Source organism: Flavobacterium ginsengisoli, assembly GCF_029625315.1.
In the GTDB taxonomy this organism is placed as follows: Bacteria; Bacteroidota; Bacteroidia; order Flavobacteriales; family Flavobacteriaceae; genus Flavobacterium; species Flavobacterium ginsengisoli.
Window position 1 is genome coordinate 1,028,186 of record NZ_CP121110.1, and the last position, 57,671, is coordinate 1,085,856.

The 57,671-nt window shown below is 35.3% G+C and carries 50 protein-coding genes, 1 tRNA gene and 9 pseudogenes (1 of these 60 cut by a window edge); 33 read left to right on the plus strand and 27 right to left on the minus strand.

Annotation, left to right across the window (positions count from 1 at the left end; genetic code table 11):
• Positions 1 to 31 precede the first annotated feature (31 nt).
• Together P5P87_RS04595 and P5P87_RS04600 are read right to left on the minus strand one after the other, a co-directional pair.
• Positions 32 to 1,801, minus strand: coding sequence for a hypothetical protein (locus P5P87_RS04595; RefSeq protein ID WP_278021717.1), 1,770 nt, complete (start codon positions 1,799 to 1,801; stop codon positions 32 to 34).
• Positions 1,802 to 1,935: 134 nt separating this feature from the next.
• Positions 1,936 to 2,355, minus strand: coding sequence for a hypothetical protein (locus P5P87_RS04600; RefSeq protein ID WP_278021718.1), 420 nt, complete (start codon positions 2,353 to 2,355; stop codon positions 1,936 to 1,938).
• Between the two features lie 257 nt (positions 2,356 to 2,612).
• On the opposite strand from P5P87_RS04600, the gene recG reads away from it, so the two are divergent.
• The gene (gene recG / locus P5P87_RS04605; protein ID WP_278021719.1) at positions 2,613 to 4,721 is read left to right on the plus strand and encodes an ATP-dependent DNA helicase RecG; all 2,109 of its coding nucleotides are present in this window, start codon (positions 2,613 to 2,615) and stop codon (positions 4,719 to 4,721) included.
• A 263-nt stretch (positions 4,722 to 4,984) separates the two neighbouring features.
• Here the strand turns inward: recG and P5P87_RS04610 are convergent, their stop codons facing one another.
• From P5P87_RS04610 to P5P87_RS04625, 4 genes are all read right to left on the minus strand, one after another.
• Entirely contained in the window at positions 4,985 to 5,587 is a 603-nt protein-coding gene (locus P5P87_RS04610; RefSeq protein ID WP_198855742.1) for a PAS domain-containing protein, read from the minus strand.
• Between the two features lie 64 nt (positions 5,588 to 5,651).
• Positions 5,652 to 5,996: a hypothetical protein gene (locus P5P87_RS04615; RefSeq protein ID WP_278021720.1), complete on the minus strand. Its 345-nt coding sequence runs from the start codon at positions 5,994 to 5,996 to the stop codon at positions 5,652 to 5,654.
• Positions 5,997 to 6,064: 68 nt separating this feature from the next.
• Positions 6,065 to 6,919: a hypothetical protein gene (locus tag P5P87_RS04620; RefSeq protein ID WP_278021721.1), complete on the minus strand. Its 855-nt coding sequence runs from the start codon at positions 6,917 to 6,919 to the stop codon at positions 6,065 to 6,067.
• 30 nt (positions 6,920 to 6,949) lie between these two features.
• The gene (locus tag P5P87_RS04625) at positions 6,950 to 7,555 is read right to left on the minus strand and encodes a TlpA family protein disulfide reductase (protein ID WP_198855745.1); all 606 of its coding nucleotides are present in this window, start codon (positions 7,553 to 7,555) and stop codon (positions 6,950 to 6,952) included.
• Between the two features lie 456 nt (positions 7,556 to 8,011).
• Here P5P87_RS04625 and P5P87_RS04630 point away from each other — a divergent pair, with 456 nt between their 5' ends.
• The 5 genes and pseudogenes from P5P87_RS04630 (at position 8,012) to P5P87_RS04650 (ending at position 15,726) form a co-directional block, all read left to right on the plus strand.
• Positions 8,012 to 9,070 (plus strand): efflux RND transporter periplasmic adaptor subunit, encoded by a 1,059-nt coding sequence (locus P5P87_RS04630; protein WP_278021722.1) that lies wholly within the window; start codon positions 8,012 to 8,014, stop codon positions 9,068 to 9,070.
• 115 nt (positions 9,071 to 9,185) lie between these two features.
• Positions 9,186 to 12,285: pseudogene (locus tag P5P87_RS04635) on the plus strand (efflux RND transporter permease subunit).
• A 37-nt stretch (positions 12,286 to 12,322) separates the two neighbouring features.
• Positions 12,323 to 13,633, plus strand: a complete 1,311-nt coding sequence (locus tag P5P87_RS04640; RefSeq protein WP_278021723.1) for a TolC family protein — start codon at positions 12,323 to 12,325, stop codon at positions 13,631 to 13,633.
• Positions 13,634 to 13,867: 234 nt separating this feature from the next.
• Entirely contained in the window at positions 13,868 to 14,731 is an 864-nt protein-coding gene (locus tag P5P87_RS04645) for a bestrophin family protein (protein ID WP_198855749.1), read from the plus strand.
• A 71-nt stretch (positions 14,732 to 14,802) separates the two neighbouring features.
• Positions 14,803 to 15,726 (plus strand): AraC family transcriptional regulator, encoded by a 924-nt coding sequence (locus tag P5P87_RS04650; protein ID WP_278021724.1) that lies wholly within the window; start codon positions 14,803 to 14,805, stop codon positions 15,724 to 15,726.
• Positions 15,727 to 15,847: 121 nt separating this feature from the next.
• Here the strand turns inward: P5P87_RS04650 and P5P87_RS04655 are convergent, their stop codons facing one another.
• The 3 genes and pseudogenes from P5P87_RS04655 to P5P87_RS04665 form a co-directional block, all read right to left on the minus strand.
• On the minus strand, positions 15,848 to 16,222 hold the full coding sequence (locus P5P87_RS04655) for a DUF779 domain-containing protein (RefSeq protein ID WP_278021725.1): 375 nt from the start codon (positions 16,220 to 16,222) through the stop codon (positions 15,848 to 15,850).
• Between the two features lie 66 nt (positions 16,223 to 16,288).
• Positions 16,289 to 17,323, minus strand: a complete 1,035-nt coding sequence (adhP, locus tag P5P87_RS04660; protein WP_278021726.1) for an alcohol dehydrogenase AdhP — start codon at positions 17,321 to 17,323, stop codon at positions 16,289 to 16,291.
• Between the two features lie 62 nt (positions 17,324 to 17,385).
• Positions 17,386 to 18,892 (minus strand): annotated as a pseudogene (locus tag P5P87_RS04665) (aldehyde dehydrogenase family protein).
• Between the two features lie 274 nt (positions 18,893 to 19,166).
• On the opposite strand from P5P87_RS04665, the pseudogene pheT reads away from it, so the two are divergent.
• A pseudogene (pheT, locus tag P5P87_RS04670) lies at positions 19,167 to 21,589 on the plus strand (phenylalanine--tRNA ligase subunit beta).
• Between the two features lie 197 nt (positions 21,590 to 21,786).
• On the opposite strand, the gene P5P87_RS04675 reads toward pheT, so the two are convergent.
• On the minus strand, positions 21,787 to 22,323 hold the full coding sequence (locus P5P87_RS04675; RefSeq protein ID WP_278021727.1) for an adenine phosphoribosyltransferase: 537 nt from the start codon (positions 22,321 to 22,323) through the stop codon (positions 21,787 to 21,789).
• A gap of 114 nt (positions 22,324 to 22,437) precedes the next feature.
• On the opposite strand from P5P87_RS04675, the gene P5P87_RS04680 reads away from it, so the two are divergent.
• Positions 22,438 to 22,511 (plus strand) — tRNA-Arg (locus P5P87_RS04680).
• On the opposite strand, the gene P5P87_RS04685 is transcribed toward P5P87_RS04680, so the two are convergent.
• The 4 genes and pseudogenes from P5P87_RS04685 to P5P87_RS04700 form a co-directional block, all read right to left on the minus strand.
• Positions 22,477 to 23,133: a hypothetical protein gene (locus P5P87_RS04685; RefSeq protein WP_278021728.1), complete on the minus strand. Its 657-nt coding sequence runs from the start codon at positions 23,131 to 23,133 to the stop codon at positions 22,477 to 22,479. The two genes, P5P87_RS04680 and P5P87_RS04685, sit on opposite strands and share 35 nt — an antisense overlap.
• 39 nt (positions 23,134 to 23,172) lie before the next feature.
• On the minus strand, positions 23,173 to 23,838 hold the full coding sequence (locus P5P87_RS04690; RefSeq protein WP_278021729.1) for an IS6 family transposase: 666 nt from the start codon (positions 23,836 to 23,838) through the stop codon (positions 23,173 to 23,175).
• 206 nt (positions 23,839 to 24,044) lie between these two features.
• A pseudogene (locus P5P87_RS04695) lies at positions 24,045 to 25,459 on the minus strand (SDR family oxidoreductase).
• A 12-nt stretch (positions 25,460 to 25,471) separates the two neighbouring features.
• A complete protein-coding gene (locus P5P87_RS04700) occupies positions 25,472 to 26,155 on the minus strand; it encodes an SDR family NAD(P)-dependent oxidoreductase (RefSeq protein WP_111291226.1) in 684 nt (227 codons plus the stop codon).
• Positions 26,156 to 26,422: 267 nt separating this feature from the next.
• Between P5P87_RS04700 and P5P87_RS04705 the strand changes: the two genes are divergently transcribed.
• The 3 genes from P5P87_RS04705 to P5P87_RS04715 all read left to right on the plus strand — a co-directional run bounded on the left by P5P87_RS04705 (position 26,423) and on the right by P5P87_RS04715 (position 28,347).
• Positions 26,423 to 26,713, plus strand: coding sequence for a TIGR03643 family protein (locus P5P87_RS04705; protein WP_109193311.1), 291 nt, complete (start codon positions 26,423 to 26,425; stop codon positions 26,711 to 26,713).
• Positions 26,714 to 26,837: 124 nt separating this feature from the next.
• Positions 26,838 to 28,091 (plus strand): sensor histidine kinase, encoded by a 1,254-nt coding sequence (locus P5P87_RS04710; RefSeq protein WP_278021730.1) that lies wholly within the window; start codon positions 26,838 to 26,840, stop codon positions 28,089 to 28,091.
• A gap of 49 nt (positions 28,092 to 28,140) precedes the next feature.
• The gene (locus P5P87_RS04715) at positions 28,141 to 28,347 is read left to right on the plus strand and encodes an ATP-binding protein (protein WP_278022764.1); all 207 of its coding nucleotides are present in this window, start codon (positions 28,141 to 28,143) and stop codon (positions 28,345 to 28,347) included.
• Between the two features lie 101 nt (positions 28,348 to 28,448).
• Here P5P87_RS04715 and P5P87_RS04720 read toward each other — a convergent pair whose 3' ends face one another.
• Complete coding sequence (locus tag P5P87_RS04720; protein WP_278021731.1) at positions 28,449 to 28,877, minus strand: hypothetical protein; 429 nt, start codon at positions 28,875 to 28,877, stop codon at positions 28,449 to 28,451.
• A gap of 252 nt (positions 28,878 to 29,129) precedes the next feature.
• Between P5P87_RS04720 and P5P87_RS04725 the strand changes: the two genes are divergently transcribed.
• The 7 genes and pseudogenes from P5P87_RS04725 to P5P87_RS04755 all read left to right on the plus strand — a co-directional run bounded on the left by P5P87_RS04725 (position 29,130) and on the right by P5P87_RS04755 (position 33,698).
• The gene (locus P5P87_RS04725; RefSeq protein WP_240622578.1) at positions 29,130 to 29,549 is read left to right on the plus strand and encodes a hypothetical protein; all 420 of its coding nucleotides are present in this window, start codon (positions 29,130 to 29,132) and stop codon (positions 29,547 to 29,549) included.
• Positions 29,539 to 30,227: pseudogene (locus P5P87_RS04730) on the plus strand (VIT1/CCC1 transporter family protein). Before P5P87_RS04725 ends, P5P87_RS04730 begins: the two are co-directional and overlap by 11 nt.
• Before the next feature lie 111 nt (positions 30,228 to 30,338).
• A complete protein-coding gene (locus tag P5P87_RS04735; protein WP_109193307.1) occupies positions 30,339 to 30,773 on the plus strand; it encodes a thioredoxin family protein in 435 nt (144 codons plus the stop codon).
• Positions 30,774 to 30,915: 142 nt separating this feature from the next.
• Complete coding sequence (locus P5P87_RS04740) at positions 30,916 to 31,707, plus strand: FAD:protein FMN transferase (RefSeq protein ID WP_278021732.1); 792 nt, start codon at positions 30,916 to 30,918, stop codon at positions 31,705 to 31,707.
• A pseudogene (locus P5P87_RS04745) lies at positions 31,704 to 31,936 on the plus strand (DUF4266 domain-containing protein). Before P5P87_RS04740 ends, P5P87_RS04745 begins: the two are co-directional and overlap by 4 nt.
• An 18-nt stretch (positions 31,937 to 31,954) precedes the next feature.
• Positions 31,955 to 33,139 carry a DUF3570 domain-containing protein gene (locus P5P87_RS04750; protein WP_278021733.1) on the plus strand — a complete coding sequence of 395 codons (1,185 nt, stop codon included), beginning with the start codon at positions 31,955 to 31,957 and terminating at the stop codon, positions 33,137 to 33,139.
• Between the two features lie 109 nt (positions 33,140 to 33,248).
• Complete coding sequence (locus tag P5P87_RS04755) at positions 33,249 to 33,698, plus strand: hypothetical protein (RefSeq protein WP_340696646.1); 450 nt, start codon at positions 33,249 to 33,251, stop codon at positions 33,696 to 33,698.
• A 456-nt stretch (positions 33,699 to 34,154) separates the two neighbouring features.
• Here the strand turns inward: P5P87_RS04755 and P5P87_RS04760 are convergent, their stop codons facing one another.
• A complete protein-coding gene (locus tag P5P87_RS04760; RefSeq protein WP_278021734.1) occupies positions 34,155 to 34,385 on the minus strand; it encodes a hypothetical protein in 231 nt (76 codons plus the stop codon).
• Between the two features lie 446 nt (positions 34,386 to 34,831).
• Between P5P87_RS04760 and P5P87_RS04765 the strand changes: the two genes are divergently transcribed.
• The 4 genes from P5P87_RS04765 (at position 34,832) to P5P87_RS04780 (ending at position 38,231) form a co-directional block, all read left to right on the plus strand.
• Positions 34,832 to 35,470, plus strand: a complete 639-nt coding sequence (locus tag P5P87_RS04765) for a PAS domain-containing protein (protein ID WP_278021735.1) — start codon at positions 34,832 to 34,834, stop codon at positions 35,468 to 35,470.
• Between the two features lie 224 nt (positions 35,471 to 35,694).
• Positions 35,695 to 36,501, plus strand: coding sequence for a sensor histidine kinase (locus P5P87_RS04770; RefSeq protein WP_278021736.1), 807 nt, complete (start codon positions 35,695 to 35,697; stop codon positions 36,499 to 36,501).
• A gap of 13 nt (positions 36,502 to 36,514) precedes the next feature.
• Entirely contained in the window at positions 36,515 to 36,955 is a 441-nt protein-coding gene (locus P5P87_RS04775; RefSeq protein WP_109194853.1) for a response regulator, read from the plus strand.
• Positions 36,956 to 36,995: 40 nt separating this feature from the next.
• Positions 36,996 to 38,231, plus strand: a complete 1,236-nt coding sequence (locus P5P87_RS04780; RefSeq protein ID WP_278021737.1) for a sensor histidine kinase — start codon at positions 36,996 to 36,998, stop codon at positions 38,229 to 38,231.
• Positions 38,232 to 38,401: 170 nt separating this feature from the next.
• Here P5P87_RS04780 and P5P87_RS04785 read toward each other — a convergent pair whose 3' ends face one another.
• The 3 genes from P5P87_RS04785 to P5P87_RS04795 all read right to left on the minus strand — a co-directional run bounded on the left by P5P87_RS04785 (position 38,402) and on the right by P5P87_RS04795 (position 42,146).
• Positions 38,402 to 39,508 carry a PepSY-associated TM helix domain-containing protein gene (locus P5P87_RS04785; RefSeq protein WP_278021738.1) on the minus strand — a complete coding sequence of 369 codons (1,107 nt, stop codon included), beginning with the start codon at positions 39,506 to 39,508 and terminating at the stop codon, positions 38,402 to 38,404.
• A 21-nt stretch (positions 39,509 to 39,529) separates the two neighbouring features.
• Positions 39,530 to 41,662, minus strand: coding sequence for a TonB-dependent siderophore receptor (locus tag P5P87_RS04790; RefSeq protein WP_278021739.1), 2,133 nt, complete (start codon positions 41,660 to 41,662; stop codon positions 39,530 to 39,532).
• Between the two features lie 106 nt (positions 41,663 to 41,768).
• Positions 41,769 to 42,146, minus strand: coding sequence for a hypothetical protein (locus P5P87_RS04795; protein WP_278021740.1), 378 nt, complete (start codon positions 42,144 to 42,146; stop codon positions 41,769 to 41,771).
• Positions 42,147 to 42,811: 665 nt separating this feature from the next.
• Here P5P87_RS04795 and P5P87_RS04800 point away from each other — a divergent pair.
• Together P5P87_RS04800 and P5P87_RS04805 are read left to right on the plus strand one after the other, a co-directional pair.
• Positions 42,812 to 43,342 carry an RNA polymerase sigma factor gene (locus P5P87_RS04800; protein ID WP_109193296.1) on the plus strand — a complete coding sequence of 177 codons (531 nt, stop codon included), beginning with the start codon at positions 42,812 to 42,814 and terminating at the stop codon, positions 43,340 to 43,342.
• Positions 43,342 to 44,130, plus strand: a complete 789-nt coding sequence (locus P5P87_RS04805) for an anti-sigma factor (protein ID WP_278021741.1) — start codon at positions 43,342 to 43,344, stop codon at positions 44,128 to 44,130. Before P5P87_RS04800 ends, P5P87_RS04805 begins: the two co-directional genes overlap by 1 nt.
• Before the next feature lie 663 nt (positions 44,131 to 44,793).
• Here P5P87_RS04805 and hemA read toward each other — a convergent pair.
• The 5 genes and pseudogenes from hemA to P5P87_RS26080 all read right to left on the minus strand — a co-directional run bounded on the left by hemA (position 44,794) and on the right by P5P87_RS26080 (position 48,775).
• Positions 44,794 to 46,097 (minus strand): annotated as a pseudogene (gene hemA, locus P5P87_RS04810) (glutamyl-tRNA reductase).
• A gap of 228 nt (positions 46,098 to 46,325) precedes the next feature.
• On the minus strand, positions 46,326 to 46,880 hold the full coding sequence (locus P5P87_RS04815; RefSeq protein WP_278021742.1) for a globin family protein: 555 nt from the start codon (positions 46,878 to 46,880) through the stop codon (positions 46,326 to 46,328).
• A 57-nt stretch (positions 46,881 to 46,937) separates the two neighbouring features.
• On the minus strand, positions 46,938 to 47,372 hold the full coding sequence (locus tag P5P87_RS04820) for a hypothetical protein (RefSeq protein ID WP_109193293.1): 435 nt from the start codon (positions 47,370 to 47,372) through the stop codon (positions 46,938 to 46,940).
• A 132-nt stretch (positions 47,373 to 47,504) separates the two neighbouring features.
• Positions 47,505 to 48,344 (minus strand): DUF5777 family beta-barrel protein, encoded by an 840-nt coding sequence (locus P5P87_RS04825; protein ID WP_278021743.1) that lies wholly within the window; start codon positions 48,342 to 48,344, stop codon positions 47,505 to 47,507.
• Between the two features lie 104 nt (positions 48,345 to 48,448).
• Positions 48,449 to 48,775: an OB-fold protein gene (locus P5P87_RS26080; protein ID WP_422854093.1), complete on the minus strand. Its 327-nt coding sequence runs from the start codon at positions 48,773 to 48,775 to the stop codon at positions 48,449 to 48,451.
• Positions 48,776 to 48,927: 152 nt separating this feature from the next.
• Between P5P87_RS26080 and P5P87_RS04830 the strand changes: the two genes are divergently transcribed.
• The 9 genes and pseudogenes from P5P87_RS04830 (at position 48,928) to P5P87_RS04870 (ending at position 55,806) form a co-directional block, all read left to right on the plus strand.
• Positions 48,928 to 49,296 carry a hypothetical protein gene (locus P5P87_RS04830; protein ID WP_202002379.1) on the plus strand — a complete coding sequence of 123 codons (369 nt, stop codon included), beginning with the start codon at positions 48,928 to 48,930 and terminating at the stop codon, positions 49,294 to 49,296.
• Entirely contained in the window at positions 49,266 to 49,850 is a 585-nt protein-coding gene (locus P5P87_RS04835; protein ID WP_278021744.1) for a YceI family protein, read from the plus strand. The genes P5P87_RS04830 and P5P87_RS04835 overlap by 31 nt, the downstream gene beginning before the upstream one ends.
• Before the next feature lie 48 nt (positions 49,851 to 49,898).
• Positions 49,899 to 50,450, plus strand: coding sequence for a YceI family protein (locus P5P87_RS04840; protein WP_278021745.1), 552 nt, complete (start codon positions 49,899 to 49,901; stop codon positions 50,448 to 50,450).
• A 48-nt stretch (positions 50,451 to 50,498) separates the two neighbouring features.
• Positions 50,499 to 51,388, plus strand: a pseudogene (locus P5P87_RS04845) (helix-turn-helix domain-containing protein).
• Between the two features lie 79 nt (positions 51,389 to 51,467).
• Positions 51,468 to 52,481, plus strand: a complete 1,014-nt coding sequence (hemH, locus tag P5P87_RS04850; RefSeq protein WP_109193287.1) for a ferrochelatase — start codon at positions 51,468 to 51,470, stop codon at positions 52,479 to 52,481.
• Between the two features lie 148 nt (positions 52,482 to 52,629).
• Positions 52,630 to 53,186: pseudogene (locus P5P87_RS04855) on the plus strand (fasciclin domain-containing protein).
• A gap of 741 nt (positions 53,187 to 53,927) precedes the next feature.
• Positions 53,928 to 54,503, plus strand: a complete 576-nt coding sequence (locus tag P5P87_RS04860) for a Crp/Fnr family transcriptional regulator (protein WP_026729722.1) — start codon at positions 53,928 to 53,930, stop codon at positions 54,501 to 54,503.
• A 68-nt stretch (positions 54,504 to 54,571) separates the two neighbouring features.
• Positions 54,572 to 55,024, plus strand: coding sequence for a carboxymuconolactone decarboxylase family protein (locus P5P87_RS04865; protein ID WP_066034741.1), 453 nt, complete (start codon positions 54,572 to 54,574; stop codon positions 55,022 to 55,024).
• Between the two features lie 602 nt (positions 55,025 to 55,626).
• Positions 55,627 to 55,806, plus strand: a complete 180-nt coding sequence (locus P5P87_RS04870; protein WP_278021746.1) for a hypothetical protein — start codon at positions 55,627 to 55,629, stop codon at positions 55,804 to 55,806.
• Between the two features lie 360 nt (positions 55,807 to 56,166).
• Here P5P87_RS04870 and P5P87_RS04875 read toward each other — a convergent pair whose 3' ends face one another.
• The 3 genes from P5P87_RS04875 to P5P87_RS04885 form a co-directional block, all read right to left on the minus strand.
• On the minus strand, positions 56,167 to 56,439 hold the full coding sequence (locus tag P5P87_RS04875) for a helix-turn-helix domain-containing protein (protein WP_278021747.1): 273 nt from the start codon (positions 56,437 to 56,439) through the stop codon (positions 56,167 to 56,169).
• A 144-nt stretch (positions 56,440 to 56,583) separates the two neighbouring features.
• Complete coding sequence (locus tag P5P87_RS04880; protein WP_278021748.1) at positions 56,584 to 57,393, minus strand: transporter family protein; 810 nt, start codon at positions 57,391 to 57,393, stop codon at positions 56,584 to 56,586.
• Positions 57,394 to 57,456: 63 nt separating this feature from the next.
• Positions 57,457 to 57,671, minus strand: partial view of an HAD family hydrolase gene (locus P5P87_RS04885; RefSeq protein WP_278021749.1) — the final stretch only. 841 nt of this gene lie beyond the right edge of the window; 215 of the gene's 1,056 nt are visible here — the last part of the coding sequence; its start codon lies off the right edge, out of view — the gene reads right to left on this strand; its stop codon occupies positions 57,457 to 57,459.

Here is a 57,671-nt window from a genome sequence, read left to right on the forward strand (position 1 = left end):
CTTTCTAATTTTTATTCAAAGATAAAAAACACTATTCATCTTCTTCACTGATTTCAATGCCAAACTTTACTAAAAAGTCGTTAAACTTTTGTTTATACTTTCTTTGTGCCTCTTCTACAATTTCATCTGCATCTTCGTTAGATTCTATTGCTTCTAGATTAAATTGATTTTCAACCCAATCTTTAAATTCTTCTTTGTTTTCGCTTTCTTCATAATATTCCTCATCTTGATAGAAATACGCTTTATCAAAGTCAACAGAAATTTCAGTGTCAAGAGTCAGAAGCTGAATCAATTTCTTAGTATTTTCTGCCACAATATGAACGCCGCCTTCGTCTCCAAAAACTACAATTGGACAATTATTCAAATCTTCATCAATAAGCCAATATGCATACGAACTTCCTGAACCATTTGCACCCGCAAATTCGATAAAACTATTATAAAATTCTTCTTCCTCAGACCAAGTTTTTATTCCTGTTTTATCATTAGTAATAGTAAGCCCAAAACATTCAGAATACGTTTCTACTCCATATTCTTGTTCAAATTCATAGAGTTTTACTAAATCTTCGGGCAATTTATAATGACCAAATTGAACTGCAAATTCTTCTAATGAAAAACTGTTGTCATAGTCTGCATATTCTCTTTCATCTTCGTCGTCATTTTCGTCTTCGACTTCCGGAGTTGTTAATATTTCAAAAGTTTTCATGACAGCATTTTTTACGCAGAAAAATTCAATTCCTTGCGCATTTTCATCATTCATCCATTGGTATTTTGGATCTCCATTTTCATCAAGATATTCCAGAATAATCATAATTTCTTCATCATCATGGCACCATAAAGCACGCATTCTGATATTAAAACCATTCGAAATTTCTTCAGAAATCTGACTGTATTTTTTCCCTTCATAATCAAAAGGAACAAACAAATAAGTTATTCCCGAAATATGTCTAACGATTTTTCCGTTTTCCTTTAATTCCTCATTATCAGATAAAACTTCAATTATATTAATAAACTGATTACGGAAATCAGCATAAGAATATTTCTCTTTTTTATCGTAATCTAAAATTGAAAGTCCTTCTTTAAAAACATCTAAATAATTGTTTCCTAATATTTCGGTGCCATAACTTGAAAACTCAAGAAAAGCATCGTCTACAATATCTGACAGTTTATGCGTTGACGGTAAATAATTCTCAACAGTAATAATAGATCCGTCCGTGTCTTGAACATTACTGCAAATCAAAATATCGGGCCTTCCCGCACTTATAATTGCTTGAACATCTGTAAAACGTTCAAAATGAAGTAACATATCATCAGTATAAATTAACCACGCAATAAGATCTCCTTTTACAAAAAGCTCTCCATGATTATACTCTCCAACAAGTGTATCACACTGCAAACCGCCGCCTAAATAATGAACACTGCCAAACAAATTAATATTGACTGTAGTTGTTTTTCCTAAAACAATTAAAGCAGGAGAATTGTCTGTATCATAAGAACTAATCAATTTTGAAACCATTAGATTTCCTTTAAAAATAAATCCTAAGATGAAAATATGAGAATGTTCTTCCGTGCTAAAATCCATTTCAAATAAATCCATTTCTACATCGTCTTCTGCTAATAGAAATATAGGATTTTCTTCATAATCAGGAAAACGCCAAGTGTCTTCAAAAACATTATAAATTTTCTGATTTTTGAAATCGATTAAATCTCCAATAATATTGTGCGCTTCGTGTCGGTTAATTACTTTGAATGTAATACCAGAAAACACCATAGTTTCAAAAGGAACTTTTTCTTCTTTAATCATAATTTGGGCTTATAATTTAAATGTTTGAACAAATCTAGCAATTATCTTTTTTTATTAAAATTTTACTGACGATAAAAAAATAAAAACTCCGTTAAAAACGGAGCTTTAAAATTGAATTAGTAAGCATTTAAAAATTATTTCTTATCGTATACCAATAATGGTCCGTCACATATGCTCCAAGTACTATACAAACTTCCAATATCGTTAATAATATATAGATTCTCCTTTAACGCAGTACAAGAACCAATTATATCACTTTGAGCACTATAACTTAACTCAAACTTTGTTTGATCTGTCGTTTTCATTACAGAATAAGTTCCTGAAATGGTTGTAGTTTTTCCATCTCTTTTTCTTGTTTTAGAAAATGTGTTATTAGAATTAAAAATATAAGATTCCTCCCATTCTAAAATATCTATAGAATTTGCCGCAGGATTATTACTGCCCATTCTTATTAAAGTCCATTTACCAATATAACTTTCAGATGATTTGTCGTCGCTGTCAGAACAGGAAATAAGAGAAATGAGCATTACAATTAAAAGTCCATTTTTTTTCATATTTATAGTTTTTGATGGTTAACTATTAATAAGAGTTTACTTGCTTAAAATAGTTGCGCCTTTATTTTACAGCTTAACGATAACTTAATATTCAAAGACTTGAAAGCAACAATTCATTTTCAAAATTCCTAATTAAAATCTATCTTCGCTTTTCTAAATAAAAAAGAGTCAAAAAGAAAGAAATATTGAATATACTTTCTCTTTTTGCTTTCTTCTTAACTCTTTTATTCTTGGCTCTATAAAATCTAAATTTTCGAATGTCTAATAATCTTCTAGAAACTCCAATAGAATACTTAAAAGGTGTTGGTCCTAGTCGCGGCCAGTTACTTCGTAAGGAATTGGGTATTCATAAATATGGAGATTTAGTCAATCTTTTTCCAAATCGATATATTGACAGAACGCGTTATTACAAGATTAACGAATTGCAAAATACTGGTTCTGAAGTTCAGATTATTGGAAAAATCATTCATATTAAAACTGTTGAATTTGCCAAAAACAAAAAACGTCTAGTAGCGACTTTCGTTGATGATACTGGACAAATTGACTTAAACTGGTTTCAAGGCCATAAGTGGATTCGCGAAAGCTTAAAGCTAAATGAAACTTTGGTGATTTTTGGAAAATGTTCACTGTACGGAAGCCAATTTAGCATGGCGCATCCTGAAATTGAATTATTAAGCGAACACGAAAGAAGCTTACGCTCGGCTATGCAACCCGTTTATCCTTCAACAGAAACTTTGGCTAATAAAGGCATTTCAAATCGCACCATTAATAAAATGATGGAGCAACTTTTCTTGGAAACTCAGGCGCTTTTTACCGAAACCTTTCCTCCTTTTTTAATCGAAGAATTAAAACTGATTCCAAAACGTGCGGCATTATTTAATATTCATTTTCCGAAAAGCGCTGAAATTTTAGCGAAAGCACAGTTCAGATTGAAATTTGAAGAATTGTTTTTTATTCAGTTGCAATTAATTACTAAAAATCTTATTCGAAAACATAAAATAAAAGGACATCCATTTGACAAAGTGGGCGAACTTTTTAATGAATTTTATAAAAATCATTTGCCTTTTGATTTGACTAATGCTCAAAAAAGAGTGATTAAGGAAATCAGAACCGATATGGGAAGCAACGCTCAAATGAACCGTTTGCTTCAAGGAGATGTTGGCTCAGGAAAAACTATTGTTGCTTTTATGAGCATGCTTTTGGCAATTGACAATGGTTTTCAGGCTTGTCTAATGGCTCCTACAGAAATCTTGGCCAATCAGCATTTTCTTGGATTATCTGAATTTGCTAAAACGTTAAATATCAATATCCGAATATTAACGGGTTCTACCAAAACTTCTGAAAGAAAAATTATTCATGAAGAACTGGAAAACGGAGAACTTAAAATTTTGATCGGAACTCATGCCTTATTAGAAGATAAAGTAAAATTTCAAAATTTAGGCCTTTCTGTAATTGATGAACAGCATCGTTTTGGCGTAGAGCAAAGATCTAAACTGTGGAAGAAAAATGATATTCCGCCACACGTTTTAGTCATGACTGCCACTCCTATCCCGAGAACTTTGGCAATGAGCTTATATGGCGATTTGGATATTTCTGTTATTGATGAATTACCTCCGGGAAGAAAACCAATTCAGACCGTGCATCGTTTTGACAGCAATAGATTGAAAGTCTGGAAATTTCTTCGAGATGAAATTGCAAAAGGAAGACAGATCTATATCGTTTATCCGCTGATTCAGGAATCAGAAAAAATGGATTATAAGGATTTAATGGATGGTTACGAGAGTATTTCTCGCGATTTTCCACTTCCTCAATATTCAATTTCCATTCTTCACGGAAAAATGAAACCAGCTGATAAAGATTCTGAAATGAAGCGCTTTTCAGAAGGAAAAACCAATATTATGGTAGCTACAACGGTTATCGAAGTTGGCGTAAACGTACCAAACGCTAGTGTAATGATTATTGAAAGTGCCGAAAGATTTGGGCTTTCGCAATTGCACCAGCTGCGCGGACGTGTTGGTCGTGGCGCAGAACAAAGTTATTGTATCTTAATGACAGGACATAAATTAAGCTCTGATAGCAAAACCAGAATGGAAACAATGGTTCAGACCAATGATGGTTTCGAAATTGCCGAAGTAGATTTAAAACTTCGTGGTCCAGGCGACATGATGGGAACTCAGCAAAGCGGTGTTTTAAATCTTCAAATTGCAGATATCGTAAAAGATCGAGAAATTTTATCTCTGGCAAGAAATTATGCCATGAAAATCTTAAAAGAAGATTCTGCGCTTCAGAAACCTGAAAATGCTATTCTAAGAGCAATTTTCATTGAAATGACCAAGAAGAAGAATATTTGGAATTATATTAGCTAGATACTAAGACTCTAAGTTTCTAAGATTCTAAGACGCTAAGGTTCTAAAATCCTTAAAAAGAAAGGTTCAAAGGTTAATTAATTAACCTTTGAACCTTTCTACTTTTAATCTAAAAAACTTAGCATCTTCGAAACTTAGAACGTTAGCATCTTAAAAAAAAATACTTCATTGAGCCTCATATTCATGTGATTTAGTTTTGCTGGGGGAACAAATTTAAGGGGTGAATATTTTTTATCAGACACAATGAAGTATATAAGCTGTTGTTACTTTTTTGCGTCATTTTTCTTCTCAAAAAGACCACTAAATAAGCCTTTGCTAACTTTATTTTTATCATCCTTGCCTGTTGCAATCAAATGATCGATGTATTCCATGTAGGTTTTCTTTCTTTCTTCTAGAAAACCTACAAGATATTCTTCAGAAGCATGCAAACCACTGGTTTCTTCAATCTGCAAAAGCTTTTTGTACAAAGGCTCAATAAATTTCACGATAATATCATTTGGAACCGATTTTCTAGTTCCAAAGAAACCTACAATTTCACCATCTGTGTCCGCAACAATTTTAAAATCAGTTACTACCCAATAATAACGTCCAGTTTTTGCCATGTTTTTTATGATAACATGAATATTTTCACTGGATTTAATACTGTCCCATAAGAATTTAAAAATCACTTTAGGCATGTCTGGATGTCGCACAATATTGTGAGGCTGACCGACAAGTTCAAATTCATCATAACCAGAAACATCTATAAAGTCTTCATTGGCATATAAAATGGTTCCTTTTTTGTCAGTTTTACTAAGCAAGACTTTATTCTTATTCCAATCAACTTCTCTATCAGAAGGTGTCGGACGGTTTAATCTGGTATCCATAAATTTTACAATTAAATTAATCTACAGTTCAATTAAGTATATAAAATGAATCCTTAAACAATTCTCAATTTAATTCTATCTCCAAAAAAAGCAGAATATTTCTGATTTTACGAAAAACAGTTTCTAATTCATTTTCCAACCAATCTGGAATCTGATTGTTAACAGCGAGATTAAGATTATGAATGTCAGTCATAATCTGTATTAGTTTTTTATATTGAAAATCAAGATCGTAAACATGAGAATTACCTCTATAGTTTTTAAAAATTTCTCTTACTTCTATTTCAAATTCAGATTGAGCGCCAATTTTTTCGATTGAATTTAATGTAATGCTTTCATTCAAAAAATCATCAATAATTTTTTTTAGATTATGCAGCGTAGGAACTGCAGTTGGTAAATCATACTTAAACATATAACAGGCTTAAAAAATTAATATTATTTTTGGGGGCTGGTTCCGGTTCTAATCGGAAATTAATTTTTCTAACTTCTGGTGTTTGTAGATTTTACATGAATATCATTGACTAAATCATCAATTTTCTTGGCACTTTCTCTCATCATTTCAAGATAAGTAAGCAATTTGTCATTGTCTGTATGCCCTTTTGAAACATCAATAAGTTTTAAAACTGAATTCACAGGAAGCTTTAAGTCTAAAGTTGTTCTATGTATAAAATCGTTATAATCTTTTGTAGCTGACATTGAGCTGTATTTTGCTGAAGCTAACTTCATGTTTTCCAGCTCGTATTCATCTGAAATTTTTGAGATATGATTTTCACTGTGTTCTTTAAAATAATACGCCCAATATCCGTTCATAAAAAATACTACAGTAGCTAAAACGGTATGGATTACTAAAGTCTCCATATCAAAATTTACTTGCGAGAAATAAACCTGAAGCCCATTTGCATCATTATAGATAAAGTTTTGAAGATACGCCAATCCTGCATGATGCAGTACAACCAATAAAGTCAATGGAATTTGAAGTCTCCAATTCTGGTAAATAATCAAGATTGTACTTGCAATGAACACAGTAAAATGCATTTCGAACATTCCATGCATTTGGTAAATGTATTGTGCCATAAAAATAGCCAGAACTACAGACAAAACATATTGATAGAATTTGGAGTTTTTCATGAAAAATTTTGCTGAGTAATACATCAAAAGATTCAGTGTTCCGACTCCAACGCCAATTTCGAAAGTATCGTATTTAAAAGACAATCCGATACCGAGAAGAAAATATACCGCAAGTACATAATTAATAATTGTATCTGATTTTTGTGTCATTGTAGACATAAAACTGTGCAGATAATCTTGTTCGTTTAAGCTAGCTTTTGTTTTCATGGGAATTTAGATTTAGGTTTTTGGAAATAGTTATTTAGTACATTTTGGTAATGAGCATCCGTAAGCTCTAAGAGCTAAAGCATTAAAAGATGGGTTGTGGTTGTCTTTTCTGCCAAGAAGAGAATCTATCGCCATTTGGGCATAATTACTTTTAGTATCTGTACAATATCTAGTTTTATTGTAATTGCCTCTGTAATATAAATTGTGCGACTGATCTAGCAAAACGGCCTGAGGTGTAGAGAAAACACCACATTTTTTAGCAATTGCTTCATCAAAGTAAACGGGAATCTTAGCATCAAACTTTTGTTGAATCTCATCAATCGTAAAATTTTTCTGTTTGTTTAAAACAACAATTTTAAAATTGATCTGATCTCCGTATTTTTTAATCAAAGCACTTACATGAGGCACGTTGAATCGCGAACATGGACATTCGGGATTGAAAAAATGTATAAAGATGGGTCTATTGTCAAATGCACAGCATGGTCCTAAATCAATTTTTGATCCCATGGCAATAGCGTGATAATTCTTTGGTATAGGAGTTGGCAAACTGTATTTAAACTCGTTCTGCCAAAACAAATAACCAATTGAAAGAAGTAAAAATGCGAACCATAAAGTTAGAAGTAATTTTTTCTTCATATAAATCATTTTTTTATTATTTAAACAACAAAGAATAAACACTTGTTAATATAACATTTAGCTATATTCTGTAAAAAACCAAAAAAAACAACTTCTACTTACATTTTTTAACAGTAATACTATATAAAACTTATAGCAATTCTGAAAAATCCGATCATTTTGTTTAATGTATCAATGTTACAAATAAAATCGATAAAGTGCAAAAAAAATCAGACAAAAAGCTTATTTTTTTTCTAAGGCAAGAAACAATGTGTTTTCCCAACAGAAACCCTGTTATTTTTTTGAAAAAAAAATTTAACCTTCAATTAAACCTTTTGCCCCAACTGTAGTCTAAATGCAAACCTTTGTACATACAAATGTTAAATAAAAGCCAACAGCTTTCGATTTCGCACCAAAAAGTTAAATTTGTAAGCTTACTAAAAACACAAACCTAAAATCTATATTCACTTCAATTTTATGAAAGTAAAACACCTCATTTACACTCTTTTAATTATTACAATTGGAGGTTTTATTACCTATAGAATTATTTCTAATAAGGGTAAAAACGACGACTCCAAAAAATTCAACGACAAAAAATCTCCAACAACTGTTAATGGAATCGTAATAAAAACAACCACTTTTGACAATAATCTTGCATTATCAGGATCTATTGAAGCAAATGAGCAAATTGAAATTCATAGTGAGGTTTCCGGAATTGTGGAAGGAATATTCTTTAACGAAGGCGCCAATGTATCAAAAGGACAAGTGCTTTTAAAAGTAAACGATATCGAACTAAAAGCACAATTAAGACAGGCTATAACTAGAGAAGAATTAGTCGCCGAAAATGCAAGAAGAGCAAAATTATTGCTTCAAAAAGAAGCAATTAGTCAGGAAGAAGCAGACGTTGCCAAAGCCGATCTTGCTTCTGCTCAAGCGCAAAGCCAATTAATTAGAGCGCAAATTTCTAAAACTTCTGTAAGAGCTCCTTTTTCAGGAAAAATTGGTTTACGTAATATTTCTCCAGGAACTTACATCACTCCTACTGTTTTAGTAGCTAAATTGGTTAATACCAATAAACTAAAAATCACTTTTTCTATTCCAGAAAAATATGCTTCAGAAGTAAAATCAGGATCGGTAATCGATTTTAAAGTTTCTGGTTCAGATAAAACATACAATGCAAAAATTTATGCCATCGAACCAGAAGTTGCCGTTGCTACACGTACACTTCAAATTCGTGCTTTGGCTGATAATACCGATGGAAAACTTTTCCCTGGAACTTTTGCCGATATCAAATTGCCTTTAAACATTATTAAAGATGCTATTGTAGTTCCTTCTCAAGCGATTATTCCAATTCAAGACGGTAAAAAAGTATTTATTGCCAATAACGGACAAGCAAAAGAAGTAATGGTTGATGCAACAACAAGAACAGATTCTTCTATCTTAATTCTATCAGGGTTAAAACCGGGAGACACTTTGATTACAAGCGGTGTTATGTCTTTAAAAGACGAAGCTCCTATTAAAGTTCAAGTAAAATAGTTCTAAAGCCAAAAGTCAAAAGTCGAAAGACTTGAATATAGATTTAAAGATGGTAGTCAAGATTTAGCAATAAATCTGAAATCTAAAATCAACAATCTAAAATCTAAAATCACACATGAGTTTATCAACTACAAGTATAAAAAGACCTGTTTTAACCATAGTACTGAATTTACTAATTATTTTATTCGGTTTTATTGGTTATACTTTTTTAGGAGTTAGAGAATTTCCTTCTATTGACCCTGCACAGGTATCTATTCGTACCAATTATACAGGTGCCAATTCTGATATTATTGAATCTCAAATTACAGAACCGCTTGAGAAAGCCGTAAATGCGATTGATGGAATTCGAAATATTACTTCATCCAGTAACCAAGGAAGCAGTACCATTACAATCGAGTTTAATTTAGATAAGGATTTAGAGGAAGCGGCTAATGATGTTCGAGACAAAGTTTCGCAGGCAATTAGAAATCTTCCACAAGATATAGATGCCCCACCAGTTGTTTCTAAAGCCGATGCAGATAGCGAATCTATTATTTCGATGACGGTTCAAAGTGATAGCAGAAGCTCTTTAGAATTAAGCGATTATGCCGAAAATGTTATTTCTCAACGTTTGGAAACCATTCCAGGCGTAAGTGGCGTGCAAATTTGGGGGCAAAAACGCTATGCAATGCGTCTATGGATAGATCCTGTAAAACTAAATGCTTATAAGTGTACAGTTGCCGATGTGAGAAATGCATTAAATGCTCAGAACGTCGAACTTCCATCTGGTAAATTAACAGGGAACAATACCGAATTAACTGTAAAGACGGTTGGAAATCTTTCTAAACCAGAAGAATTCAACAATATTATCATTCGCACAGATGGCGATAAAATCGTAAGGCTTAGTGATGTAGGCGGTGCCGAATTAGGTCCGGAGAATATAGAGACTTCTTTGATGTCTTCTGGGCTTCCAATGATTGGAATGGCTATTGTTCCAATGCCAGGAGCCAATTATCTGGATATTTCAGCTGAATTCTACAAAAAATTTGAAGCCTTAAAAAAAGATTTACCTAAAGACATTAAACTTAATATTGCGCTTGATAACACGCAATTTGTAAAGAAATCTGTATTGGAGGTTGCCGAAACTTTAGGAATATCAATCGTTCTGGTAATTATTATTATCTATTTGTTTTTTAGAGACTGGGCAATTGCTTTCAGACCATTAATTGATATTCCCGTATCGTTAATTGCTACATTCTTCATTATGTGGCTTTTTGGTTTCTCAATAAATGTACTAACACTTCTTGCTATTGTGCTTGCAACAGGACTTGTTGTGGATGACGGAATTGTTGTAACTGAAAATATTTTCAAAAAGGTCGAAGAAGGAATGTCTCCAATCGAAGCGACCATTAAAGGTTCTAATGAAATCTTTTACGCTGTTATATCCATTTCTGTCACTTTAGCGACGGTATTTTTGCCAGTAATTTTCTTAGAAGGTTTTGTTGGCCGACTCTTTAGAGAATTTGGAGTTGTTATTGGAGCCGCGGTATTAATTTCAGCCTTTGTTTCCTTGACTTTAACACCAATGTTAAATGCCTATTTAATGAAAGGCGGCGAACAAAAGAAGTCAAAATTCTATATTAAAACCGAGCCATTTTTTGAAAAAATGAACAGCAGTTATGCTGAATCACTAACAAAATTCATGGACAAAAAATGGATCAGCTTTCCTATTTTAATTGCTTGTTTTGGAATTATTTATTTATTCTTTACGATTCTTCCAAAAGAAACAGCGCCTTATGATGACAGAAGTTCTGTTACCATGCGTATGACAACGCCAGAGGGTTCTTCTTATGATTATACTTATCGTTTTATGCAAGAAATTTCAAAACTTGTTGACGATTCAATCCCTGAAAAAAAAGTTAGTTTAGTAATTACTGCTGGAGGTTCTGGAGGTTCTGCAACTAACTCAGGTTTTGTGAGACTGTCATTAAAAGAACCAGACGAAAGAACCAGATCTCAAAAAGAAATTGCAGACAAACTAAGCAAATGGACAAAAAGATATCCTGATGCTAAAATAGCGGTAATTCAGCAGACCTACAATTGCCGTTAACAGACGTGGAGGTTTACCAATACAATACATTATTCAGGCTCCAAACTTTGATAAGTTAAGAGAAAAAATTCCTGTTTTTATGAATGAAGTAGCCAAAAGCGATGTCTTTTCTACAACAGATGTAAACCTGAAATTTAACAAACCAGAAGTCAATGTTACCATTGACCGCGCTAAAGCAGAAAGTTTAGGAATTTCAATTCTTGACATAGCACAAACTTTACAGCTTTCTTTAAGCGGACAGCGTTTTGGCTATTTTATCAAAAATGGAAAACAATATCAGGTAATTGGACAGTTTGACCAAAAAGACAGATCTAAACCTTTGGATTTGACTTCTATGTTTGTAAAAAACAAAAATGGTGAATTGATTCAGATGGATAACGTAGTAAACGTTTACGAGCAAAGTAATCCACCGCAATTATATCACAACAATAGATACATGTCTGCAACTGTCTCGGCTGGTTTGGCACCTGGAAAAAGTATGGGTGACGGAATTGATGAAATGAATAGAATAAAAGCTAAAGTTTTAGACGAAAGCTTCACTACAGATTTAGCTGGAGAATCGCGAGATTTCGTAGAAAGTAGTTCTAATACTTCTTTCGCTTTCGGATTGGCTTTATTATTAATCTTCTTGATTCTAGCGGCACAGTTTGAAAGTTTTATAGATCCGTTTATTATTATTTTGACAGTTCCAATGGCTGTAGCGGGAGCTTTATTCTCATTATGGCTATTCAATCAGTCGTGGAATATTTTCAGTCAGATTGGTACGGTAATGCTAATTGGTCTGGTGACCAAAAACGGTATTTTGATTGTAGAATTTGCCAATCAGTTGCGAGAACAAGGAAAACCAAAATTAGAAGCTATTTTAGAAGCTTCAGAAGCGCGTTTACGTCCAATTTTAATGACGAGTTTAGCCATTGCTTTAGGAGCACTTCCAATTGCACTTTCTCTTGGAGCGGCATCGACTAGTAGAATTGGTATGGGAGTTGTAATTGTGGGAGGAACGATCTTTTCATTGGCTTTAACGCTTTTTGTAATTCCTGCAATATATTTTATGTGGTCAAGAGCAAGAAAACATTATCCAGAATTTGACCATATTGACGAATACGAAAGAGAAAGCATTAAATAAAAACCAGAAATATACTTTCTGGTTAAAGAAAACGAATATGAATATCAAAAAAATATATTGTACAGTACTTATCCTGCTTTTTTGTGCAATTCAGACAAAAGCACAGGAAGTTCTTACTATTGAACAAGCTATGACTATAGCTTTGGAAAATAATTTTGAGATTAAAATTGCCAAAAACAATTCCAAAATAAACGAAACAAACGTTACCATTGGAAATGCAGGAATGTTACCAACTGCAACGGCAAGTATTACAGACAATAACAATCTTACGAATTCGACACAAGTACGTCAGGATGGTACATCAACGACATTAAATAATGCCAAAAATAACAGTTTAAATTACGGTGTTAGTTTAGGATGGACTGTTTTTGACGGAATGAAAATGTTTGCCAAACTGGACCAGTTAAAAGAGCTTCAAAAATTGGGCGATGCAGAACTTAAAAGAACGGTTTTGCTTAAAATTGCTCAGGTAAACTCTGCTTATTACGATTTGGTTCAGCAACAGCAACAGCTTTCGGCATTAGACACAACAATTGTAATTTCGAACCAACGCTTAACTTTGGCTAAAAACCGTTTTAGTATTGGAAAAGCATCAAAATTAGAGGTTTTAAATGCACAAGTAGATTTAAATTCTGATCAGGTGGCTTTGCTAAGACAAAAAGAAACGTATGCCAACAGCAAAATTTTATTGAATCAATACTTAGCTCGTGATCCTAAAATCGATTTTAAGGTTACAGATGAAGTAAAAGTCGATAATAAATTGATTTTGGCAGATTTAATGGATTTGGCTCAGAAACAAAATCCAGGTTTAGAAGCGCAGGTTATCAATAAACGTATAGCCGAATTACAGCTCAAACAAGTAAAAGCAGACCGTTATCCCACTTTAAGATTAACTTCTGGATATAATTTCTCTGAAAGCCAATCCAGTTTAGGTTTTACCAGCGAAACTTCTTCAAAGGGTTTAAATTATGGTTTTAATGCTTCTATGAATATTTTTGATGGTTTTAATCAGCATAGAAATGAAAAAGTAGCCAAATTACAGATAGAGAATTCGCAAATTGCAATAGAACAGCAAAATACGATTTTAAATACGCAATTAAGCACTGCTTTTCAAACGTATTTAACCAATTTGGAATTGATTGGTTTAGAAGAAAACAATGAAGCTATTGCCAGACAGAATTTAGAAATCACATTAGACAAATTTAAAATCGGAACCATTACAACACTCGATTTTAGAACTGCTCAGTTAAATTATGTCAATGCAAAAGTGCGTTACAGCAATGCACAATACGAAGCAAAATTATCTGAAATTGCCTTAAAAGAATTAGCAGGAAATATTAACTTTTAATTTTACTTTTAAAAATCAAATATGATCTGCCGAATCTGCTAAATCTGCGAGCTATTTTTCTCTCGCAGATTTAGCAGATTTGGCAGATTTTTTTTAATGTTAACAAACATTTTTAAAGAAAAAATACTGTTTGTATAGTCTCAAATCATCTATATTTATTCGTGCTGAATATTTTTCTATTTTACACACAGCAGAATATTTTTTTCATTTAAATTTGTTTCAAAACATACTTTAATGATTACATACAATACCAAAGACTGGTTCACCTTTATTTTCCATTTTCATAAATCGGATACCGTTCGAAAACTGTTTACGATTATGATTGCAATTGGAATATACGCCACTATTGTATGTTATCTTGAACTTCAGTATTTTAAGGTAACCAAAAACGATTATATTTATAACATTCCGATGATGCACGGAATGCTTGGATTTGTGATTTCGCTTTTGCTTGTTTTTAGAACCAATACCGCTTATGACAGATGGTGGGAAGGCCGAAAACTTTGGGGCGGACTTGTAAATAACAGCCGTAATCTAGCTATTAAACTTTCAGCAATTTTAAAAGATGAGAATGATAGAAAGTTTTTTAGAAAATTTATTCCGATGTATGCTGAAATTCTGAATATCCATTTAAAAGACGAAGAAACCAGCAAACAGCTTTTTGAAGATGTTGATTTGGAAATTGATCATCACAAACACAAACCGAACCAGTTAAAAAGAATAATGTATCATAAAATCAACGATTTGTATGATGCAGGAAAAATTTCTGGCGATCAGCTTATTACCATAAATGAAGAATTAGTCGCTTTTACAGATATCTGTGGAGCTTGTGAGCGTATTAAAAATACGCCTATTCCCTACTCTTACAGTGCTTTTATAAAGAAATTCATCTTCTTTTACACGATGACACTTCCATTTGGCTATTCTGTTAGTTTAGGATATTTAGTTGCGCCTGTGGTGGTTTTTATCTTTTATGTATTGGCAAGTTTAGAGTTGATTGCGGAAGAAATCGAAGATCCATTTGGAAATGACGAAAATGATCTACCAACAAGAAAAATTTCTGAAAACATCAAAAAACACGTTGAAGAACTGATTTAACAAAACGTTAAATCTGCCGTTTATATTCTTATTTTCATTAAATTTAAAGTCTTCACCAAAAAATAAATTTAATGAACAACCAACGATTTTTAGTCAATCCGCTCCAATTATCGCAAGAAAAATCATTAAAGACTCTTGTCGAAAATAGAACTATTTACAATTTGAATCATTGTGAATTAAATTTGTTTGAAACCTACGAATCGACTAAAATGGTTCCGTTAAAATTTAACGATTTAGTGGTGACCAGCATGCTTAGAGGCAAAAAAGTAATGCATCTTTTTGATGATCCTGAATTTGAATATCTGCCTGGGGAAACAGTAATTGTTCCTTCAAACGTAGAAATGAAAATTGACTTTCCGGAAGCCTCCAAAAGCAATCCGACTCAATGTCTGGCATTGGCTATTGATCAATCTAAGATTCTAGAAATCTTAAACTTCTTAAATGAACAATATCCGAAAGAAGGAAATAACATGTACTGGCAATTAAACTATCAGAATTATTTCTTTTACAATAATGTCGAAATGGTCGCGACGATTAATAAGCTCATTAAAGAATGTATGAGCACATCGATCACCAAAGATATTTTTGCCGATCTGACTTTAAAAGAATTATTGATCAGAATTATTCAAACGCAGACTGTAAAATCTCTTAATGAGGGAAAATTTCTTGAAAACAATAATCCAATTACAGAGGTTACAGAATATATCAAACAGAATTTAAAGGAGAATATAAGTTTAAAATCGTTAAGCGAAAAAGCTTGTATGAGCACCACTTCTTTCTACCGTTTCTTTAAACGCGAACTCGGAATGAGTCCAATTGAGTATATTTTGAATGAAAAAATAAAATGTGCCAAAAACTTATTGAAGAATCCAAGCTTACAAATCAACGAGGTTTGTTATTTAGCTGGTTTCGAAGATGCCAACTACTTCATCAGATTATTCAAAAAATATGAGGGAATAACACCAAAGCAGTATCAGTTATTGTATATTAATTAAAGGTGCTAAGGTTCTAAGTTACTAAGATTCTAAGTTTTTCAACTTGAAACTTCAAACCTGAAACTTCAAACCTGAAACCTGAAACCTGAAACCTGAAACCTGAAACCTCAAAACTCAAAACTCATTCAATTCTTGTAATCGGTTCTAAATCCTTCTCTTCTTCTGGAGTGAAAATTCTATATTCTATTTGAAAAGTCTTTTTTAATGGAGTTTCTAAAGAAAAACCTCCTACTCCAAATGCGTCAATTACAGTAAGAGTAAAGTGAGCATGTTTCCAGTATTCAAATAAATCTTTGTCTACCCAAAATTCAACATCTTCAACCTTACCAATACAAACATCACCAGTTCGCTGATAATAGCCTCCTTTTTCAAAACACTGCGGTTGTGTGCCTTCGCAACATCCTCCAGCCTGGTAAAACATTAAATCACCGTGTTTTTCTTTTAGAACATTAATCAGTTCGACTGCTTTTTCTGTGGCATCAATTCGTTTAATCATCGCTATAAAAATTAAAAAAAGCAGTAAATTCAATTAAGATTTTACTGCTTTAACATAACCAACTATTTAGGACTGTGCTATATCTAGCACAATTCTTCCTTCTATTTCACCTTTTTTCATTTTATCAAAAACGGTGTTTACATCTTCTAGTTTTGAAGTTGTTACTGTTGCTTTGACTTTGCCATCAACAGCAAATTCAATTGCTTCCTTCATATCTTTTCGAGTTCCTACAATAGATCCTCTAATGGTGATTCTATTTAAAACGGTATCGAAAATAGACAAATCAAAATTGCCTGGAGGAAGTCCGTTTAATGCCATTGTACCTTTTCTTCTCAATGTTTCAAGCCCTTGTTTGAAAGCAATTGGAGAAACTGCGGTAACCAATGCCCCATGCACACCACCAACTTCTTTCTTTAAGAATTCTCCAGGATTTTGATTTTTAGCATTCACAACCAAATCGGCACCTAATTTTTTTGCCAGTTCCAATTTATCATCTCCAATATCAATAGCCGCCACATTCATTCCCATAGCTTTTGCATATTGCACAGCAACGTGCCCTAAACCTCCAATTCCAGAAATTGCTACCCATTCGCCAGGTTTCACCTCAGTTTCTTTTAATCCTTTATAAACCGTAACACCAGCACATAAAATCGGAGCCATTTCTATAAAATTCACATTTGAAGGCAAAATTCCAACATATCTGGCATCTGCAATTACATATTCTGCAAATCCGCCATCTACACTGTAACCGCCATTCTGCTGACTTTCGCATAGTGTTTCCCAACCTGTAATACAGTGGTCACAGCCTCCGCAGGCACTGTAAAGCCAAGGCACGCCAACAGCGTCTCCCTCTTTTATATTTTTAACTTCTGGTCCTACTGCAACAACATATCCGACAGCTTCATGTCCTGGAATTAAAGGCATTTTAGGTTTAACTGGCCAATCCCCATCTACAGCATGTAAATCGGTGTGGCACACTCCACTTGCAATTACTTTTACAAGAATTTCATTTCTACCTGGGCGTTTTACTTCAACTTCTTCAATTTGTAGAAGAGAACCAAATTCTCTAACGACCGCAGCTTTCATTGTTTTTGGAAGCATAATTCTATGGTTTTAAGAGAATAGAAAACTTTTTAGCTTTCTATTCTCAAGTTTATATTCTCTTAGAAGAAACCTAATTTCTTTTTATCGTAAGAAATCAGCATGTTTTTGGTTTGGCGATACTGGCTCAACATCATTTTATGATTTTCACGGCCAATTCCAGATTGTTTATAACCTCCAAACGGAGCTCCTGCAGGATAAGAATGGTATTGATTAATCCAAACACGACCAGACTGAATCGCTCTTGGAACCTGATAAATTTCATGCGCATCACGAGTCCAAACCCCTGCACCTAAACCGTACATGGTGTCATTTGCAATTTCGATCGCTTCTTCGGTCGTTTTAAAAGTGGTAACTGCCAAAACTGGCCCGAAAATCTCTTCTTGAAAAATTCTCATTTTGTTATGCCCTTTAAATAAAGTCGGTTTGATGTAATAACCACCTTCTAAATCGCCACCCAATTTATTTTCATCACCTCCAGTCAATAATTCTGCTCCTTCTTCTTTTCCTAATTTGATATAAGACATGATTTTTTCTTTCTGAACAATCGAAGTCTGAGCACCAATCATAGTCGATTTATCTAGCGGATTTCCAGCAATAATGGCTTCTGTTCTCTCAATTACTTTTTTGATAAACTTGTCGTAAATATCTTCATGAATTAATAATCTAGAAGGACAAGTACAAATTTCACCTTGATTTAAAGCAAATAATACAGCACCTTCAACGGCTTTGTCAAAGAAATCATCATCGTGATCTGCCACTGATGGGAAGAAAATATTTGGAGATTTTCCGCCCAATTCTAATGTAACCGGAATAATATTTTCTGTCGCATATTGCATTACCAAACGTCCTGTAGTGGTAGAACCTGTAAATGCAGCTTTTGATACTTTTTTATTGGTTACTAACGGACGGCCTAATTCGGCACCAAATCCGTTTACAATATTCAGAACTCCAGGAGGAAGAATATCTCCAATCAATTCCATTAAAACCATAATAGATATTGGCGTGCTTTCTGCTGGTTTCAAAACAATTGTATTTCCTGCGGCAAGAGCTGGAGCAATTTTCCAGACTGCCATTAAAATTGGAAAATTCCACGGAATAATCTGCGCCACAACCCCTAAAGGTTCGCTTAACGCAATAGAAACCGTCTGCGAATCCAATTCTGCTATCGAACTTTCTTCTGCACGAATAACTCCAGCAAAATATCTAAAGTGATCAATTGCCAACGGAATATCTGCGGCAAGTGTTTCGCGAATTGGTTTTCCGTTGTCTACTGTTTCAACTGCAGCGATATATTCTAAATTGTCTTCAATTTTTTGTGCAATCTTATTTAGCAAAATACTCCTTTCGGTTACAGAAGTTTTTCCCCAAGTTTTAAATGCTTCATAAGCAGTATCTACAGCCAATTCGAGATCTTCTTTTCCAGAATGTGCTCGCTTTTGTAAATACTTTTCCATCAATTGGAGAAACTACATCAAAGTATTCTCCTTTAATTGGCGCTACAAATTTTCCACCAATATAGTTATCGTATTTTGCCTTAAATTCAGGTCTTTTTACTGCGGTGCTCATAATATTCTTTTTTTGATTTACTCCAAATTTAGTTTCATAAAAAGAAACAGAATAGCATTATTCATTCATCTTGTAGCACAAAAATCACACATTCGATTTTTTTAGTCTTTTATAATAATCATTTATCAAAATTTTAATCTATAAATTGCTAAATAATTAGTAAGCGACATTTTTACGTCATTTAAAAACAACTAGAAAAAACTACTCAATTTTTTCCTACTCCAATGCGCAATCCTTATATTTGTAACCTCATACAAAGAATTAAAGAACTACAATGAAAATATCTTACAACTGGTTAAAACAATTTATTAAAACAGATTGGACATCTGAGCAGACTTCTGAATTACTAACAGATTTAGGTTTAGAGGTTGAAGTTGTCGAAAAATACGAATCAATAAAAGGAGGTTTAGCAGGCGTTGTTGTTGGACACGTTCTAACATGCGAAAAACATCCTGATGCTGATAGATTGAAAGTTACCACCGTTAATATTGGTTTAGAAGCTCCTGTACAAATTGTTTGCGGTGCTTGCAAATGTGGCTGCAGGACAAAAAGTGCCTGTTGCAACAATTGGAACTGTTCTATACGATAAAGATGGTGCAGAATTTACCATTAAAAAAGGAAAAATCCGCGGACAAGAAAGTCACGGAATGATCTGTGCTGAAGACGAATTAGGTTTAGGTACAAGCCATGACGGAATTATGGTTTTGGCTGAGGATTTAGTTCCTGGAACTCCTGCTTCTGAAGTTTTTCAAATTGCAAATGACGAAGTTTTTGAAATTGGATTGACACCTAACCGTGCCGATGCTATGAGTCATTTTGGAACTGCACGCGATTTAAGAGCGGGAATGTTGCAGCGTGGCGTAAACATAGAATTGATCACTCCTTCTGTAAGCAATTTTAGAGTTGACATGCGTACGCTAAAAATTGATGTGAATGTTGAAGATAATCATTTAGCTCCAAGATATTGTGGTGTAACTATTTCTGGAATTTCTGTACATGAATCTCCAAGCTGGTTACAAGATCGTTTAAAAGCTATCGGATTAACTCCAAAAAATAATATTGTTGACGTAACTAATTATGTTCTTCATGAATTAGGGCAGCCTTTACATGCTTTTGACGCAAGCAAAAATCAACGGAAAAGTGATTGTAAAAACAGTTGCAGAGGGAACTAAATTTGTTACTCTTGATGACGTTGAAAGAACACTTCACAAAGAAGATTTAATGATTTGTGATGAAAAAGGTCCGCTTTGTATTGCTGGAGTTTTTGGCGGTAAAAAATCTGGAGTTTCTGAAGGAACTACTTCTATTTTCTTAGAAAGTGCTTATTTTGATCCAGTAAGCATTCGTAAAACAGCCAAAAGACATCAATTAAGCACCGATGCTTCTTTTAGATTTGAAAGAGGAATTGATCCAACAATTACAGAATATGCTTTAAAACGTGCGGCACTTTTAATTCAGGAAGTTGCTGGCGGAAAAATCACTTCTGATGTTGTAGAAGTTTATCCTAAAAAAGTAGAAGATTTTTCTGTTTTATTGAATTTTAGCCATGTTTCTAAAATTATCGGACAGGAAATTCCAAAAGATACGATTAAAAAAATCTTGGTTTCTTTAGATATTAAAGTGAACAGCGTTTCTGATACTGGTTTAGGCTTAACGATTCCTGCATATCGTGTAGACGTTCAACGCGAAATTGACGTAATCGAAGAAATCTTGAGAGTTTATGGTTATAACAACATTAATTTCTCTAAGAAATTTAATGCTACTGTAGCAAATTCACCAAGAACAGAAGATTACAAAGTACAAAACGTAATTGCTTCTCAGTTAAATTCGCAAGGTTTCCACGAAATGATGGCTAACTCATTGACAACTGCAGCTTACGCGAAATTATCTGCTTCATTAAAAGAAGAACATAATGTTTCGATGTTGAATCCGTTGAGTAGTGACTTAGCAACACTTCGCCAGTCTTTATTGTTTTCTGGATTAGAGGCTGTTTCTTATAACATTAATAGAAAAAATTCGGATTTAAAATTATTTGAATTCGGAAAAACATATCACAAATATTTAAACGGATATGAAGAGCATAAACACCTTTCTTTATTAGTTTCTGGAAATAGAAACAAAGAAAGCTGGACAAGCGCGCAGAAAACGACAGATTTCTTCTTATTGAAAGGATATGTAAAAGCGATTTTATCTCGTTTAGGAATTGAAAAAATTGGTAATGCTCCTGTTCAATCAGATGTTTATTCTGAAGGAACTGCGATTACTTACAATAACGATATTTTAGTTGAAATGGGTGTGGTTAAAAAACCTATTTTAAAACATTTTGGTATCAAACAAGACGTCTATTATGCAGATTTCAACTGGGATTTGGTTTTAAAAATCATCACAGGAAAAATTAAGTATACTGAAATTCCTAAATATCCGGAAGTTCGTAGAGATTTGGCTTTATTAATCGATGAAAAAACGACTTATGAAAGCATTTTCAATCTAGCAAAACAGACAGAAAAAACACTTTTAAAAGACATTAATCTATTTGATGTTTATCAAGGAAATAAATTGCCAGAAGGAAAAAAATCGTATGCTTTAAGTTTTACTATTCAAGATAATACTAAAACATTAACTGATGCTCAAATCGATAAAATCATGTCTAAATTACAACAGACTTTCGAAACTGAACTAGGTGCAACCTTAAGATAATTTCTTTCTCAATTTTAAAACAATAAAACCCGACAATTATCTTGTCGGGTTTTCTTTTCGTTTCAAGTTTAAACCTCAAAGTTTATGAAAAAAAGCTCTAAAACCCACGTTATTTAATTTCAATTTCTCATTTAAAGCTTAAGGTATAATTTCTAGTTTTCTCTTCTTAAACGCAAAGTAAAAGCATGAATCGTCTATTATACAGTATATTTTATCTCCATTAATAAGTTAATGCAAAGAAAAACGGGATATTCTTTTATTTTTTCTCTTCCGTTAAGAAAAGTCAGTTCCATTAAGAAATTACATTGTACAATTTCGCCGCCGAGTTTTTCTACTAATTCACAAACTGCTTTTGCAGTTCCTCCAGTAGCCAACACATCATCGTGAATTAAAACGTGATCTCCTTTTTTAATAGCATCTATATGCATTTCCAAACTATCAGAACCATATTCTAACTCATAAGAAGCAGAAATCGTATCGAACGGAAGCTTTTTTGGTTTTCTTACGGGAACAAATCCGGCATTTAACTCTTGCGCCAATAACATTCCGAAGAAAAAACCTCGAGATTCGGCGCCAACGACCTTGTCAATTTTTTGCCCATTTAAAGAATCAAGCAAAATTCTTAGGCAATTTGTTCGCGCTTCTGGATTAATTAGTAAAGGTGTGATATCTTTAAATAAAATTCCTTCTTTCGGAAAACCCTGAATATCACGTATATAATTTTTAAACTGCATTTTTTTTTATTTTTATGTTATTTTTTCCTTGTTTATCTCACATTTATGTCTATCTTTGCACCCGCAATAAGCAATCAACAAAGCTACAAAAAAATAGCTAATTGATAACAAAAAGGCCTCGTGGCGCAACTGAATAGCGCATCTGATTACGGCTCAGAAGGTTACAGGTTTGAATCCTGTCGAGGTCACTTCTCGGGACAAAAGATAAAAATCATCTTTTGTCCCGTTTTTTTTAGCCCTTAATTCATTATTAATCAAATAGATAGACTCAACGATTTTATTGATTCTAGCGGTTTGTATTTTATTTTCTCGAATTGTAAAATTTTCAGGATAAACTAAACCAATTAGGCTTCGAGCTTCCGATAAATCCATGTCTTCATAAGCCCTATTTATTTTTATTAGATTCTCAATCCCTTTATCCAGTAGCATTTCGATACTATGCTTGTCTTTCACAACATTTGATAATTCACGTTCTAGGTTTGTAATTCGTACCGCATAGTCCTCTTTCATTAATTTGTAGTCTTCCGAATCAATTTTGGATGTAAGAAGAAGATCTCTTGCATTGCTTAATCGAAGTTCGTAATCTTTTATCTGTTCCAAAAGTCTTTTTTTCATCTCGCCGGCATTATTAGCTAAATCTCGATGAGTTTCATACAAAAGAGAGGTGTATAATTTCTTGACTTCAGGTAAAGGTCTGTACTTTTTAAAATTTTCCGTAAAAAGTTCATTTGCTACTTCCGAATTAATCCTAAACTTACATTGAGCTTCACAGTGATAATAATAGTAATGTTTATGCCGGTTCTGTCGCATCTGTCAGAATCAAATATAAAAATTGAAGTAATTTAAAAGTTAGCCCGCCAATTTACAGAATGATTTAAACATAGTTATCCCTGGTCTAACCATTTGATTCTTTCTCAGCATATGCACAACTTCAATTCCGCTCAATGTTCGTCTTGCCGATTCAAAACTTTTAAAGCCTAACCCATTTTGTATCCTCCATTTTATAAATCGATGGTCCTGTTCGACAATATTGTTGAGATATTTACACTGCCGGATTTTAATCTTTGTGAATGAACGTTTGTTATAGACTTTGATAGCGGCAGTATTAGAACCGCTTTTATCAATGTTTACTACTCTTGGTCTGTAGTTATTACTAATTGCTTTAATTAGAAATGACTGCGCACTCATTCTTTGTCTTTTTCTGGTCAAAAGAAAATCAACCGTATTGCCTAATTTATCTACTGCCCTATATAAATAACACCAAATACCTTTTACTTTGATGTAGGTCTCATCCAATCTCCAACTCTCCCCCACTCTGCCTTTTCTCTTCTTCATTTCTGCCTCAAGCAAAGGTGCAAACTTGTAAACCCAACGCTGAATCGTCGCATGATCCACAATGACTCCTCTAATCTTCATTAGTTCTTCAACATCACGGTAACTAAGTGTAAATCTTAGCTTGAAATATACTGCCTGAAGAATTATGTATTTTGGATAACAATGACCTTTAGTATTCATCTTTTGATCGGTTTAAAATTCTAAAGATAAAAGTTATTCCCAGATGCGACAGAACCAATGAAATTATGGCGTACAAAATTAATGCTCACAGGATCTCATTTTACAAACCTTTTTAAACTGCAAGATATTGAAAACAGCATTATATCAGTACAATACCCCCAGCTGTAAAATAGTCCGCAGGCCAAGCTCACATTATCCACAAACCCTTAAATGAGTTTTTTAAGCATGCCGTCAAATATAAAACCATGAAACGGCAGCACGGCATACCAGTATAGTCTTCCCATAAGACCGTGGGGTTTAAAAGTGGCCGCCTGATATAAGGTATTGTTGATTATTTTAAATTCCAGCCAGGCTTCGCCCGGAAGTTTCATCTCGGCATACAAAACCAGTTTGCCCTTCTTCTTATCGGCATATACAACCCTCCAGAAATCCAGTGCATCCCCTGCATGTATCTGCGTTTTATGCGTCCTTCCCCTTCTGGTGCCCACACCGCCAAAAACCTTATCGATGAATCCGCGCAGCTCCCAGAGCCAGTCGGCGTAATACCACCCGGTCTCTCCTCCTATGGACCAGATCCGAGCAATTGTATATTCCCTGTTTATGACTGCTCTTTTTCTTCTGTCAATGTAACAGCCCTTTTTTGGGACCTTCAGGTATTGGGAAACATTTCCTTTGAACTGTCCGCTGACACGGGAGTCTTTCCAGCTCGAGATGATATCATCATCACTGATTTTTTTCAAAGCCCTCTCTAATGCCTGCCGGTAAGTAATAGGTGTAACGCCCAGCAGGCTGTTAATCCTGTTATCTCGGCAGATGACTTCCACTTTCATGCTCGCTGACCAGCGCCGAGGCCAGCTTAAAGGAAGTTGAAGTCACAAAATACAGCCAGTAGGACGATAATTTCGGGGTCATCACCGGTACGGTGTAAATGTATCTCCGTAGTTTTTTTGCTCTGGCAAACTCCAGCAAGCATTTCCTTGTAAGTCAAAATATCAGGTCCCCCGATATCAAAACTTTCACCATAAACTGCCGGATTTAACAGCGAGCGGATTAAAAACTCCAAAACATCGCTGATGGCAATCGGCTGGCATTTGGTATTGAGCCATTTTGGGGTAATCATAAGGGGCAGTTTATCCACCAGATCACGTATTATTTCAAAAGAGGCGCTTCCCGATCCTACTATTATTCCGGCCCGAAGCACCGTTAAGGGCAATGCTGCAGTCTTTAAAATATCTTCCACCGCCTTCCTTGATGACAAATGTTTGGATAATGACTTATCATTTACAATTCCGCTGAGGTAAATAATCTGTTTTGCATTTGTCTGGTTTATTTTTTCTATAAAATAATGTGCCGAAATGCTTTCCAGCTGATCATAATTGGAAGCGCCGGACATGGAATGGATCAGGTAATAGGCCGCGTCTATATCATCGGGAATACTCTTCAGGCTTTCCGGATCCAGAAAATCAGCTTCAATGACCTGTATTTTATTTTCAAATTGTTCAGGAAAGTAAAACCTGTTTTTATCCCGAACGCAGCAGATTACTTCATTTCCGTGATCCAGCAGCAAGGGCAGCAGCCTCTTGCCGATATAACCTGTAGCGCCTGTTAAAAGAATTTTCATCTCTGAGCTGTTTTACAATTTAAAGCTTACCAAACCATAATCCATCGCGAAAACCTGGCCTGAAATTGATGCTGCATCTTCAGAGATAAGATAGCCAGCCATACGTCCAACCTCCTCGGGTTTTAGATAATTTTTCAAGGGGTGTCGTTCCTTCATATTTTCCTTCATCCTGTCGTTTCTTAAAATAGATGCTGATAAAGAAGTCTCTGTAATAGTCGGGGCAATAGCATTGATACGGATTAACGGGGCAAGCTCGGCGCCGAGCGATTTAACCAGACCCTCTACTGCTGCTTTCGAGGCCGCAATACTGGCATGAAAAGGCATTCCGAGTTTTGCCGCAACACTGCTGAATAAAACAATAGAAGGTTTTTCCCCTTTCTTTAACGCAGGCAGATAATGCTGAATCACTTTGACTGCTCCCACCACATTAATTTCAAAATCATTTCTGAAATCATCCAGGCTTAAGCCCAGAATGGGTTTCAGGTTTATAGATCCCGGACAATAAACCAGGGCATCCATACTTTCAAATTCAGGCAAAGGATCCCCGAGCACATCGATTGCAAAATGAATTAAATTCGGATGGGTAATATCAGGAGCTGTCCTGCTGATATTGATAATCCGGCAGTTTTCCAGATTCTGCATTACAACAGCATTCCCTATTCCTTTACTGCCGCCAACAATTACAATAGTTTTCATTTTTTTAAGATTAAATTTAAGAGCTGGGAGGACTGTTTGTGCTATGATTTTCAATAAAATAAGATATTCTTTATTAATAAAATAATATATTCTTTATTAATTATCAAAAAAGCTAAACTGTGTTTTAGCATAAAGTTATCTTAGTATCTTAAAGATAACAATTGTTTGACAATTTTAAATAAATATTAAACAAAATAAAAATTATTTTATCTAAATTAGCTATGCTCTTCTCAATTCTTCAAGGAGAATCCCTCAAAAAATACAATCATGAAAAAATTAAAACAGCAGTTTGCTGATCGTGACCTGGACCGCATTATTGAAATGGCATGGGAAGACAGAACCCCTTTTGAGGCTATTGAACACCAGTTTGCGCTTAAGGAAGCTGATGTAAAAACTTTAATGAAGAAGGAACTCAAAACCGGCAGTTATATACTTTGGCGTAAAAGGGTAGAAAATTGTAAAACAAAGCATCTGCAGAAACGCTGTGAGCAGATCAGCCGCTTTAAGTGCAGAGAGCAGCGGGGCATTTCCAATAACAAAATAGCAAAGAAGAAATAATAAAAATGATTACCTGCCAATTATTGGAATTATGATAAAAAATATGGAATCCCTGTAACAGGAAACTTTTTAAAAACCAGTATATTCGCCATTAAAGACCAAAACACCAATCAAACCTAACGCTATGTACCGAAATCCAGGGCTTCTACAAAATATAATTGATGCTATCCCTCTTCCCGTCGGGGTGTATGTGGGAGATAATTTAGAAATTGCACTGGCCAATGATGCCATGATCAAAACATGGGGCAAAGGAAATGATGTGCTTGGAAAAACCTATCTCAGCGTGGTTCCTGAAATTGAAAACCAGCAGATTCTCGATGAGGCCCTTGGCGTTCTTAAAACCGGAACTGCCTTTCATGCTGTGGGCAGAAAAGTAGATCTGGTCATGCAGGGAATTATGACCGAATATTACTTTAATTATAGTTTTATTCCGCTTTTTGACGAGCATGGAAAAGTCTATGGCGTGCTTAACACCGGCGCTGACATCACAGATCTGCACAAAGCAAAAGAAGAAACCCTGAAAGCAAATGAAAAATTAACCATAGCCATAGAAAGTTCCGGGATAGGAAGTTATGAAATAGACCTTGAAACCAAAAAAATCAAGACTTCAGCAAATTTCAATACGATCTGCTCGATTGGAAGCGAAACAACAAATGACGATTTAATTGCAAAGCTGCACCCAGAGGACCTTCATGCGCGCGAAAAAGCGCACCAGCAGTCCGAGGAAACGGGAAAAATATGCTATGAAGCGCGGATTTTAAATGATGACGGCGCCTACCGCTGGGCTAAAATCAATGGAAAGATTATCAAGGACAAGGACGGGTCTGCAAAGACCATCATTGGTATTGTTCAGGATATACACGAGCATAAGGAATTTCAGGAGGAACTAAAAAAGCAGGTCGCAAGCCGTACAAATGAGCTCACGCGTTCCAATCGTGATCTGATGCATTTTGCCAGCGTAGTGAGCCACGATCTTCGAGAGCCGCTGCGAAAAATTAAAATTTTCAATACACTCTTACGAAATGACATAGAAGAAAATGTTAATGAAAAATCTAAAAAATACCTTCATAAAGTAAGCCAGTCCGCCCAGAGAATGGAAAATATCATAGAGGGAATTTTGACCTATTCCACCCTTGACAAAACTTCACAGGTTATAGAAACAATTAATCTTAATAAGGTTATTGAAGACATAAAAATAGACCTTGAGCTCATAATAAGGGAAAAAGGTGCTATTTTAGTTACTTCTGATCTTCCACAGATTCAGGGAGCCCCGATTTTAATTAACCAGCTTTTCTATAACCTCCTGCAAAATGCCTTAAAATTTTCCAAAGCGGACCAGCCTCCAAGGATTATCATAACAAGCGAGCATCATCAATAGTGACGGCCAGGATTTTGTACAGATAAAAATAAAGGATAATGGTATTGGAATTGAGGCTGAATTTGCAGAAAAGATTTTTACGGCATTTGAAAGACTGCATTCCAAAGACCAGTACGAGGGAAATGGCCTTGGGCTTGCCCTGTGCAGAAAGATTGCCGAAAGGCATAATGGTAAAATAACTGCAGCCGGGGAAAAGGACAACGGCGCTGAATTTACGGTGACCCTTCCTTTACAACAAAAAGCCGATACGCTGTAGAAATTGAAATTTACAACTTCCCGCCGTTAGAGCAATTTTACAAATAACAGCAATCTGTCTGATAAAATAATATTAGACAGCTTCATAAACACATATTTTTTTTATTTTGCATTCCTGCAAATTTCAATCTTGCCAATCACATCAAAATCCAATGTGTAATGGGCAGCAGGCTGATAATTTTCATCGGTGAGGACAATTTTCATGACCTGATGAATTGAAGGATGAGTGTCTGTATCTGCATTTTTTGAAAGAACAGGGTAAAATGACAATATTCCCTGCGGAACATTACCGTTTATAAAAAAAACAAATTCTTCTATTTTAGTGGGCTCCACAAAAGACTGACCTGGAAAGTTAAGTGGATTTTGCCCTATAAAAGCCTGAAACTGCTCAAGCTCAGTACTATTAAAGCACAGTGCGTTTAAACTGGAACTATCGGCCTTGTCAAGTCTGAACCATTTGAGATTTAGAATTAACCTTTTAGAATTAAAACTGCAGTTAAAATATGCCAGCTGTGTATTTATGGTATACATGAAGACTTTCCTTTGTTAAATTTAATTCTCCTATTCAATTTTAAAAAGTTACCCTGATTTCATTATGTTTCATTACTGATGCCATGACCAGGAGCCGCATCATTTTAAAAAGCCGATACTGTTATTGTACTGCTAACTTACTGCAATTTAATCCTGCAATAAAAGCCTGAATAAAATTTAGAATCATTCTAACGGCAGCAGCCTGATAACCAAAGGTATTTTGAAGTAATTTTATTTGGAAATTATAGACCTATGAAAATGGATGTTATGGATAGAGAGATTCTCTCGGACACTCTTAAAAACATAGATAAAAAAATTGAAGGGTTAAATAATCAAAAAATTAAAGCCTTCTTTGAGTCTCTGGGACTGGAGCAAAGAGATGACATTGCTAAAGATTATCTGAACTGGGAAAACATACTTATTGTGGTTCCCAGCCGCAGTACTTTAAATGAACTGAAGAAATATAAGTATTCCATATCCCGAATCTCTTTTATTGCAAATCCTAATGCAGAGCAGATTCATATTTACGATTTTAATGAATGGAAAAACAGCACCCGGAACAAGACACAATTTCAGATCAGGGAACTGCTGAAAACCAATTTTGGAGGCAGTCCAAAAATATCTGAAAATCGGGACTGGGTTAAATTAATGCAAAAAAATCATGGAAGCTGAAAATCATTACATCACCAGAAGCGGGTGGCTGAGGGCAGCAGTTCTGGGCGCCAATGACGGAATTTTATCCACCACCAGCCTGGCTATTGGCGTGGCAGCTGCAAGCGTGAGCAGAGAACCTATTCTGCTGGCGGCAACAGCCGGTTTAGTGGCAGGTGCATTGTCCATGGCCGCAGGCGAATACGTATCGGTAAGCTCTCAGGCTGATGTTGAAACTGCTGATCTTACCCGCGAGAAAGAGGAACTTAAAAATATGCCTGAATCAGAGCTTGAGGAACTGACCCATATTTATATGAAGCGCGGGCTGAACAGTGAACTGGCAAAACAGGTTGCAGTCGAATTGACAGCCCATAATGCACTTCAAACACATGCGAGAGATGAGCTCGGAATCAATGAAATTACCCAGGCTAATCCCTTAATGGCCGCTTTCGCATCAGCTGTATCTTTTGTCATAGGGGGCTTGCTGCCGCTGCTGGTGGCTATTTTCGCTCCCATAAAAGAAATGGTATTGTACCAGTATGGTTTTTCAATACTCTTTTTGGCATTATCGGGAATGCTGGCCGCTAAGGCCGGGGATCCCATACGCTGAAAGCTGTAATGCGTATCTGCATCTGGGGAACTTTTGCAATGGCAGCCTCAGCCTTGGTCGGTTATATTTTCGGGGTTCATACGGCTTAAGAAAAACAGTCCTGAAGCCGGAGTAAAAATTAATTGAATCTTAAGCAATTAAAAAAAATAAGAATCGCAAGCAATGCGTTATTTCGTATATACCTAAAAACAGACTGCAAAATGAAACTAATTACATTATTGCTTTTAATGACCGTGCTTCCCATTAACTGGGAACCTGATTTTAATAATGCAAAAAAAACAGCAAAAGAAAAACATGAATTAATACTGCTCAACTTCTCGGGTTCAGACTGGTGCGGACCCTGCATTGTGACGCGCAGAGATTATCTTGAAAGCCAGGTATTCTCAGAGATGGCAAATGAAAATCTGGTACTTGTTAATGCTGATTTTCCAAGGAAAAAGAAAAATATCGGAACACCGCAGCAGGTTAAACGAAATGAAGATTTAGCCGAAATATACAACAAGGAAGGAAATTTTCCCCTGACGCTTCTTTTGGATGCCGATGGAAAAGTGCTTAAAACCTGGCATGGAAAACCCGAATCTACTCCTGAACAGTGGACTGCCGAAATAAAAGCGATCTGTGAGAGCCGAAAATAACATGCTTAAAAACCAAAAATATTCCGAGTCCCTAAAACTCATGGGGAACAGCTTTACCATAACAGTTGTTGCTGAAAATGAAAAAACAGGAAATGAGAATATTGCACTTGCCACCTAGGAAATCAAACGGATTGAAAAACTTTTGACTACCTATAAACAGGACAGCCAGACCAATCTGATCAATGATAACGCAGGAATAGCACCCGTTAAAGTAGATTTGGAGGTTTTTAATCTTATTGAAAGATCTATCGGAATTTCGAGAATCACACAAGGTGCATTTGATATTTCTTATGGAAGTATCGACAAAAGTCTGTGGAATTTTGACAAATCCATGACCAGTCTTCCTGATGCCCAGACCGCTCTCAAAATGGTACACCTTATTGATTACCGAAATATTATACTTGACAGGGAAAATACAACAGTATTTCTAAAAGAAAAAGGAATGCGGATTGGTTTTGGAGGTATCGGAAAAGGATATGCTGCCGAGATGGCAAAACAAATTCTTATAAAACATAATGTACAGAGCGGGATAATTAATGCCAGCGGAGATCTTTCGGCATGGGGACTGCAGCCCAACGGCAAAAAATGGACCATCGGTGTGGCTGATCCTGACTCGCCAAATGCGGCATTCTCCTATATGGAAATCTCAAATAAGGCGGTGGCAACCTCGGGCAATTATGAAAAATTCGTGACCATTAACGGAAAAAAATATTCGCATACCATTGACCCAAAAACAGGACTTCCGATATCGGGAATAAAAAGCGTGACCATTATCGCCTCAAATGCAGAATTTGCAGATGCTATGGCAACTCCTATAGCGGTAATGGGGATTAAAGCAGGCTTGTTTTTAATAGATCAGATACCGGATCTATTTTGTATTATAATTGACGACAACAACAAAATTTACACTTCTAAAAACATTAACCTGAAATGAAAAAGCCAAGGCAAAAAAATCTCGTGCTTTTATGCAGTATTGCTTTAACAGGCATTCTTCTCACATCCTGCACCTCTGTAAAGGAATACCAGAAAGGAAAAATCAACGATTCTGAAATGGTACTTTCCAACAGGAAAATAGAAAAGACAGAACTTAGTTTTCAATCCTACCGTGAGGGAGCTTCCGGGCCAATTCAGGAAAAAGCGGCGGCGGCTGTGGCTGTAACTAATTTTCATACGATCAAAAAATGAAAAGAATATTCATTACAGGATTTGCATTATTGGCATTATTTCAGGCAAGGGCGCAGAATGTCCCGGCCGATTCTACCAGTTATAAAAGCAATAAATTAAAATTGGAAGAAGTTAATCTGGTTTCGAGCTATTATAAACAAGACGGAAACAATTCAGCCGTTACGGGTGGAATCGGTTCTGAGCATCTAACTGATATTGCCAATACCATTGATGTTAAGCTGGTAAAATACGGCCAGACCGGAATCAAGCATACCTTTGATATTGAAGCCGGTATTGACCATTATACCTCTGCTTCATCAGATATGATTGACCTGAGCGCTAATTCATCTGCATCGTCTTCAGACAACCGCTTCTACCCTTCTTTGACCTACCTTAGGGAAAATGAAGAAAAAGGAAGAACGCTTGGAATCGGCGTTTCATCATCAACGGAATTTGATTACCAGTCTTTTGGAGGAAATATTGCCTTCTCGCAGAAAACAAAAGACAGAAACGGGGAATTCACGGCCAAATTCCAGACCTTTATAGATCAGCTCAAATTAATTGAGCCCGTTGAACTTCGTGCTCCGGGAAGTGAAGGTTATGAAAGTGCTAACAGAAATACTTTTGCAGGGACTTTGAGCTACTCCCAGGTTGTAAACAAAAACCTGCGGCTAATGCTTGTAGGGGACGTCATTAGCCAGAATGGCTATTTAAGTCTTCCTTTTCACAGGGTTTATTTTGCTGACGGCTCTGTCCATCAGGAAAAAATGCCCGATACAAGACTTAAAATCCCATTGGGAATAAGGGCCAGTTATTTCTTGGGAGATAACGTAATTATTCGCGCTTATTACAGATATTATACCGATGACTGGAGCCTGAAAGCACATACGGCTGACCTTGAAATTCCTGTAAAATTAACACAGGCGTTTTCTGTGAGTCCGTTCTACAGGTATTATACACAGACAGGAACGAAATATTTTAAACCGTACGGCGAACACACCGCTTCTGATGAATATTATACCAGCAACTATGATTTGTCTAAGTTTGACAGCAGTTTCTTTGGGATGGGAATGAAATTCACACCTCTTAATGGAATTTTTGGGCTCAAGCATTGGAATACGCTGGAGATTCGTTATGGGCATTATACCAGAACTACCAATATGACTTCTGATATTATCAGCATCAACATAAAATATAAATAACACATAATCAAACAAGTGTAATGGATATGAATTTACGGCATGTTTATTGTTTTTATCCAAATATAATAATGAATTTAAAAGTAAAATCATGAAAACTTTAAAATATTTTTTGATCGGGGTATTATTCCTTTCATTTGGTTACGCTCAGGCTCAGGTATCAGTAAATGTAAACATAGGAACACCTCCTGCCTGGGGACCTGCCGGTTATGCGGATGCCCGTTATTATTATCTGCCGGATCTTGAAACCTATTACGATGTAAGCACGTCCAATTATGTTTATCTCAGTAACGGAAAATGGGTGCGAACCAGATCACTTCCCTCTGCCTATCGAAACTATGATCTTTATAATGAATATAAAGTAGTACTGACTGATTACAGAGGAGACAGGCCTTACGACAGCTTTAAATCCCATAAAGTAAAATATGCAAAGGGCTATAAAGGAAAACCTCAAAAAACAATAGGACAAAAGCCAGGAAAAGGAAACAATAAAGATAAAAGCCACCATGATAATGGAAACCATAATGGAAATGGCAAGGGAAAAGGAAATGGTAAACATTAATTTAAAAGAGGCTTTGGGGAGCCTCTTTTTTTATCTTCAAAGAGCAGCCAATACCTCATATTTTAAAATATAATCCATAAAAGCTATTCAATCAGTCTATTTTACAGATCAGTTTTAAAACGGTTGCAATGATTTAGATTCATAAAAAAAGGGTTCATGACTTAATTTAAGTACAATGAACCCTTTCCATGAAACAGATGTTAATTTACAAATAAATCAGAAAGGAATTGATATTTATAACTGACTTTTATTCAAAAATAATAAGCACTATTACAATAGAATTAAGGTCCTTTGTAACTAACTTAAATTTACACGTATTTTATACAATTTTTATGGACAGCTCGAATTTAATTTGTTAGATCTAAACTTGCAAAAGTACCATTGATTTCTTTCATTACTTCAGTGAAAGCTGGGTGAACTTAATTCTGTCTTTAAAATTAAAAATAGTTGAAACACTTATGCTTTCATTGATTTTATTGTGCTTAAGGAAAGATAAAAGTCATTTTTTTTTACAGTATTCTTAGGGCCAACAAATGAAAATTTAAGTTTCTGTTGCACATCTGGATCTTTAGAAATTTCCCTCATTTCATCATCAATCCCTGAAGTTAAAGGCACTATGCCAGTTTTGCCATTCACCATATTTTTAATCATCAGGATCGGTGAGAACAGCAAGAGTTCAGCTTCCATACTTTTCGAAAAGAAAAATCCAAATCAAATGACTTTGCACATTACTATTATATGTTCATCAATGTTTAGAAAGCATTTTACATCAATCCCCAATAGTCTTAATGTAGCTTTATTAAAGATTTAATCTAAGCTGATCTATGATTCGAAGTCACTCTAAGTTTATAGGTATTTTTCTCTATTGATTTATGGTAATTTTTTGACATTAATTCCAGTTCAGATTTATAGCTGTAATTACCATTAATCTAATTATAATAAATATCTAAATTATATGCATTATAGCCGCTGCCTAAGATATTAACTTGTATAACCATTTTATTTACCTATATTCGCTTAGTATAAAAATTACCTCATTTACCATCAAGGTATACGTTCTAAATAATTATTAAAATATAGGTGCTTTTCCAGCAAATTACTGCCGTTATTTTTCAAATAAAACATCGCTTACTATGAGCATTAAAGAAAAAAATGGTATTAAGGAAGTAGTGCTTTCTGATGAAAATAATTCAGAGAATAAGGTACATCCCACAGGAGAAAAGTTACCACTTCAGAAAATCAAAATATCAAAAAAAGCAGTTCAGCCTTTTAGCAACAGCATTAAAGCCGAATTTCACAATAAGCAAATAGAACCTGAAATTTTAGCACTTAAAGAACAACTTGATGCAAATGAACAGTATTTGTTAAATCTAACAAATGCTATAAACACCACAAACGCATCTGTTGAGTTCGATATGGATGGCAATATTTTAAATGCCAATAAAAATTTCCTCAAAATTATGGGCTACACTGCAAAAGATTTGCTGGGAAAGCATCATAGTCTTTTAGTTGATCCCTCCTATTCAAAATCAAATGCGTATCAGTTTTTTTGGAACAGCCTGAAAAAAGGTATTCATCAAAGGGACGAATTTATCCTGACGGCGAAAAACGGCAAATTAATATGGTTTTCGGGCAGTTATAATCCTATTTTCAATACTCAAGGGAAACCTTATAAGGTCTTAAAAATAGCAACAGACATAACACTTTCCAAAACACAATTTTTACAGCTGGCTGTCCAAGCTCAGGAAAAGGAAAAAGATCATCTGAGTTAGTTATTGCAAATAAAGAACTTGCTTTTCAAAATAAGGAAAAGGAAGACCGTGCTGCAGAATTAATCATTGCAAATAAAGAATTAAAATTTCAGAATGAACAAAAAGAAAAACGAGCAGAAGAATTAATTAACGCCAATAAAGAACTGGCTATTCAGAGTATTGAAAAAGAAAAACGTCTTGCTGAACTTATAATAGCCAACAAAAAACTTGCTTCAGAAAAGATTTTGAAAGAGAAAAGAAAAGTGGAAAAGCTAAAAAGGGTCGCAGAATTAATAGTTAAAAACAGAGAACTTGCCTATCAGGAAAAGCGAAGCAGTGAACTGACCCTGGCTAATGATGAACTAAAAAAAGCGCAGGAAGAACTGGGATCATTTTCCTACTCAGTTTCACATGATCTGCGTGCACCTATTCGGGCGATTAACGGTTATACACAAATACTGATAGAGGACCATGCAGATTCAATAGATGATGATGGAAAAAAAATCATCCAAGCCATAGTCAACAACTCCAATAAAATGGGAATATTGATCGATGACCTGCTTGCTTTCAGCAAATTAGGACGCAAAGAGGTCTCATCTAGCAATATAAATATGACCTCACTAGTAAATGGAGTCATAAATGATATAACATTTGAAAAAGGTGAAAATACACCCATTTTTGAAATTGAAGAACTTGCCCCAGCAAATGGAGATTCCTCACTGATCAAACAGGTTTGGATCAATCTAATCTCTAATGCTATAAAATATTCAAAATACAAGCCAGAGATAAAAATCAAAATAGCATCAACGTTGCAAGACCACAAAATCATCTACAGTATAAAAGATTGGGGTGCAGGATTCGATATGGCTTATTATGATAAATTGTTTGGCGTTTTCCAGCGTCTGCACTCGCAGGAAGAATTTACAGGAACAGGCATTGGACTGGCGATTGTGCAAAAAATTGTCAGCCGGCATTCGGGAGCAGTTTGGGCAGAATCAAAACTAGATGAAGGTGCTGAATTTTACTTCAGCCTGCCGAATATTAAACATTAAAAAAACAAAAAAAATGGATTACGAAGATATTGAAATTTTATTTGCCGAAGACAGCATGGAAGATGCTATGCTGACCGTGCGCGCTCTTAATAAAAGCGGCTTTACAAACAAACTCCTGCATGTCAAGGATGGCGCCGAAGCGCTTGATTTTCTGTACTGCAGGGGAATCTATTCAAAGAGAAATCCAAAATTACATCCCAAACTTCTTCTCTTGGATTTAAAAATGCCCAAGATGTCAGGAATGCAGGTATTGGAAAAAGTCAAAAGCGATGATGCGCTTAAATCTATTCCAATAGTCATTCTTACCTCTTCCCAGGAAGATCCGGACATTGCAGAATGTTATAGTCTTGGTGCTAACAGTTACATTGTAAAACCTGTAGACAGCAACAACTTTTTTAATGCAATAAAAGAACTTGGGATGTATTGGATGATCCTGAGCCAGCCTGCTAATTAAGGATTTAACTTATATTCCTAAAACTATGATTCTATAGTAAATGAAAAAAGATATTAGAGCATTGATATTAGAAGACAATACTTCTGATGCAGATTTATTAATCCGTCACTTGAGAAAATCAGGGGTGTCGTTTGTAACAAAAATAGTCGATTCAAGAAATGTTTTTGAAGAATCTCTTGATACATTTTTGCCCGATATTATCCTATCAGATTATACGCTGCCTTCATTTGATGCTGTTTCTGCGTTTAAAATAGTAAAAGACAGGAGCCTTAATATACCCTTTGTCATAATTTCAGGTACTATTGGGGAAGAAAATGCTGTCATGCTTATAAAAGAAGGTGTTACGGATTATGTTTCCAAAAATAATTTCTCATCCCTGATCCAAAAAATAAATCGTGCCCTGAAAGAAGCAGAAGAATTAGTTCAGAAAGAAGAGCTTATTGAAAAACTAAAAATACAGACTGCAGCACTGCTTAAGGCAAATCAGGAACTCGAACTCCAAAATGCGGAGAAGGAAAAAAGAGCAATTGAGCTATTGAATGCAAATAAAGAACTGCTTGCTTTTAATTTTATCTCAAGCCATGACCTGCAGGAACCGCTGCGAAAAATTCAGACTTTCATTTCCATTATAATGGAAAAAGAGATCAACACGATGACTGAGGCGGGAAAAAACAATTTGAAACGCATACATGTCTCGGCAACAAGAATGAGACAGCTTATTGAAGATTTACTGGAATTTTCAAAAGTGAGTGTACTGGAACATCCCTATGAAGTGAGTGATTTGAGTGCTGTAATCGAAGATATTAAATCAGAATTTTCAGATGCAATTGATCAAAAAAAAGCTGTTTTTAAAATAAACGGATTAGTGCCTGCCTATATAAGGCCATTCCAATTTCGCCAGCTTATCTATAACCTGATATCAAACTCCTTAAAGTTCTCTATACCTGATATTGAACTTCATATTACCATACAATCTACTATACTTAAGTACAGTGAATTCAAGTCGCTTAATCTGCCAGGTAGTACGCAGGTTTGTGACTATTGGAATCTTACTTTTAAAGATAATGGAATTGGCTTTGAAGCTCAATACAACGAGACTGTCTTTATCATATTTCAAAGACTCCATCACATTGAGGAATATCCCGGAACGGGAATTGGTCTGGCTATTGTAAAGAAAATTGTAGAAAATCATAATGGAATTATAACCGCTGATGGTAATTTAAACAAGGGCGTTTTATTCAACATTTATATCCCAGTAATTAAACAAAAATTTTAAATTTATATTTAATTTTAGCCTTAGAAATCTATTAGATAATAAGGAAAATGGCATTGCACGCTATTTGTTCAATTATCGTATTAGTGCATGTAAGAGCATTAAAAACATTTTTAAACTCATAGCAGGAGCCCCATTTAAACGAGTTTTAAAATCACAAAACAGGCATTTTATTATTTGTGTTTTTTAGATATTTCTTTTCTGCCTTTTCTTTTCCAAAGAATAAATCCCGTAATAGAAAGTATTGCAGGACTGAATCCGGCAATTACATACAAAATTTTTATCCAAAAACTGTCATAATCCCCCCTGTGAAGCTGTTTCATGATCCAATAAAACCGGTCGGAAAATGATTTTTCTTCAATGCGTATGGTTTTGATCCAAGTTCCGTTATCACTGTCATAATAAACGTCGCTGCCTTTACCAAAATACAGCGGGTTTTGGGTATCAGAAAACTCACCGCTTACTATAATATCCGTTTTTTTATCAGCGACTATTTTTACGGCAATTGGATTGAAATTTGGAATTTCCCGGGCATGTTTTATCACCTGGTCAATATTTGCCCTTGTCCGATAATTCTGTTCTTTCTTAGAAATTAATTCCCATTCAGAAGGTAAAAAAAGACTTTTATTCATCCAGAAACCTGTAAAAAAAAGAATAAAATTAAGCAACAGGGTCCAGACACCAATAATCCTGTGCAGCGAAGAATAAAGGGTTCTGGAAGATTTACGATTTAACTTCTCTTTAAAAACAAGTACAGCAAATATCTTTTTGCGATAAATGATCACACCTGTAATTAAGTTTAAAATTAATGCAATGGCCGCAATGGCCGTTATAAGCCTGCCTGGTTTATCAATTAAAAGGGAATAATGCGCAGCATACAGCCAGCGGAAAAAAGGCGATTGTAAAGAGCTAAAACTGCCTTCTGCTACAATTTTTCCAGAATAAGGGTCTACCATACAGCAATAGAGATAATTATCGCTGACATTATCCTGATAATTAAAAATCATAAATTCATAGGTGTCGCGACTATTTCTGGGAAAAGTCTGCAGCATGATCTGCCGCGCCTGGGGATACCTCTCAGAGACTTTATGATACATCTGGTTTAATGAAATGGTTTTACTGCCCTTTACACAGCAATGCATTGGCGGATTATTGAAATACTCAATCTCTTTTTTAAAAACCAATAAAGCGCCCGAAATTCCAAAAAACAGATACAGTACCCCGAAAAACAATCCGAGGCAGCTGTGCAGTTTAAATGAGGTCTTTGTAATTTTTTTCAATGGAAGTTCTGAATTACAGCATTACAATTTTAATTTCAAAGATAAAATCACCTGGCGAAGGGTTCCCGGAGTAACCATACCACGGCCGCCATACCAATAATGTTCGTTGAGCAGGTTATTGGCAGAAAGTGAAAATACATAACGGGTTTTCTCAAAACTCAGCACCGAGTTGATTACCGTATAAGGATTCGTATAAAAAGAGCCATTGATATTATTGATCATCAGATCTTTACCATAATGACTGCCGCCTATACCTAATGAAAAGCCATTTAAAGCTTTTGACTGCGGAGCGTAATTCACGTACCAGGTTCCGGAAAGTTTGGGACCGGCATCTACAGGCCTTAGCCCTTGAGTAAGTGCATCGGAAACAATAAGTTTACTGTCATTATAAGCAAAACCAGCATGCAAAAACAGTCCTTTCATCGGATTTGATTCTAAATCTGCTTCAAAACCTTTACTGCGCTGCTCGCCATCCTGCAGATAGGAAGCCGTATCATTTGGATTTTGTCTTACCGCATTGGTTAGATCAATATTATAATAGCTCAAAACGGCATCCAACAGGTTCTTTTTCAGGGAAACTTTAACTCCCGATTCCCACTGGTTTCCATAAACGGGCTGGAAATTGGTCATCTGCCCGTTTACCGACTGCGGTGCCTGCGGCTGAAAACCATTCATATAATTAGCAAATAATGCTATTCTTTCAGGGATAATCTGGTAATTGATTCCCAATTTCGGAGAAACAGCCGTTTGTGTGTAATCCCCGGTAGTTGTCGCTGTTAATAAATCCTCAGTCCCTTTGTTATTGATGTAATTGATTCGGGCACTAAGCATTACACTTAAATTCTCCAAAGGGTTGATAACGTCTGAAATATATAGGGAATAATGATCCTGAATTGCCTTATAATTCTCTCCATAGGGTTTTAAGGCCAATTGACCGGAAATGTATTCATTATTAAAATTAGCATTCTCAGGATCTGTCCCAGCAGCTGAAACTTTAGTAAAATTCATAGATTTACTGGCAATCCCATAGAGATAATGATAGTATTCAACCCCCGCAATCAGCCGGTTTTTCACACTGCCAATTTTGAAATTCCCCACAAAATCCTGCTGGATCTGCTGGCTGGTAATGTTTTCCGGATACATTCTGTACACTCTTCGCGTCACATTCTGGCTGTTATCATCTAATCTTAATCGGATGTAATCGCCCGGAGTTTTATTATTGACTGAAATTAAATTGGTTTCCGATTTCCAATTCTCTGAAAGCCTGTAAATGACTTTTCCGTAAATATTTACTGCCTTATTATTGAGTGTAAGTGAGTTGTCATTGAAAGAACGGTAATAATCCAAATGGAGTTCATCTGCTGATTTAGCAGTCCCCAAAGCCACCTGGTAAAGCGGATTGTTGGTAGCGGTTTTGTTTAAAATTTCGGCATCAAGCTGAATATTTAAATCATCGCTGATTTTATAAGAAATACTTGGAGCTAAAAAAAATGTTTTTGAAAAACCCTGGTCCTGAAAAGTATCATTGTAGTTATAAGCGCCGGTTAAACGGGCAAGAACCTTTCCATCTTTGTCAAGAGGTGTATTGATATCAAGAGTTGCACGTTGCAGATTGTAAGATCCGCCCATTACAGTAATGTCAGCAAAAGTGGTCTGTTGTGGTTTTAGGGTAACCCGATTAATTAGTCCTCCAAAAGTAATCATAGTTGCGCCGCCTCCGCCAAAAATTACAGCGCTTGGTCCTTTAATTACTTCTAACTGGGCGATGTTTGCCGGATCCATATCAGAGGCCACATAACCGTTTACGCCATTTCTGAAGCTCGATCGGGTACGAAATCCCCGGATGGAATAATAAGGTGAAATTCCTGCCCAGCTGGGCGCAACACCTGTGGCATTTTTGAGCATTTCGCCTTGAGTGAAAAAATTTCTGTTTTTAATAAGCTGCGGTGAGACCGAAGCGGTCACCTGAGGATTTTCCAGGTTCTTGAGTGGCAATTTAGAAGCCAGTTCACTGGAAACATCTTTGGACTTTCTGACTCCTTCAATAATCACCTCGTCCATTAAGGTATATTTGCCCGATATGCTGTCTTTTTTTTGCGCATAGATTTGTAGTGAAGCCGTCAAAGCTGCCGCAAAAAATAGTACTTTTTTCATTTTGTAATTTTTATATAATTTTAATTTTATTAAAGTGCAAGCAATCTTTCATTGTTATACAACAATGAAAAATTATTCCAATAGGAATTGCAATGGAAATTATAATTTATATAAAAAGAGAAGGGGGACGGAAAGTCTCTGTTAAAACAGAAACAGGCTTATTGTCGAATCTAGCCGAAAAGCCAGCTTTGATTTCAATAGGTTCTAATAATTTGAAAGTCTTATTTGAAGTGTTTAAAATGTAAACCAACTCTGTTTTTTCTTTAAGGTTGTTCTGCATTTTCTTTTCGTTGTCGTCGTATTTCTTTAGACTTTTTTGAAGTTCACAGCGTCCGTTACAGGTATTAAAAACCATTTTTCGCTGTACGCAGATTGTTTTTACAATTTCTTGTCGCTCTAGTTTAAAAGATACATAAACAAAAACACTGCCAAATGATGGCACTAAAATAATGCGACCAAGCAATACGATTAGATACTTTTTCAAAGTTATTGTTTTGTTTATGGAGCGCAAAAGTACTCTTTTTTGTTTTTATCTTAAATAAAGTTCTTGTTTTCTTTACCAAAAAACACCACTTTGTCTATTTATAATACTTGGGATTAAAACGGTTCTCTCATACCTGTTTTTTTTAACATAATTCAAGGTGTTAACATTAAAAAGTTAATCTAATAAAGAACAATTGCATAACCATAATAATGCGACCGTCAAGACATAATTGAAGATCAATTGTCGTGGCAATGTCACGACAATCTTACCCAATAAATAGGTTGTTTTTTTCATTTTACATCAATCCTTAACAGGATAACTAAACCAAATTTGTAAAGCCACTGAATTTCCCGCTCTCGTTTTTTCAAATATAACTGTTGCTTCACTAAAGCAAAAAATTGGTTTGTTTCCGAATTGTCTTTTTAACTTTTTAGCCCCGATAGCAGTGGAAATCCTTTTTCGGCGGGGTTCGGCGCAAAAGATTGGAACGTATAGCGGGAAGAGCTCCTAAAAATTCTTCAGTATAACCCCACGAAAATTGGCATTTTGAAAGTGATATCCTTTATTTCTGCTTTTGGGCCAGTTACGTAAAAAATAAATTACCTTTATCCGGCATTACCACTTTCTAAGAAATCAAAATTTATTTAAGCTTTAAATCCAATCCTATGAGCCAAGAAGAATTATTGGTATTAATCCGCAAAAAAGATGAAAGGGCTTTCACCCATCTCTATGATATGTATTCAAAAAGCTTGTTTTCGGTCATAAATGTTCTGGTAAAAAACCGCGAAGAAGCCGAAGATGTCCTGCAGGAAGTCTTTGTAAAAATCTGGAAAAACATCGATAGCTACAGCGAAAGCAAGGGCCGGTTCTACACTTGGATCCTTAATATTGCAAGGAATACATCTATTGACAAGCTGCGATCCAAAAATTTCAACAACACCCAAAAAAACCTTTCTTCGGATAATTTCGTAAATCTGTTAGATGACAGTAATAAATTAGCTAATAAACTAGATGCAATTGGCATTCAGGAGTTCGTTAAAAAACTGAAACCAAAATGTATCGAGATTATTGATCTGCTATTCTTTAAGGGATATACCCAGCAGGAAGCTTCAGAAGAATTAGCTATACCTTTGGGAACTGTAAAGACACAAAACAGAAACTGTATCAACGATTTAAGAAATTATTTAAAGATATAATGGAAGATAAGCAATATATTGAATCAGGCATTTTAGAACTTTACGTTTACGGCCTGCTGACAGAAAAAGAGAACCTGGAAATTGCCGAACTGGCCAGAGAAAACCCTGAGATTGAAAGTGAAATCATTTCTATAGAAAAAGCTGTTTCAGCCTTATCATCAAGCTTCTCACCTTTCCATTCGGCTGCCAATTTCGAGAAAACAAAAGCGCGTTTAGAGCTTAAACATACTAAAGTTGTCGATATAAAACCAGCATCAAAACGTCCGCAGTACCTGGGCTGGGCGGCTGCAGTATTATTATTGTTAGGTTTTGGATATCAGACTTTAGAACTGGCAAAATCCAAACAGGCAGTCTCTGAGGCTGGAGGGGAAAAAAATAAAATTGAAAGAGAATATGCTATTTTAGACCAGCAGAATAAACAGACTGAGAAAAATCTGAGCATTGTGAGAGACATTAAAAATACAAGCGTTACTCTGGGCGGACAATCAGTATCTCCGGCATCATTTGCAAAAGTGTATTGGAACAGAGAAACAAAAACGACTTATATCGACGCGGCAGGTCTGCCAAACCCTCCAAAAGGAATGGTTTACCAGGTTTGGTCTTTAAAACTAAGTCCGGTGCTTACCCCGACAAGTATTGGTCTGCTGGATAATTTTGAAGAAAACTCTCAAAAAATCTTCGCTGTAAGCCAAACCGATTCAGCTGAAGCTTTTGGCATCACGCTGGAACCTGCAGGGGGAAGCCTCACACCTACAATGGAACAGCTTTATACTTTAGGAAAAGTCTAATTCCATAAAAAGACCTAAATAAAAAGCGCATATTGATCCTGTTCAATATGCGCTTTTTGGGATTCAATACTGCACTCTGGCGGAACTTTACACAACCCCCTTAGCCATAGTAAAAAAGCTAAAATCATCTTCCAAATTCACTTTAAAAATAAGATAAACTGAAGCGCAGGCTAAGTTAAAAGCCAACAGGATTCGAACACCAAAAATGGAATAGCCCCATACTCCTTTTATTTAGATTTCTATTTAATTGAAATAATGAAAATCCATTATAAATGGTTAACTATTTATAATTTATTGAATTTTCCGCTCTCACTCTCCGATTATCAATTATTGCTCAGCTGAGACAAAAAATTAGTTTTCTCCTGAAGCGTTTGGTGCGACGGCCCGCCTCTTTTATAACATGAATCAATGATGTGAAGTAATTTATAGTAGAAAAGCTAATTATAAAATTAATTAATAATTATGTAATTATCACCAAATCAATTAGTCTAACTTTACAAAATGAGGAATTGATTACTCCCATGCAGAATTAAGTAAACATTTTTTGGAAGATTATGTTTATGGACAAGCCCGTCGCAGCGTGCAGCGCAGCTGACGGGTTCTATTTTTGCATGTCTTGTTTCAGTACTCTGGTAAGCTTTGAAACTGCAGCTGATTAAGCATTTATGACAGATTGATTTTGTATTTTTCTTCTATTGGTGAAGAAGCCTTATCCGGTGCAAGATGCCCTATCTGAAATACTTTTTCAATAAATTCAATGCTTTGATCCACTGAAGTGTTTTCATTTTTTAAATGGCTGGCAAAATGATTTGTTAATTTTTGAATAATTCTTGAACTGATTAAATCCATCTGTGCATCATCAAAATGGGTTGTTTTCCTTTTTTGAAAAGCAAATTCTGCTGATACAATATCATTTAGCTTGGATTTTAAGGCATGAATAGTCGGAGCACATTTTCGGCCGTTCACCCAGGTATTCAGTTCTAATTTCAGATCATCAATAATGGCTTCTGCAGCAGGAATATGCTGTTTTCTCTTTTCCAGCGTGTCATCCGTAATTTGAGACAGATCATCCAGATGTATTAAAGTTACACCGGGATTTCTTCTACATTGGCATCTACATTGCGCGGGATGGATAAATCCAGAATCAATAAGGGTTTCTGTAAAGCAAGCGATGTTTTGTCAATAGTGGGATTTTGTGCTCCTGTAGCTACAACCAGCACATCGGCCTGCTGCAGTTCCTGTTTTAAATCAGCATAATCTTTTACAATAACATTCAGCTTGCCAGCCAGTAATTCGGCTTTGTTTTTTGTTCTGTTTATAAGGGCAATATGGCTGTTTTTAGTATGTTTTACTAAGTTTTCGCACGTATTTCTTCCTATTTTCCCCGTTCCGAACAGCAAAATATTTTTGTTTCCAATATCCGCCACATTTCGGATAATATACTGCACTGATGCAAAAGAAACCGATGTTGCACCAGAAGAAATTTTCGTCTCCGTTTTAACTTTTTTGCTCGCCTGAATAACTGTATTTACCAGCCGGTCCAGAAATGTATTGACCAAACCTTCCCGTTTACTATTGTTAAAGGCGGTTTTAATCTGGCTGATGATTTCAAAATCACCCAGAATCTGACTGTCTAAACCTGTTCCTACCCGGAACATATGGCTGACAGCTTCTTCATTCTTATATATATAAGCAGCCTGCCGAAATTCTTCTACAGAGCCATTGCTGTTCTCGCAAAGCAGTTTGATGAGTTGATAAGGATGATGGGCAAAACCATAAATTTCAGTTCTATTGCAGGTAGAAGTAACTACCAATGATTCTATCCCTTCTGCCTTGGCCTGCAGCAATAAATCAGATTGTGATTTAGCATCTAGACTAAATTTTCCTCTGATAACTGCATCTGCTTTCTTGTAGCTTAACCCCAATGCATAAAAAGTGGAGGATCTGGACATATTAAAATTTTCCATATTTATGGTTTCCTTAAAAGGTTCAAAAATTATTGCCTGCAGATTTATATAACAGCGCCGGAAATGCTTTTTAGATCACTATGGAATAAATGGACCTAAACTGCGGTTTTAGATAATTTCCAGGAATTATAAAGCTAACTAACAGGTTTTGAAAAATATTTATATACTTCAAATAGTATTGAAATATAAAACAGTCGCCTTTTTCAGGCGACTGTTTTGAGAAGAAATTTATTTTTGAACTATAGGAGTTCTCAATGATTCTAAAACAGCAACAATATCAGTATAAAGTTCTGTATTCGAAGCAACGCCATTCGCATTGGCCGCAGCTCCAACATATCCTTCAAATTTCGTATAATCTGCATTGCTTGATTTTGTTCCCATACGAGGATTTTTTGCGGGATCATGCGCAGCCGACATACTCAAACCAGAATATGTATTTACAGCATTGGTACCTCCGGTATTAAACGAAAAGAAATCAGTAAGGTTATCTGATAATTTAGCAATATTGGTAGACTGGGTAGTTCCAGTTTCTGCTAATAAAGGGGCAAAATGTGCCTGCAGATTACCCGACGCGTTCGATTGGATATCAGCAACAATCAATCCGATAGTTGAATTTACCACTTTGCGGAAACTCAAACGCCCCTGCTCGATCATCTGGCCGGAATTATCAGGATCAGAAACCATTTTAGTTCCGCCTAAACGCTCGTAGATAGAAGCCTTAACCGGTGCTGGGGTTTCGTCGTCATTACTGCTGCAGGAAATCATAGCTGCCGATGCGAGCAATTAGTACACTAAGTGTAAGTTTTGAATAAACTTTCATAAATTTAAAGTATTAAAGGGTTAATTAAAAAAACGATTTATCTTTTGAGACAGTTTATAGCTCAAACTATTTTGATTCATTGGGCAGACTTCTTTGTCTGCTAAATTTGCCGGTAAAATATAGCGCTGCGCATCGTAACGTCCTTTAGCCATCAACTCGTTGAAAACTTTCTCCGAGTTTGTAATTTTATTATTGTGGAAATACACCACAACATTTCTTTTAACGATGATAGAGTCTGATGTCAGGCCTTTTATGCTTCTAAGGTCGGCACAAATTTTTCTGGCCTGCAGAGAATCAATATCTGATTTAAAATCGATTCTGCTTACTTGGAGATTTGGGGTGTCATAAACGGGCGGTTTGGCCGTTATAATGTGAAAAAGCAAAATCGCGGCAAACAGTACAAATATGCCGCTCAGAATTAAAAGTCCTTTTTTGATTATTTTATTAGTCTTCATAATTTTTTTATGGTTTTAAAATTATCTACGTGTACTTTAGAGTCATGCGGTTTTAGAAATAATAGAAAATCGATTAATTTAGAATCATTTTAAATACAGAAATTACCTAATAATTTAATTATAAAGTAGATACTAGAAAACCCTGGCAAGATTAAATCCAAAAAATATATCTCCTTTTGTCCAGTCGCCAGTGGTTCTTCCTAGATATCCAGCCTCATCAATTGCCTGTGAACTGGTAAAATGCATCTGGAAAACATGTCCGCCCGTTTCCAGATCAAAACCAATAGACAGCGGATTTTTATAAAGTGAATTTGGCGCTCTGTTTAAATGCGCCGCATAATCCATATTTAAGGACCAGCGCTTAGCGAATTTATACCTCCCTCCAAATCCTATGGCATATTGGGAATTGCTTTGATCTACATCTTCAACAAAATTTTGATGAAAGAATGACGGCACAATTTCTAAAGACAGCTTTTCAGAAAATTTTCTTGAAATCAGCAGCTGCGCAACATAAGTCAGCCTGTCTTTAAATTGAAGTTTCGGATACAGACTTTCTTTTAATGTGTTATTAATAGATAAACTATTAAAACCGGCAATAGTAACAGGAAAGCCGTCTTTTATTTGAGGAAACAGCATATATTTTGTTGCAAAGTCATAAGCAAATTCACTTCTGGCGGCACTTACGTTGAGTCCATTTGTTAGACCGTAAATAAATTTAATCTGCGTATTGGCATTATCCAGTCCATAGAAACCTTCAAAGCCATCTTTAATAGAGCCGAATCGGTGTGCAACAACAAAATACAAATCGCCTTTTGTCGCCAATTTTGTAGATTCGAGATTAACGATTTTTAAGGCTTTGAATGCAGATGTCACTTTTTCTTTTGCAGAAGGAGTTTCTACCCCGGACAATAAATCGGTTTGGGAGAAGGTTAACAGCGGAAATAAAAAAAATAATAGGATAAAGTTTTTCATGAGGTTAGTTTTAAATTGTTATTTGTATTAGTGTACAACTGAAGATTGGTCTATTTTAAATTCCTGGAGCAGTTCGTCATATCCTAAAAAACGCCCTTTAATTTTTAGGGTTTTCCGGATATAATATTTTGCGGCAAACGGTTTTTGAATGTCACAAATACTTTTTCGCTCATAACAATTCCATTGCCGGCTTTATCAATACTTGTTACCCGTGCAGATAGTTCAATTGTTTTGTCCTGATATTTGATGTAAGCCAGACTGTCGTTTGAAGTAAACTCTCTTTCTAGTTCATTAACGGTTACAACATAATCGGCAGTTTCTGATTCTATATTTCTATGCCCTTTGTAGATGTAGAGGTACGCTGAAATTCCGATTATTATAAAAAGGAAAATTGTAATTAGTATTTTTTTCTCATAACTGGTTTTTAGTATTTCAAATTATCTACGTTAAAAAATACCTATTGGATTTAAATCATTAAATATGCCTCCTTCGAAATCTGGATTATTCATTTCATCGTATATGATTTTGAAATGCCTGGTAATTCTTAAAGTCATGCATTTATTTATAACTAAAAACCAATCTTATGAATCTAAAAACCCTTCTGGCCATCTCATCATTAGCTTCAATTTTTGTAAGCTGTGCCAATGACGACCCAAGCACCCTAAGCGACACTGCACCAATTAATGGTTTGGCAACATACAACCAAAATGTAAAATCTATTATTGATAATAACTGTGTTGTATGCCATGCAGCAGTTCCTAAAAATGGCGCGCCAATGTCTTTAGTTACTTATGAACAGGTGAAAAATGCAGTTTTAAACCGAGGACTCCTTACACGAATTTCTTTAGAAAATGGAGATAGTTCCTTAATGCCGCAAGGTGGACCAAGATTGCCTCAAGCTACTATTGACATTATAAAAAAATGGAATCAGGATGGATTATTAGAAAAATAATCTATAACAGCAACATGAAGAAAATCATAATAATGCCAATGCTATTGGCTTCTTTTATTGTTTTTTCACAGGAAAAAATAGTAACTAAATCTGCAACAATAACTCTGGAAGCTTCAGTACCTTCTTTTCAGCCGGTTGCAGGAACTAACAGCAATGTAACTTTTGTTTTGAATCCCGCAACTGGAGAAGTGGCAAGTCTGGCTTTAATGAAAGGATTCCAGTTTGAAATGGCATTAATGGAAGAACATTTTAATGAAAATTACATGGAAACCGATAAATATCCAAAAGCTATTTTTAGAGGGCAAATAGAAGGATTCGACATTAAAAATCTAACTGAAGATTATAAAGATTACACGATAAAAGGAAAATTAGAAATGCATGGAAAATCCAAGGATATAAGTGCCGATGCAAAAATTACAAGATCGGGTTCCAGAGTCACCTTTATATCTGATTTTGAAGTAAATGCAAGTGATTTTAACATTCCGATTCCAGCGCTTATTAAATATAAACTGGATAATAAAGTCAAAATTCAAATTATTGCAGTTTTAAAATAAGAGTCGCACAAAATAGATAATGATCTAAAAAAAATAAAGGCGAAATAAATGAAAAAAACAATACTTATTGCAATGCTGAGTGTTTACGCTATTGGCGTATCACAAGAAAAAATGGTCAGTAAATCGGCAAAAGTCATTTTTGAAGCTTCCGTTCCTTCTTTTGAAGAAGTTAAGGCAGTAAATCGGAATGTTACTTTTGTTTTGAATCCAGCAACAGGAGAGATTGCAAGTTTAGCCCTGATGAAAGGTTTCCAGTTTAAGGTCGCCTTAATGGAAGAACACTTCAATGAAAATTATATTGAAAGTGACCAATATCCAAAAGCCGTATTTAAAGGAAAGATAGAAGGATTTGATCTTCAAAGCCTAAGCGCAGATGCTAAGGATTTTATCATTAAAGGCAAATTACAACTCCACGGTAAATCCAGGGATATAAATACTGCCGCAAAGATAAGCAGATCACCATCAGGGGTCAGCATTTCATGTAATTTCAGCGTAAATGCCAGTGATTTTAATATTGAAATCCCAAATTTGGTTAAAAGCAAGCTTTCCAATAAAATAAATATCCAGTTTGCCGCAGTTTTAGAAGCCAATAGACAATAACCAGCTGGAAACTATCTCGAAAAGTCAATAATTTTTTATATCAAAAAAATGGAGGAAGAAATACAAATTGAGGACGGCCTTACCCTTATCCGTTTCCAGAACGACAGCTCAGAATCTTTTTCTGCACAGCACGAAATAGGTGCCGGCCTGATACAGTTTCATTTCGCACTAAAAGGTAATGCATTTTTTTTGTCCAGTCAGGATCATTGCACATTAGAATTGAAAGAGGAAAAATCACTGATTTTGTGCAATCTGCAGCATCAGTCATTGCTTAAGTTAGAACTTTCTCCAAATTCATGGATGATTTCTGTTATTGTTTCGATTAATAAATTTCACTCGTTATTTTCCGTTCAAGCAGATTATATTTCTATTTTAAGCCCCGATAAGAAGAAAAAAAGTATTATACCGAAGGGTACATCAGTCCTGCTATGGCTGTTGTTTTGAGCCAGCTGTTTCATTACAGCCTTCATCCTTCCCTAAAGAACCTTTATTATAAAGGAAAAGCATATGAATTATTGAGTCTGTATTTCAATAAAATGGAAGATCCAAACGCAGTGCAATGTCCATTTTTGACTGATGAAGATAACGTGCTGAAAATCAAAAAAGCCAGAGAAATACTTATCGCCAATATGGCCGAACCGCCAGGACTGCAGCAGCTGGCAGATGAAATTGGGCTGAATATGAAAAAATTAAAAACAGGCTTCAAACAAATTTATGGTGATACGGTATACGGTTTTCTGTTTGACTACAAAATGGATTTCGCCTTAAAACTATTGGACAGCGGTTCTTACAATGTAAATGAAGTCGGGCTGAAAATAGGATACAGCACCGGAAGCCACTTTATTGCGGGATTCAAGAAAAAATTTTCCACAACCCCAAAAAGATATATAATGTCCATTAATACCAATCATAAAAACAGTTTCGCTTTTATAGATTAAGGCATAAATAAAAATATATTTGATTAATTTTAAGAAGCAACAAGTAATGAGTTTGAGGAAAATTAAAACAAAAACGATAATGAAAGGCGTATTATTAGTAAATTTGGGATCTCCCGAAAGTCCCGCACCAAAAGATGTTAAACCGTATTTAGATGAATTTTTAATGGATAAATACGTGATCGATGTTCCGTATTTATTGAGAGTTTTATTGGTTCGCGGCATTATTTTAAGAAAAAGGCCAGAAGAATCTGCGCACGCTTATGCGAAAATCTGGTGGGAAGAAGGTTCTCCATTAGTTGTTCTTTCAGAAAGAATGCAGAAAAAAGTACAGACTTTAGTAAATGTACCGGTTGAACTTGCAATGCGTTACGGAAGCATGACAATCGAGAAAGGACTCCAGCAATTGCATGATAAAGGCGTTACTGAAGTACTGCTTTTTCCGCTGTATCCGCAATATGCAATGGCTTCGACTTTGACTATTTTGGTAAAGGCCGAAGAAATCCGCAAGAAGAAATTCCCGCACATTACATTTACTGATGTTCCGGCATTTTATAACAAACCGGATTACATCAAGAATTTGGCAGATTCAATTCAAAAACATTTAGTTGGTTTTGAATATGATCATTTGTTGTTTTCTTATCACGGAATTCCAGAGCGTCACATTCGCAAAACCGACGTTACAAAATCACATTGTAAAATTGACGGTTCTTGTTGCAGTGCGCCATCTCCGGCACACGATTTCTGTTATCGTCACCAATGTTACGAAACAACAAGGCAAGTTGTAAAATTATTAGGGCTTCCCGAAGATAAATACAGTCTGACATTTCAATCGCGTTTGGCGGGAGATAAATGGTTAGAGCCTTATACTGATATTGAAATTGACAAAATGCCGGCAAAAGGAATTAAAAATCTGGCTGTTGTAACACCTGCTTTCGTTTCGGATTGTTTAGAAACGCTCGAAGAAATCGCCATGCGCGCCAAAGAAGATTTTGAGAAAAATGGAGGGGAAAATTTCCTGGCTATTCCCTGTTTGAATGACGACCAGAAGTGGTGCCAGACTGTTAGCAACTGGATTAATGAGTGGGCTGAATAATGCTAAAATAACAATAGGGAATATTGGAGCTTTCATTATTAATATATCAATTCGCCTCTTGTATTCATTTTAATTTATTTTTTTACCTCTTTTAAAACCAAAAAGAATATTAAAGCGTAAATGACTTTATAACTTAAAAAAAGTAATTATGAAAACTAGAAAATTTTTAGCAGCAGACAATCCTGGCATTAGGATTTGGATTGACATCATTTGCACAAAAAACAGTAATGGTTGGTGGAGCAGCTATGTATCCTAATAAAAATATTATAGAAAATGCGGTAAACTCAAAGGATCATACCACCTTGGTAGCAGCAGTAAAAGCAAGCAGGATTAGTTGAAACTTTACAAGGTAAAGGCCCATTTACTGTTTTTGCACCAACAAATGAAGCATTTAGTAAATTGCCGGCTGGAACTGTTGAAACATTATTGAAACCTGAGAATATTAGATCATTACAAACTATATTGACATATCATGTAGTGGCCGGTAAAATGAATAGTTCTGATATTGCAAAAGCAATAAAAGCTGGTAAAGGAAAAGCTTCTTTAAAAACAGTTAGCGGCGGAACTCTAACTGCCTGGATGGATGGAAAAGATTTGTACATTAGTGACGAAAGTGGCAATAAAGCTAAAATTACAATTTCAGATGTAAATCAATCTAATGGTGTCATACATGTAGTGGACGCAGTACTGCTTCCAAAAATGTAGTTTGCTGAAAATAAATTACAATTAAGCCCTGAAATTTCAGGGCTTTTTATATAATTACTATGCGACAAAATAGTAATAGTCAATTGTATTAGAGATTTTGATTACCATTTTATTGCCAGCTCAAAACTTTAAATATAAGGAATTGATATCTTTTTTTTGCAAAAGATTAAGGCTGTCTCTTTTTATTTTTGGTAAAATAATACATAAAACTAAATATATTTTTGCTTCAATCCCCAACAGTACATCTAAACCAAAACTCTAAAGCCAATGAAAGACAAACATTACATGTAGTAAGCCAATTTCTTCAAATCATCCAAAAAAAATGTTGAAATTTGTCCCGTCGGGGTCACTCAGCCAGATGGCGCCAATTGAAGACAATTGGCGCCATTTTTTCATTTACACTAATAAATACGGTGGCTTTGAGTCATTTTTGCTTTTATTTTCTTTCTCTAAAATAATAGAAAAATTGCTTCAGCGTGTATATTTAGATGAAAAATAATACAAATAGTTAATTTATCATTCGATAACTTAACAGGATTCGAACCCCCAGAATATTATAGAAATTGACTCTATATAATCTCCAAATTGCTTTCAATTACTATTTAATGACAAATAATGAAATCTGATTTCAAAACGTATTTAAGTATATTATTGCTATATTTGCTTAAGAGCCTGCCAGCGATGCCATTCCGATTAAAAAAGCTGGCCGAACAGTCAAAACCAATATGTCATTTACTCCAGATGTCCAATATACTCAAAAACCATATAGCCAAATTTGCACAGGTATCAGACAATGACTTTGAGCAAATCAAAAAATTCTTCGACATAAAACAAACGTGTAAAAAAGAGAACCTGCTAAAGGAGGGACAGATCTGCCGTCATCATTATTTTGTTTTGGACGGCCTGCTTAGAAAGTTTTATATTAACGAGAAAGGTACCGAACAAACCACGGAATTTGCCATAGAAACATGGTGGCTTACCGATAACTTTGCCTACGAGAACCAGCTCGCGACAGAATTTTATATTCAGGCAGTAGAGAAATCAACATTGCTTTACATCACTTTGGAGAAGCAGCAGAAGCTACTGGAAGAGTTTCCGGTAATGGAGCGCTATTTCCGTTTTGTCTACCAGAGGGCTTATGCAGCCGCACAGAAACGCATCAAATTTCTTTTCTCGTTCTCTAAGGAAGAGTTTTATTTCCAGGCAGTCAGAAACCACCCCGAATTCATCCAGCGTGTTCCCCAATACCTCATCGCTTCCTATCTAGGATTCACGCCCGAATACTTGAGCGAAATACGCAAAAGGCTTCTTTCTTAAACCAGTTTAAGTTTTTTCCTTTCCCTATTATTGAATTTTGCATTGAACAATTTTAAAAGAATAATACAATGCAAAAACGACTTAACATTAAGCAGGCCGCTCCGGATGCACTAAAAGCGATGATAGGACTTGAAAGCTACCTTTCAAAAATTTCCATATCCAAGACAGCCAAAGAACTCATAAAGATACGTGCCTCGCAGATCAACGGCTGTGCCTACTGCATCAACATCCACACTCAGGACGCCGTTAAAAACGGCGAGTCAAACCAGCGCATTTTTCTCTTGAGTGCTTGGAGAGAAGCTGGGGACATTTTTACAGAAGAGGAAAAAGTGGTGCTCGCGGTAACTGAAGAGATAACATTAATTCATGAGAACGGATTAACGGATGAAACCTATACAAAGGCCTTACAGTATTTCAGTGAAAGCCAGATAGCAGATATAATAACGGCCGTCATAACAATCAATCTTTGGAACAGGGTTGTTCTCAGTACCCATCTCCGAATAGGAGAAAGTCTTGCATAACTTGCAAAAAACTAGTTTAATTGCGATGCATCCAAAAGTTTAGAATTATAATTAAATTTGAAGACAATAAGCCCGATTTGTTTCGGGCTTATTGCTTTTACGAAAAACTCATTTAAAAGCACCAATTAGGATAGAAATGCTCCAGTGGAACAACAATCAAATAATTCATACAGCCAAAGAAAGACAATCCTGCCTTAACTTAAACAATCTTTTAAAATCCTGCATAAATTTTGTAAATTTATATATCAGTTTAATGCGATGGATCAATTGAGTTTTTACAATTTTTGCATCAATCCTACTCAGGACATCCGAACCAATTTTTTAACGCCAATGAAAGACAGACATTACATATAGAAAGCCAATCTCTTCAAATCATCCAAAAATGATGTTGAAATTTGTCCTGTCCCCGTCACTCTTAAAAGAAAGTTAAAACGAAAGTTTTAGCTTTTTTTTGGCCTTTTTTAACCCACTTTAACCTATAAATATTAGCGGTTTGTAAATCCAGTTAAGTTAACTCTACAGTATACAAACCATCTTTAAAACTCTGCAAACATTGATATTACAAAAATTCATTACCTTCATCTTAACATTAATTTAAGTTTATGGAAATTGAAGAAGAAAAATATAGAGGAAGAATTACACCTAATAAAGCTCAAAAAATGCTTAGTGATGAAGGAAAGAATGTTACTCTGGAAGAAGCAGAAGAGATTTTAGAATTTCTACAAAAAATCGCATATGTTCAAGTAAGAAAATTTCTAAACGAAAAAGATGAAGATATGTAATCCCAAAATTTGGACTTGATTCTTTTTTGCCATAAATAGCTATCGAAAGATACACTATAAACAGAGTATTAATTTTAATAGGGTGCATAATCGGTGCATTTAGTCTAAAGTACATACCAAGACGCTGAATAAATGTTACTTATAAGCTTAAGTTCGAATCATTACTACAACTTCTTTAGCTCCGTACAATAACATAAATAAAAGAGTTCGTGTCTTAGCATTACGTACAAAGAACCCATTCTATGAAACAGTTACAAATTAAGGTAGTTGTAGCCAGTTTTATTACTGTTCTACCGAGCCTTTAAAATTGATTTATCTCTGATCCAACTTAATAAAAGAAATATTATGAGAGATGAGAACCTATTTAAAATGTTTTAAAGATTTGCCCTTATGTTTGCGCAATGCCCTAAAACAGCTTGCTCGGGAGCCAAATCCACAAATAAGCGACATTTTTTCAATAGATAGATTCTTTAATATAGGGGCATTTATGTTTTCCAGCAGGTATTGAATTCTTTTTAAATTTACATAATCATTAAAATTTAACCTAAACTCAGCATTAATCAGATAAGAAATTTTATGCCCGGTAATTCCTGTTTCTTCCGATAGCTGGGCCAGGCAGAAATCTTTATTCAAAAAAAGCTTTTTGGAATTCGTGTAAAATTCTATTTTTACTAAGCATTCTTCTTTTTCTACCTTTGTTAGTTTGTGAAACATATTACCCATATGTTTGTTTGTTTTTAAAAATATTTAAATTTAATACTGCTAATTAGATAGATTTTACATTGGCAGATACCATCTAAATCCTAATCTAACTCCAAAATTTGAAGAATTTCTCGGATAACCGTCGGATCTATAAGCCATAACTTCAGGTTCGATATAAGCATTATACTTTAATTTGCCCGACCATATATATCCAACCCTGAAATCCATCGGTATAGCCACTTTTCCCGTCTTATAGTCGATCTGCCATTCGGGTTCAATCCCAGCATAAACCCCATTTGCCCATGTATAGAAGACATTTGGTCGCAAGACGGCATAAGCGGAAGAACCATACTTGTCATTTCCAGATATGGAGAAAAAATTTTCCCATATCCAGTACATCTGCCATTTTCCAAGATCTGTGAAAGTAACTGTGAAAGCCGGACCGATACTCCACTGGGGAGAACCAAGCTGGTCGTCGGTTCTTGTAGGGATCTGAATATTCCATCCCGCACCAAACTCCCCCCAGTCTTTCTTGGTGAGGAGAAAAAACTGGTTCAAAGTCAGATCGCCCAATCCGGTTTTGCCGTCTGGCGCCGTATTTAAAAAAGTAATGACCCTTATCAGCTGCGGCACTTTAATTAAAAATCCTTCTTTCAAAGGAATGATCCCCCTGAAACGAAAATTTTGTGCGAATCCATCCTGTCCCTCAGTCTTAAATATTGCATATTCTTCCAATTGCAGCTGCCAGGCTAAAGTGGTGGGATTCATCACTTCCTGTGATAGTTTTACCGAAGTGGCACCGCTCTGCGATTCCTTGTTTTCTTCTGTTTCCTGAGCAGCCCCAACAATGCACCCCGCGAATAGCATCACTAATAACGCAGACATAATCTCTGGCGCCTTTTGCTTCCTGGTTAAATATTTTTAATTTCATAGCTCACCTTTTAACAATTAATTGCCCGGAAAAATCACTTTCCAATCGTTTTTCATGTCTGCAAAAGCCCAATTTTTAGCCTTTCCCTCATCAAGCCCTTTATTGAGTGTCCCCACCGGAGATTTTCTGTCATATGCCCATTCGCGGATAGAATCTGTATGGTGGACATACAATTCAAAATTCTTGTATTTATTGGAAGCGGCCCACTGTAGCATCTGAAGGTCCCCGTCTG

Excerpts from the sequence above, each read along its gene's own strand:
- P5P87_RS04640 (WP_278021723.1), top strand. The coding sequence starts at position 12,323 with ATGAATATCAAAAAAATATATTGTACAGTACTTATCCTGCTTTTTTGT.
- P5P87_RS04830 (WP_202002379.1), top strand. The coding sequence starts at position 48,928 with ATGAATCTAAAAACCCTTCTGGCCATCTCATCATTAGCTTCAATTTTT.
- P5P87_RS04615 (WP_278021720.1), bottom strand. The coding sequence starts at position 5,996 with ATGTTTAAGTATGATTTACCAACTGCAGTTCCTACGCTGCATAATCTA.
- P5P87_RS04645 (WP_198855749.1), top strand. The coding sequence starts at position 13,868 with ATGATTACATACAATACCAAAGACTGGTTCACCTTTATTTTCCATTTT.
- P5P87_RS04750 (WP_278021733.1), top strand. The coding sequence starts at position 31,955 with ATGAAAAGAATATTCATTACAGGATTTGCATTATTGGCATTATTTCAG.
- P5P87_RS04595 (WP_278021717.1), bottom strand. The coding sequence starts at position 1,801 with ATGATTAAAGAAGAAAAAGTTCCTTTTGAAACTATGGTGTTTTCTGGT.
- P5P87_RS04805 (WP_278021741.1), top strand. The coding sequence starts at position 43,342 with ATGGAAGATAAGCAATATATTGAATCAGGCATTTTAGAACTTTACGTT.
- P5P87_RS04825 (WP_278021743.1), bottom strand. The coding sequence starts at position 48,344 with ATGAAAAACTTTATCCTATTATTTTTTTTATTTCCGCTGTTAACCTTC.
- P5P87_RS04650 (WP_278021724.1), top strand. The coding sequence starts at position 14,803 with ATGAACAACCAACGATTTTTAGTCAATCCGCTCCAATTATCGCAAGAA.
- P5P87_RS04800 (WP_109193296.1), top strand. The coding sequence starts at position 42,812 with ATGAGCCAAGAAGAATTATTGGTATTAATCCGCAAAAAAGATGAAAGG.
- P5P87_RS04625 (WP_198855745.1), bottom strand. The coding sequence starts at position 7,555 with ATGAAGAAAAAATTACTTCTAACTTTATGGTTCGCATTTTTACTTCTT.
- P5P87_RS04610 (WP_198855742.1), bottom strand. The coding sequence starts at position 5,587 with ATGGATACCAGATTAAACCGTCCGACACCTTCTGATAGAGAAGTTGAT.
- P5P87_RS04865 (WP_066034741.1), top strand. The coding sequence starts at position 54,572 with ATGCAAAAACGACTTAACATTAAGCAGGCCGCTCCGGATGCACTAAAA.
- P5P87_RS04600 (WP_278021718.1), bottom strand. The coding sequence starts at position 2,355 with ATGAAAAAAAATGGACTTTTAATTGTAATGCTCATTTCTCTTATTTCC.
- hemH (WP_109193287.1), top strand. The coding sequence starts at position 51,468 with ATGAAAGGCGTATTATTAGTAAATTTGGGATCTCCCGAAAGTCCCGCA.
- P5P87_RS04790 (WP_278021739.1), bottom strand. The coding sequence starts at position 41,662 with ATGAAAAAAGTACTATTTTTTGCGGCAGCTTTGACGGCTTCACTACAA.
- P5P87_RS04820 (WP_109193293.1), bottom strand. The coding sequence starts at position 47,372 with ATGAAGACTAATAAAATAATCAAAAAAGGACTTTTAATTCTGAGCGGC.
- P5P87_RS04700 (WP_111291226.1), bottom strand. The coding sequence starts at position 26,155 with ATGAAAACTATTGTAATTGTTGGCGGCAGTAAAGGAATAGGGAATGCT.
- P5P87_RS04860 (WP_026729722.1), top strand. The coding sequence starts at position 53,928 with ATGTCCAATATACTCAAAAACCATATAGCCAAATTTGCACAGGTATCA.
- P5P87_RS04655 (WP_278021725.1), bottom strand. The coding sequence starts at position 16,222 with ATGATTAAACGAATTGATGCCACAGAAAAAGCAGTCGAACTGATTAAT.
- P5P87_RS04775 (WP_109194853.1), top strand. The coding sequence starts at position 36,515 with ATGGATTACGAAGATATTGAAATTTTATTTGCCGAAGACAGCATGGAA.
- P5P87_RS04735 (WP_109193307.1), top strand. The coding sequence starts at position 30,339 with ATGAAACTAATTACATTATTGCTTTTAATGACCGTGCTTCCCATTAAC.
- P5P87_RS04760 (WP_278021734.1), bottom strand. The coding sequence starts at position 34,385 with ATGGAAGCTGAACTCTTGCTGTTCTCACCGATCCTGATGATTAAAAAT.
- P5P87_RS04725 (WP_240622578.1), top strand. The coding sequence starts at position 29,130 with ATGAAAATGGATGTTATGGATAGAGAGATTCTCTCGGACACTCTTAAA.
- P5P87_RS04685 (WP_278021728.1), bottom strand. The coding sequence starts at position 23,133 with ATGCGACAGAACCGGCATAAACATTACTATTATTATCACTGTGAAGCT.
- P5P87_RS04705 (WP_109193311.1), top strand. The coding sequence starts at position 26,423 with ATGAAAAAATTAAAACAGCAGTTTGCTGATCGTGACCTGGACCGCATT.
- P5P87_RS04630 (WP_278021722.1), top strand. The coding sequence starts at position 8,012 with ATGAAAGTAAAACACCTCATTTACACTCTTTTAATTATTACAATTGGA.
- P5P87_RS04880 (WP_278021748.1), bottom strand. The coding sequence starts at position 57,393 with ATGTCTGCGTTATTAGTGATGCTATTCGCGGGGTGCATTGTTGGGGCT.
- P5P87_RS04765 (WP_278021735.1), top strand. The coding sequence starts at position 34,832 with ATGAGCATTAAAGAAAAAAATGGTATTAAGGAAGTAGTGCTTTCTGAT.
- adhP (WP_278021726.1), bottom strand. The coding sequence starts at position 17,323 with ATGCTTCCAAAAACAATGAAAGCTGCGGTCGTTAGAGAATTTGGTTCT.
- P5P87_RS04780 (WP_278021737.1), top strand. The coding sequence starts at position 36,996 with ATGAAAAAAGATATTAGAGCATTGATATTAGAAGACAATACTTCTGAT.
- P5P87_RS04840 (WP_278021745.1), top strand. The coding sequence starts at position 49,899 with ATGAAAAAAACAATACTTATTGCAATGCTGAGTGTTTACGCTATTGGC.
- P5P87_RS04835 (WP_278021744.1), top strand. The coding sequence starts at position 49,266 with ATGGAATCAGGATGGATTATTAGAAAAATAATCTATAACAGCAACATG.
- P5P87_RS04870 (WP_278021746.1), top strand. The coding sequence starts at position 55,627 with ATGGAAATTGAAGAAGAAAAATATAGAGGAAGAATTACACCTAATAAA.
- P5P87_RS04710 (WP_278021730.1), top strand. The coding sequence starts at position 26,838 with ATGTACCGAAATCCAGGGCTTCTACAAAATATAATTGATGCTATCCCT.
- P5P87_RS04620 (WP_278021721.1), bottom strand. The coding sequence starts at position 6,919 with ATGAAAACAAAAGCTAGCTTAAACGAACAAGATTATCTGCACAGTTTT.
- P5P87_RS04675 (WP_278021727.1), bottom strand. The coding sequence starts at position 22,323 with ATGCAGTTTAAAAATTATATACGTGATATTCAGGGTTTTCCGAAAGAA.
- recG (WP_278021719.1), top strand. The coding sequence starts at position 2,613 with ATGTCTAATAATCTTCTAGAAACTCCAATAGAATACTTAAAAGGTGTT.
- P5P87_RS04690 (WP_278021729.1), bottom strand. The coding sequence starts at position 23,838 with ATGAATACTAAAGGTCATTGTTATCCAAAATACATAATTCTTCAGGCA.
- P5P87_RS04720 (WP_278021731.1), bottom strand. The coding sequence starts at position 28,877 with ATGTATACCATAAATACACAGCTGGCATATTTTAACTGCAGTTTTAAT.